This is a genomic window from Kitasatospora sp. NPDC057692, from assembly GCF_042799475.1.
Classification (GTDB): Bacteria; Actinomycetota; Actinomycetes; order Streptomycetales; family Streptomycetaceae; genus Kitasatospora.
The window spans coordinates 1-51,219 of sequence record NZ_JBHVIV010000031.1 but is presented as its reverse complement, the minus strand read 5'-3'; the positions used below and the strand labels follow the sequence as shown (position 1 = coordinate 51,219).

Below are 51,219 nucleotides of genomic sequence, written 5' to 3'. Positions count from 1 at the left end.
GTGTCGAGCAGCCGGGCATGCTGCTGCGGCAGCTCTGAGCGGGTCCGGCCCGAGCAGGGTCGCCCGGGGGGGGGGGTGCGCCCCCCCCCGGGGCCCCGGGGGGGCGCGGGGTGCGCGGGCCCGGGGGGGGGGGGGCGCCCGCCCCCCCCCCCCCGCCAGGGCTTCGGGCTCCGGCCCGGGGGCCGTCAGGCCCGGTAGGCGGCCCAGGAGTTGGCCATCCGGGCGACCTGACCGGCGGTGAACTGCGTCATGCAGGAGTCGTAGGTGTAGTCCATGAAGTTGTGGATCGGGTCGACACCGGGGGACGTGCAGGTGTTCCGGCCGGCCGGGCACTGGTAGGCGGCGCTCGCCTCGGCGGGGGTGTCGGCGACGTAGTCGCCCTGGCCGCTGCAACCGCCCTGGAAGGTGTGGTAGAGCCCGAGCCAGTGGCCGACCTCGTGGGTGGCGGTGTCGCCCTCGTTGTAGTTGGTCGCCGAGCCGCCGGGGAACGAGGAGTCCAGGATGACGACGCCGTCGTCGGTCGGGTTGGACCGGTAGGAGCTCGGGAAGGTCGCCCAGCCGAGCAGCGACTGGCCGAGCTTGGCGCTGTAGAGGTTGAGGGCGCTCGCCCCGCCCTTGCGCAGCGCGGTCTTCATCGCCTTCTCGGCGCTGGAGCCCGGGGAGACGCCGTTGTACCAGGTGGCGTTGTCGGTGTAGTCGGTGGCGACCAGCTGGAAGCGGAACTGGCTGGCGGTGTTGCCGGTGCCCTGGCCCCCGTACGCGGCGTTGAGGACGTCGATCTGCCGGGCGATGGTGGTGGCCGACAGCTTGCCGGTGGCGCCGGAGTGCACGACGTGCACGTAGACCGGGACGGTCGTGGCGGCGGCCAGCGCGCCGGGGGCGACCAGGACGCCGCCCTGCGGCGACTGCGCCAGCTGGGCGAGGCGGGCCTGGAGGTCCGCGTCCATCGCCTTGGCCTGGGCCTCGTTGACGGCGTTGGGCTCCTGGGCGGCGGTGCCGCCGGCGGGCTTGCGGGCCGCGGCGTCCTGGGAGGTGTCGCCGGCGCAGGCGGTGGCGGACGGACCCTGGGCGGGGGCCCCGGCGGCGGTGACCGCGGTGGGCGCCGCGAACTGGGTGAGGCCGAGGGCGGCGACGACGGCCGCCGCGCCGAGGAATCGGCCGGCGGCACGCGAGGGGACACGGGCGGAACGACGCATCTGCGCTCCTGTGGAGGTGGTGGGGGACGGCGATTGAGGGGGGCCGCCGTGCCACAGGCTACGCAGGGTTGCGTGTACGCGTCAGACGCGTTCCGGCCTGGAACTTCTGACGACACATCGGACAAAATCCGGACGTTTGAGCGGTTCGACCTCGCCGCACATGAGCATTTCCCGTCGCGCGCGTGCGCACAGTACCGGCCCCGGCCTGTCCGAAACGTGACACCCCGTCTGCCCCGCTCAGCGGTGCGGCGGCCGGCGGGACAGGGCGAACGGGATGAACCGGACGACCGGACCGCCTCGCCGAGACTACGACGCGACGAAGACGATCTCCCGCAGGGCACGCGCACCGGCCCGGTCGAGTACCACGGCCGACGCACATCCGGCCGGCGGACGGCCCGTCCCGGCCAGCCGGGAGCGCAGCCGGCGGGCGGCCTCCCGGTGCCGGGCGAAGGCGTACGCGGAGACCGACTGCCCGCGGGCGCGCTGGCCGTCGCGGGCCTCCTCGGCGGTGGCGTCCAGCAGGACCAGGTGCACCCGCCGCCCCTGCCGCCCGGCCTCCCGGACCAGCCACTGCCGCACGTACGGCACCGCCCCGCAGTCGTGCACGGTGAGCGGGCCGCCCGCCCGCACCGCGCTCCGCAGCCGCCGGTAGTGCGCGATCCGCACCAGCGGGCGGTACAGCGCGTACGGCAGCCAGGACGGCACCCGGCCCGCGTACTCCTCGCGGACCAGCTGCGAGTCGACCAGCGGGGCGCGCACGCAGCGGCGCATCAGCGTGCTCTTGCCGCTGCCCGGCAGCCCGGAGACCACCAGCAGGTCGCCCGCCGGGTAGTGCAGCGCGGTGGGCCGGCTCCGGCCGGAGCCGGTGCGCCGCAGGTCCTGCAGGCCGCGCGGGCGCAGCGCGCCGGCGGCCGGCTCGGCCACGACCTCCGGGCAGCCGGCCCGGGGCACCGGGACCGCCGGCCGGGCGGCGGCCGCCCGGTCGAGAACCGTCCTGGAGACCTGTGCGTCCGCCATCGAAACCCCCTGCCTCCCCGCCGGCCCGAGCTCTCCCGGACCCGCCTCCCGAAGAGCCTTCCCCCTTCAAGAGAGAGTAAAGACTAATGGTCAGAGCGGGTCCGGGCCGAGCCCTTTACCGCCCCAGGTGCGTCACAGAAACGCACCGGGACCGTTACAGGCGGCCGCGGAACGGCCTGTTCAGCCGAGCTGCGGGGCTATCCGGGACGCGATCAGCTCCAGGTGGTCGAGGTCCTCCAGGTCGAGGACCTGCAGGTAGATCCGCTGGGAGCCGACGGCGGCGTACCGGCCGATCTTCTCCACCACCTCGTCCGGGGTGCCGGCCAGGCCGTCGGCCTTCAGCTCGTCGACGTCGCGGCCGATCGCGGCGGCCCGGCGGGCCACCTCGGCGTCGTCCCGGCCGACGCAGACCACCAGCGCGTTGGAGTAGACCAGGTCGTCGGCCTTGCGGCCGGCCTTCTCGACCGCCTCGCGGACCCGGCCGAACTGGGCGGCGGTGTCCTGCTCGGAGACGAACGGCAGGTTGAACTCGTCGGCGAAGCGGGCGGCCAGCGCCGGGGTGCGGGTCGGGCCGGTGCCGCCGACCAGGACCGGGATCTTCGCCTGGGCGGGCTTGGGCAGCGCCGGCGACTCGCTCAGCCGGTAATACGTCCCGGCGAAGTCGAAGGTCTCCCCCGGCCCGGTGTTCCAGAGACCGGTGACGATCTCCAGCTGCTCCTCCAGCCGCCCGAACTTCTCCTTGGGGAAGGGGATGCCGTAGGCGGTGTGCTCCTGCTCGTACCAGCCCGCGCCGAGGCCGAACTCGACCCGGCCGCCGCTCATCGCGTCGACCTGGGCGACCTGGATCGCGAGCACGCCGGGCAGCCGGAAGGTGGCGGCGGTCATCAGGGTGCCCAGGCGGATGGTGCTGGTCTCGCGGGCGAGGCCGGCCAGGGTGATCCACGCGTCGGTCGGGCCGGGCAGGCCGCTGACCCCGCCCATCTTGAGGTAGTGGTCGGAACGGAAGAAGGCGCTGAAGGCCCCCAGCTCCTCGGCGGTCCTGGCCACCCGGAGGAGGGTGTCGTAGCTCGCGCCCTGCTGGGGTTCGGTGAAGATGCGAAGATCCATGCCGGCCATTGTGGTACGGACCGCACCGCCGGGAGAACGGCTTTGCCGGACCGGCACCCCGCGCACGGCGGCGGACCGCCGGCGTGGCCAAGGTCTCAGCCCGGAAGCGGCCCGCACGGCGGGAGCCGCTCCCGCGCTCGCCTACGGTGGACGGATGTTCGCCACGCCCGACGAGTCGCACCGGGGCTCCCCCGACGACTCCCCCGATCCGCGCAACCGCCCGGCCGGCTGTCCGCTGCCCGGGATCGTCGCCGCCTTCACGCCCCGGCTCGCCGAGTTCGCCTTCGAGCCCGGCTTCACCGCGGCGGTGGACCAGCACGCCGCCGAGCTGCGCGAGCTGCTGAACGACCAGGGGCCGGGGCTGCTGCCCCGGCCCCTGGACCGCGAGGAGTTGTCCGACTACGCGCTGGGCTTCCTCGACGCGCTCGCCGAGATCGGCTGGCGTGAACCGGTCGGGTACGACTACGCGGTGCACCGGCTGACCGCGATCTGCTGGCTGGTCCGGCAGGACGGCCTGCTCGCGGTCTGACCCGCGCGCCGGGCGGATCAGCCCGGCTGCTCGCCCGGTCGGCCGGGGTCGATCCCCGGGGTCGGCGGGGTGGCCGTGGTGGTCGGCCGGGCCGGCTGGTTGGCCAGCGCGTCCGAACGGCCGGCCTGGTAGGCGCTGCCGCGCAGCTTGGCGGTCTCCTTCTCGGCGCTGGCGAGCCAGCGCTCCCAGCGCTGCCGCATCGGGATGATCAGGCCGCCGCCGACGCCGACGATCAGCACGCCCGCGATCGAGGCGAGCACCGCGACCAGCACCGGTCCGGTGATCGCGGTGGCGATCCCGGCCTGCCCGAGCGCCGCGACCACGCCCAGCAGGACGATGAACGCCCAGGCGATGGTGGCCACCGTCCGCCCGTACGCCGCGCCGGACAGCGCGCTCCGCACGATGTCGCGCACGGCGTTGGCGATGGCCATCGCGACCACCACGATGACGACCGCGACGATGCCCCTCGGCAGCCAGGCGACGATGCCGTTGATCATCACGCTGATCGGGTTCGGCCCGAAGACACCGAACGCCAGCTGCAGGGCCATCAGCAGGATCGCGTAGTAGACGATCTTGCTGACGATCCCGGTGAGGTCGTACTTCGAGCCCTCCAGGTGCCGGGCGATCCCGGACCGCTCGGCCACCCGCTCGGAGCCGACCCGGCGCAGCACCCGGTCGAGCAGCTTGGCGATCGCCTTGGCGACGAACCAGCCGATGACCAGGATCGCCAGGAAGGCGATGAACTGGGGAATGAACTTGGCGACCTTCGACCAGGCCTCGGTGAAGCCGGAGCCGAAGTCGACGGACAGGGCGAGCTGCTGAGCCACGGGAGTCCTCCACTCGGCGACACCGCACCGGGAACGGCGCGGGGACCCCCCACTCTTCGTGGATAGCAGGCCGCCCGGGGGCCCGCACGCCCCGGCGGCCCGCGCTGGCCCTGCCGGGTGAACCGGCCGCCGCCGGCCGGGCCCCCCGCCGACCGCGCGCCCGCCGTACAGTGGCGGTCCACACGACAGCCGGCGGACGGGCAGGGAGCGGACGACGTGAGCGACAACCGTACGGGCGGCGGCGGACACCGGGCACTGGTCTGGCACCGGCTGCCGGAGCGGCCGGGCGCCGCGGTCCTGGTCCTGCACGGGGGCCAGGAGCACGGCCTCGCCCGGCCCGGCCCGCTCAACCTGCCCGGTCTGCGGATGGCCGGCTTCGTGCGCGCGCTGGGCCGCGAGACGGCGGGCGCGGGCGTGGCGGTCGGCGCCGTCCGCTACCGCCACCGGGGCTGGAACGGCGAGCGGGCCGACGCCGCCCGGGACGCCGTCGCCGCGCTCGACGACCTCGCCGAGGAGCTGGGGCCGGTGCCGACCGTCCTGGTCGGCCACTCGATGGGCGGCCGGGCCGCCCTGCACGCGGCGGGCCACCCCACCGTCACCGGCGTCGTCGCCCTCGCCCCCTGGTGCCCCGCCGAGGACCCGTGCGAGCAGCTGGCCGACCGGGACGTCCTGATGCTGCACGGCGACCTCGACCGGGTCACCTCCCCCGCCGACACCCGGGCCTTCGCCGCCCGCGGCCGCGCCGCCGGGGCCCGGGTCTGCGGCTACACCGTCGTGGGCACCGGCCACACCCTGATGCGGCGGATCGGCGACTGGCACCGCGCCACCGCCCGGCTCTCCGCCGGGCTGCTCGGCCTGCGCGACCTGCCGCCGGAGGCCGCCGCCGCGCTCGCCCTGCCCGCCTCCTCCGACGCCTCCCTCGCCCTGCCGCTGCCCGCCCACCCCCGCACCGCACCGCCGGTCCACCCGGCCCGCGCCCTGCCCACCGACGCCTGAGCGGACAGGGCCGCCGCCCCGCCGCCGGCCCGGGCCTGACCCGGCGGCGGCCGACTTGGGCATACCGGCCCGACCGCCCTCCGGGGCGAGTACCCTGATGGACCGTCGGAGCGGATCTTCCAAGGGGCGGGGCCCGGTGGCCGAAACGGTGACGATCGATCTCGGGGACGGCACGACCGTCCGGGCCGAGGTGATCGGCGAGGTGAACTTCCAGCAGCCGGATGCGGCTTCGGACGAGGCGGACGGCTCGGGGGACGCCGCCTTCCGCGCGGGCCGGCGGGCCGCCGCCCAGCTGGGCTCGGCCGTCGTGCTCACCCTCGACGAGGTGCGCAACACCGTTCAGGGGCTGGGCCGCTGGGCGGCGAACAGCATCGCGCAGGACGCGGCCGGCGGCCCCGACGCCTTCGAGGTCGAGTTCGGCCTCAAGCTGGCGGTCAAGTCGGGACAGCTCCTCGGCGTCATCGCCGAGGCGGGCAGCGAGGCCGGCCTCACCGTCCGGCTCTCCTGGGACCTCGCGGAGCGGCGCCGCCGGCAGGCCGACCCGCAGAACACCCCGGCCGACACGGAGTGAGCACCACCGCCCGGATCGGCCTCGCCGAGGCCGAGGCCCTGCGCGGCTGCACCGTCACCGTCGACATCGCGGGCGCCTTCTCCGGCAGCGGCTTCCTGGTGGCCCCGGGCCTCGCCGTCACCGCCGCGCACGTCCTCCTCGCGGCGGCGCCGGCGGACCCGGTGCGGGTCCGGCACGCGTCCGGCGACCACCGGGTCGCGGCCGACCGCATCCGGCTGGCACCGGCGCAGGGCGACTCCGGGAAGTTCCACCCGTTCCCCGATCTCGCCCTGCTCCCCGTCCCCGGCTGGACCGACCACCCCGTGGCCCGGCTCGCCGCCGAGGAGGCCGAGCCGGACACCGTCCTCACCGCCCTCGGGTACTCCACCCACACCCCCGGCCGCGGCGCCCAGCCCGACACCCTCGCGCTGCGGGTGGTCGGCCGCGCGGCGGACTTCGTGGGCGTGCGCGGCGACGGCATCCGCGACGGCCACAGCGGCAGCATGCTGGTCGGGGCGGACGGCCTGGTGCGGGGCGTGCTCAAGGGCAGCCGCTCCTACCGTCGCGACGAGGGCGGCTGGTTCACCCCGGTCGGCGCGCTGGCCGCGCTGCTCGACGAGGCGGGCGTCGCCGCTCCCGGCCCGCCGCCCGCACCGCCGGTGCCGCCGGTGCCGCCCGGGGACGGCGAACTGGTCGCCGCGCTGATGGCGTTCGGCCTGCTGCGCCGTCCCGACGGCCGCTACGACCTGCTCGACACGATGGGCGAGCACCTCGGCCTGGGGCACTCCTTCGAGGCGGAGGAGCGCCCCGACCGCCGCGCCCACCTGCACCAGGTCGTCCGGGCCTGCCGCACCTTCCGCGACGGGCGGGCGGCGCTGCGGGCGCTGTGCACCGCGCTGGCCGAACTCGCCCCGGACGACGGCGCGCTCGACACGCTCCGGGCCGTGGTCGGCCGGGCCGTCGGAGACGGGGAGGACGGGTAGCCGGATGCACCCGACACCGTTCCTGCCGACGGGCGCCCCCGGGCCGTGGCCGGAGCAGACCGAGGATGTGCTCGCCGACGTCCTGCTCGGCTTCCGGAGGATGTTCCGCCTCGACTTCCGCCAGGACGTCCTGGAGATCATGGGCCAGTCCGCGCGGTCCCGGGGCATCCAGGCCGACGTCCGCGAGGACGACACGGCGCGCCCGCACGTCCGGGAGCTGCTCCGGGCGATCCGCGCCTTCCGTGACCCGTGGGCCGCGCTGGACTCCCTCGGCGAGGCCCTGCGGACGCTGGCACCGCACGACGCCGCGCTGTCCTGGCTGCTGCTCACCCGGCTGGTACTGGCGCGCGGCGACGAGCTGCCCGCCGGCGAACTTCTGGCAGTGATAGGCGAGTTGCACGGACTCCCGGCACTCACCGGAACGTCCCGGCATGTGCCGGAGGGCACCCCGGGCCTGCGGAACCCCACCGGAAAGGAGACCCTGCCCGAGCTCCTGGCCCGGCTCGTCGACCGGCGCGACCGCGACCTGCTGGGGCCGCTGGCCGGCTTCCTCGGCGCGCTCGGCGACGACCCGGAGGTCACCCGGTGCGGTGAACTCCCCGCCCTGCGCCGCTTCCTCGCCGCCCACGCCGAGCGGGCGCCCGCCTCCCCTGCGGCGGCAGCGGCCGGGGGCGAACGGCTGATCGTCCAGATCCGGCTGGACGAGGAGACCCCGGAGCACGTCGACGACAGCCGCTACCGCCTGCACGTCGCCTACTACCGCCAGCCGCTCACCGGCGGGCCGTTCCGGCGGGTCGGCAGCCACGGCGACACCGCGTCGTTCACCAGGAGCGAGCTGATCGACGCGGGCAGCGCGCGGCTGGGCGCCTGGAAGGAGCTGAAGCAGGCGGTCTTCGGCTCGGCCGGCCCGGTCCGGATCGAGTTCCTGCTGCCGCGCTCCATGCTCGGGTACGCGGCCGAGCTGTGGTCCTCCGGGCCCACCGGCCGACCGCTCGGCCAGTACCACCCGGTGGTGGTGCGGCAACTCGAACGGTACACCGACCTGTTCACCGACTTCCGGGCCTGGCGGGCCCGTTGGGAGCAGCTCGGGGCCCGGGGCGCCGATCCGACCGAGGTGCTCGGCCGGATCGGCTGGCCCTCCCTCGACCCGGCGCGCGTCGCCGAACTGCCCGGCTGGCTCGCCGCCCGCCCGACCCTCGCCTGCCTGGGCCTCGACGTCCCGTACGACCAGCTCGACCCCGAGGTCCAGTACGCGGTGGACGACGCGATGTACCTCGACGGCATGCCGGTGCTGCTCTGGCGCCGGGTCGCCGGTGACGCGGGCCCGCTGGTCGAGGCCCTGCGCGAGCACCGCCCGACCCGGCTGGCCGAACTGCCCGAGACCGTCCACCGGTACCGGCGGCAGGTCCGGGGCCGGGCCGCGGACCCCGTCCACACCGTCACGCTGCTCTGGGACGACCCGGACTGCGTGGACCCGGACCAGGACCACGTCTTCCCGGGGATGGTCCGATGACGACCCGGCCCCGTCCGACCGCCGCGCACCCGCGACGACGACCACGAGCAGCAGGGCAGGAGTGGCCATGGCCGAGGACTGGTGGATCTACCGCGGCACCGGCGTCCCGCACGACGGGATCACCCGGCTCCCCGCCGCACCCGCCTGGCGCGCCTTCGGCGAGCCGGGCGCCGAGGGCGCGGAGCTCCCCCCGGCCACCGCGGCGGCCGCACTGACGGCCCGCCGGCTCGGCAAGGCCCGCCAGGCCGCGGCCTACCAGGCGGACGAGCGGGAGGTGCAGCTGGTCAACCTCGCCCTGCACCTGCGCCGTCCCCTGCTCATCACCGGCAAGCCCGGCGTCGGCAAGTCGACCCTCGCCTACGCCGTCGCCCGCGAGCTGGACCTCGGCCCGGTGCTGCGCTGGTCCATCAGCAGCCGCTCCACCCTGCGCGACGGGCAGTACGCCTACGACGCCATCGGACGCCTGCACGAGGCCGGGCTGTGGCGGGAGAAGGACCGGCGTGCCGAGCGTCCCGACGGCCGCCGCCGCTACGGGTTCGACCGCGCCGAGCCGCAGGAACCGCCGGCGATCGGGCGGGTCCTGCGGCTCGGCCCGCTCGGCACCGCGCTGCTGCCCTGGCGGACGCCCCGGGTGCTGCTGATCGACGAGATCGACAAGAGCGACATCGACCTGCCCAACGACCTGCTGAACGTCTTCGAGGAGGGCGAGTTCGAGATCCCCGAGCTGCTGCGGCTCGGCCCCGGCCCGCAGGAGGTCGGCACCGCCGACCAGGGCCGGACGGCGGTCGTCCGCGGCGGTGTGGTCCGCTGCACGGAGTTCCCGCTCGTCGTGCTGACCAGCAACGGCGAGCGGGACTTCCCGAGCGCCCTGCTGCGACGCTGCGTCCGGCTGGAGATCCAGCCGCCGACCGAGGAGCGCCTCGCCGCCATGGTCGCCGCCCACCTGGGCGAGCGGGAGGCGACCTCCCGGACGACGTCCGTGCTGATCGGGGAGTTCCTGCGCCGCCAGCGGGAGGACGGCGCGGAGCTGGCCAACGACCAGTTGCTCAACGCCCTGCTGATGGCCGGGCGCGGGCTGTGGGACGGAGGGCGGGGGCACGACGTCCTGCACGACGTCCTGCTGCGCCCGCTCAACGAGAGCTGAGCCGGCCGGTGGACCCGTCGTCGGTGGAGCGGCTGAGGGCGGCGCTCGCCGGTCTGCTGGACCCGGCCGAGGGCGGTCCGTCGGCGGAGGACCTCGCGGACGTCCTGTGGATCGCCCGGTTGGCGGGGCCGCCGGAGCCGGAGCCGGAGCCGGCGCCGTCACCGCCCCCGGCGCCACCGGCAGCGACGCCACCGCCCACCGCACCGCCGTCACCGGCCCTGCCGTCCGTCGATCGGGGGCGCGCCGAACCCGTGCCGCCGTCTCCCCCTCCGCCCCCTTCTTCGGCGCCGTCCCTGCCACCGCCGGCGTCGGCCCCGGCGCACCGCCCCGACCGCCGGCCCCCCGGAGCGACCGCCCCTCCGGCCGCCGAGGCCCGGGCCGCGCTGCACACCCGGCAGGGCTCCGCCGCGCCGGGCACCCCGGGTGCGCGCGACGGCCACACCGTCCAGGTCGCCCAGCCCGCCGCACTCGCCGGCGCGCTCGGCCTGGCCCGGGCGCTGCGCCCGCTGCGCCGTCAGGTCGACGCACCCGGACGGGCGACCCTCGACGAGGAGGCGACCGTCGAGGCCACCGCCGAGACGGGCATCCTGCTCCCGGCCTGGCGCCCCGCCCAGCGCCCGCACTTCGCGGTCGACCTGCTGGTGGACACCGGCGCCACCATGGCCGTCTGGCAGCGGCTCGCGAACGAGCTGAGCACCCTGCTGGAGCGGCACGGCGCGTTCGCCGGCGTGCGCTGCTGGGCGCTCGGCACGGACGGGCCGGTGCCGACGCTCGCGCCCTTCCACCGCCGGCGGCCGACCGTACCGGACGCAGCGGCAATGCCGGACGCACCGCCGGACGGCAGCGGGAAGCACACGCACTGGGCCCGCCCGCTCCGGGACCCGACCGGCCGCCGCATCCTGCTCGTCCTCACCGACGCCGTCGGCCCGGCCTGGTACGGCGCCGAACTGCCGGGTTTCCTGGCCGAGGCCGCCGCAGCCCGACCCGCCGCCGCGCTCCAGGTGCTGCCCCGACGGCTGTGGCACCGGACGGCCCTGCGCACCGTCCCCGTGGAGGCGAGGGCCGCCGTGGCGGGCCGCGCCGTCCCGGTGTTCCGCTCGGACGCAGCCCTGCCCGGCGTGGCCCGCGGCGCCCGGGGCGCGGCCGAGCGGGCCCGCGTCCGCTGGCTGCCCGTACTGGAGGTCGACTCCGGCTGGCTCTCCCCCTGGGCCGACCTCACCGCCGGGCGCGCCTCCGGGTGGACGCCGATGCTCGCCGCGCCCGTCACGGGCGTGCCGCGCCCGCGACGGCCGGTCGACGCGGGCGGGTCCGACGCCGGGCCGGACGGCCGGGTCGACCGGTTCCGGGCCGGCAGCTCACCGACCGCCTACCGGCTGGCCTGCCACCTGGCGGCGGCGCCGCTGAGCCTGCCGGTGATGCGGCTGGTCCAGCGGGCGACCGTGCCGGAATCCGGGCAGACCGACCTCGCCGAGCTGTTCGTCTCCGGCCTCATCGAGGCCCGGGGCACCGCCGAGGACCCGGACGAGCAGGTCTACGACTTCCGGCCGGGCGTCCGGGACGAGTTGCTGGCCGACCTCACCCGCACCGAGTCGGTGCGCGTCCTGGAGCACGTCCTCGCCAAGGTGTCCGGCCGGGTCGCCGCGACCTTCGGCGGGACCCTCGACTTCCGCGCCCTGGCCACGGTCGGCGCCGACGGCGACGGCATCCTGCTCCCGGAACGCAGCCTGCCGTTCGCCGAGGTCGCGGTGGCGGTCCTGGCCGGCGCCGGCGGCCAGCACGCGGCTCTCGCCACCCGGCTGGCGGAGGCGGTCGAACGGGGCGCGAACGGGGGGACGGCCGTGCCCGCGCCCGCGCCCGCGCCCGCCGAGCCGTCGGCCGCCGACGCCGCGGATCCCCGGGCACCGGGATCCGCGCGCGCCCGGCCGCGCTCCGCCCCGGACCGGCCGGACCGGGGCGGCGGCCGGGATCCGATCCCGCTGCTCCGCAACCCGGAGCCGGCGAGGACGACGCGGACGGCGACGAGCACCGGAGCGCCCGCGGAGCCGCCCGGTCCCGACCGGGACGGCAGCGCGGCCGTCCCGCCTCCGGAGCCCGCCCCCGAACCCGAGTCCGGCGGGTTCACCGGCCGGGAGGACGAGATGGAGGACCTGCTCCGCTTCCTCGCGCCGCACCGGACGGGCGCTCCCCGGACCGCGCTCGTCACCGGCCTCGCCGGGGTGGGGAAGACCGCACTGGTCCTCCTGGCCGGCAGCACGGCGGCCGACCGGGGGTGGTACCCCGGCGGGGGGTTCTACCTCGATCTGGCGGAGTACCGGACCGGTTCGCAGCCGATTTCCGGGGAAGTCGTCGCGGCCATGGCCGGACTCCTGGGCATCCCCGACCACCAGGGCTCCGCCGAGCAGCGCGCCGCGATCCACCGCAACGTGCTCGCCGGCCGCGCCAGAGGGGACGGGCCGATCCTGCTGATGCTGGACGGCGTACGGGAGGAGGCCGAGGTGGCCCCGCTCCTGCCGGACGACGGCCCCGTCACCGCCGTCATCGTCTCCCGCCGCACCCTGTCGATCGGCGCCCCCCGGTTCGACCTGGGTGTCCTTCCCACCGAGGCGTCCGTGCGCCTCCTCCAGAACGCCCTGCAGGCGCTCCGGCCCGATGACGCCCGGATCGGCAGGGCGCCCCAGCAGGCCCTGGCCCTGGCCGAGCTGTGCGGCGGCCTGCCGGCCGCGCTGACGATCTGCGCCGAGATCCTGGCCGACGAGCCCCACCGCCCACTGGGCAACCTGGTCGAGCAGTTGAACAGTCCCCGGTTCCGGATCGACGACCTCACGCACGGGGAACGGAGCCTGTCCGCGGTCTTCGACCCGTCCTATCAGGCCCTCCGGAGCGATGAGGCCCGACTCTTCCGCCTGCTCTCCGTCTACCCCGGCACCGAGCTGTCCACGGACGTCGCCGCGGGCCTGGCCGGTCTCCGCCACGCGGACGCGGTGCGGCTCATGACCGAGCTGCACCTCTCCCACCTCGTCGAAGCCCTGCCCGACGGCCACACCTGGCGCATCCACCGCCTGGTCAGGCTCTTCGCCCTAGGGGTGGGCGAGCGTCTCCTCTACACCGACCACCGTGACGAAGCGCCCGCCCACCTGCTCACCCACTTCCGCTCGCTGACCGAGGCGGCCACCGCGATCGCCAACCCCGAACTCGCCGACCGGCGGACCGCCGAACCCGGCCAGCCGGCCGTCGACCGGTTCCAGGATTCCTTCACAGCGGCCGACTGGCTGAGGAAGGAGCGGCCCGTCCTCGTCGCACTGATCGTCTTCGCGGCCGACCTCTACCGCGCCGACGACGCCCTCGCCCTGGCCGTTCACCTCATGCCCTACCTCCTGGACGAAGGCCGCGCCGACGACGTGACCACCGTGGCCATGACCGTGCTCGGCATCGACCGCCGACGGGGCGACCGCAACGGCGTCACCGCGCTGCTGCGCCGCGCCGACATCGTCCTGTCCACCATGCCGCGCACCTCCAACGAGTCCGATCGGCGGCTCGCGCGCGAGCGCCTGTTCCGCCTCCTCGACGGCACGCTGGCGGACGATCAGCTCCACCTCGCCGTGCTGGTGACCGACGACACGGTGCCGGCCCTCGCCACGGCGGCCGCCCTGGGCGGCCTGCTGCGCTCGCCGGGCATCCACGGCACGCTGGCGAAACCGCCGGCCTCGTTCGGCGCCGACCACCTGGTGACCGTCCTCGACGCCCCCGACCCGCTCGTCGCCGCCGGGACCGTCATCCTGGCGCTGTGGGACCGGCTCAAGACTCTCGTGCTCCCCCAGGCGTCCACCAGCCCGGTCGTCCTGGCCGTCCACTACGGCCCCTCCCCCTCGCACCAGCCCCGGGCCGCCCAGTTGAGGAAGCGGCTCGCCCGCGCCGCCGGCGCCGAGCGTGCCGTCGCGGCCGTCGCCGTCTCGCGGTCCGTCCTCGATCTGGCCACCCGGCGGTTCGGCGCGAGCATGGCCCTCAACTTCGACCTGATCATGCCCACCGGGTCGGAGGCGCGCCCCGACGACGAGGAGACCTATCTGTACCGCGGCGATCCCCAACTGCTGGCCCTGATGTTCTCCGACCCGACCGGGCAGCGGATCATCGAGTCCTGACCGCCGACCCGCCCACCCCGCCGCCGGAGGCACCGACGGCCCCTGAGCGGGTGGGCGAGGCCGGACGGGGAGGCTACGCGGGCAGGCACTCCGAGATCTCCCGGATGCCCAGGAACTTCTTGTCCAGGAGGTTCTGCACGTTGACGGCCTCCGGTTCGACGGTCTTGTCCAGCATCTGCTGGACACCGCCGCCGGGCTGGTTGAACGCGGCGGCGATGTGGCCCTGCTGCACCTTGAACGGCTTCAGCACGATGTAGCAGTGGTAGCTGTCCTGCTCCACGCCGTCCTTGACGACGGGGTTGAGGCTGTCCGGCGGGAGGGCGCGCTGGGGGTAGAGCGTGCCGGCGTCGGAGAGGAAGCGGCCGCCGGTGTCGCCGAAGCGGTCGAGCTTGGTGTCCTTCGCGAGTTCGACGACCGCCTTGTCGATCGCGCCGTCCTTGTCGACAAAGCCGTCCTCCCCCGGGTACTTCCAGTTGAGGCCGTCGCGGTACCAGGAGAGGAACTGCCCCGGCCTCAGCCCGCCGGTCCGGTTGTAGTCGGTGAGCAACGCGTGGGCGGGCAGGTTCTCGGGGTTCTTGGGCCCCAACTCCTTGAAGCCGCAGTAGTACTTCAGCAGGTCCTCGGGGGTCGGCCGGTACTGCTCGCGCGGGCATTCGAGGTCGGCGGCGGAGGCGCTCTGGACGGCGACCGTTCCGGTCGACAGCAGGGCGGCCGCCAGGGCGAGGGCGGCGAGGTTGCGGGAGCGCATGGGTGCGGGTCCTCCAGGGGGTGGGCGGAGCGGGGCGCACAACGGGTCGATCGGAACCGGAAGTTACACGCCGCCACACCACCGCTTCGTGGACGAAACGCCAGCCCGCGGGCCGTTCACCCGTTCAGCGCGGGGAGGTTCGGCGGCGCGGGCGACGTGATGTCAGTGGCATCTGATGCACTGCCTCCGTACCGGAACCACCGAGCAGGCAGGAGCCACCGACCATGGGCGTGCTGACCGACTACTTCCGCGCGGCCGACGACGGCGCCGTGCTCGCGGCGCTCGACGCCGCCGAGGGCGGGCCGCTCGTCGGGGGCGCGCGACCGGCGTTCGACGGGGTCGAGGCGAAGGGCGTGGACCCGGACGTCGTCCTGGGGCAGCTGATAGCGGTCGTCCGCCGGGTGGAGTGGGCCGTCGACCTGGTCGGCGGGACCCCGGTGTGGCCGACCACGCCCGAGCCCGGCCGGGAGGGGCCCGCGGACGAGGACGACCCCTGGGCGACCGGGCCGTGGGTCATGCGGCTGGACCGCGCCGTGCGGGACACCCTGGCGGGCCTCACCGACGCCGAGCTGCCGGCCGTCAGCGCCCGGTGGGCGGCGGAGTCGGAGGAGTCGGACACCTCGGACGGCGGGGACCTGCACTGGCTGGTCGAGGCGCTGGCCGGGCTGGCCCGTCGTGCACGGGAGGCGGGCGAGGACCTCTACTGCTGGATCTGCCTCTAGCCCCCGCAGACCGCCGGAGATCCCCGAATACTTCACAGTGAGAAATATTCAGGCTCTCGACCGTGTTTCCCGAGCGGCATGCGGGAAGGACCCGCACGACCGAGGACAGGAGCGGCCCCGTGCGCGTCGAGATCTGGAGCGACATCAACTGCCCGTGGTGCTACATCGGCAAGGCGCGGTTCGAACGGGCCCTGGCGGACTTCCCGCACCGGAAGGACGTCGAGGTCGTCCACCGGTCCTTCGAGCTCGACCCCGGGGCGCCGCACCGGCCCCGGCCGGTGGTGCCGTTGATCGCCGCCAAGTACGGGACGGGGCTGGAGCAAGCGGAGGCGGCGGAGCAGCGGATCGCGGACAACGCGCAGGCGGAGGGGCTGGCGTACCTCCGCGCGGGGCGGGACGCCGCGAACTCCTTCGACATGCACCGGCTGCTCCACTTCGCCGCCGAGCACGGCCGGCAGGCCGTCCTCCTCGACCTGCTCTACCGGGCCAACTTCGCCGAGGAGGCCTCCGCGTTCGCGCCGGGGCGGCTGCTGGAGCTGGCCGTCGAGGCCGGGCTGGACGGCGTGGCGGCGACTCGGGTGCTGGCCGACCGGGAGGCGTACGCCGACGCGGTGCGCGAGGACGAGGCGACGGCGAGCGCCATGGGCGCCACCGGTGTGCCGTTCTTCGTGTTCGACCGCCGGCTCGGGGTCTCGGGCGCGCAGCCGGCCGAGACCTTCGCCGCGGCGCTGGAGCAGGCCTGGGAGAGCCGGACGGTCCTGCCGCTGGTCGGTGTCGGCGGGACCGACGGGGCGGCCTGCGGCCCGGACGGGTGCGAAGTGCCGCGGCACTGAGGGCGGGCCGATGCGGGAGGATGACCGCATGAGTACCGCGTTGGTGGTGGGCGGCGGCCCCAACGGGCTCGCCGCCGCAGTGCGGCTGGCGCAGGCCGGCGTGCGGGTGACCGTGCTGGAGGCCGCCGGGGAGGCGGGCGGCGGGGCGCGCAGCGGCGAGGCGATCCTGCCCGGGCTGCTGCACGACCACTGCTCCGCCGTCCACCCGATGACCGTCGGCTCGCCGTTCCTGCGCGGTCTCGGACTGGAGCGGTTCGGGCTGGAGTTCCGGCTGCCGGAGATCGACTGCGCGCACCCGCTGGACGACGGCACGGCCGGCGTCCTCCACCGGTCGGTGGCCGACACGGCCGCCGGCCTGGGCGGCGCCGACGGGCGGCGGTGGCGGCAGCTGTTCGAGGGGCCGGTCGCCGGCTACGACCGGCTGGCGCCCGACATCCTGGGCCCGCTGCTGCGGCTGCCCCGCCATCCGCTGCGGCTCGCTCGGTTCGGGCTGCCAGCCGTGCTCCCGGCGGCCGTCCTGGCCCGGGCGTTCTCCGGCGAGCGGGCGCGGGCGCTGTTCGGCGGGGCGGCGGCGCACGCGTTCCAGCCGCTGCACCGGCCGCTGAGCGCGGCGATCGGGCTCGGGCTGCTCACCGCCGGGCACCGGCACGGGTGGGCGGTGGCCGCCGGCGGGTCGGGGGCGATCACCCGGGCGCTGGTCGCGCTGCTCACCGAACTGGGCGGCACCGTCGAGACCGGCGTCCGGGTCCGCTCGGCCGCCCAGCTGCCGCCCGCCGACCTCGTCCTGTACGACCTCGCGCCCGGCGCCGTCGCCGACCTCCTCGGTGACCGCCTGCCGCCGCACGCCGCCCGCGCCTACCGCCGCTTCCGCCACGGGCCCGGCGCCTTCAAGGTGGACTTCGCCGTCGAGGGCGGCGTCCCCTGGACGGCCGAACCCGCCCGCCGCGCCGGCACCGTCCACCTCGGCGGCACCTTCGCCGAACTCGCCGCCGCCGAGCGCGCCGTCGCCGCCGGGCGGATGCCGCGGCGCCCGTTCGTCCTGGTCGGCCAGCAGTACCTCGCCGACCCGCAGCGCTCCGTCGGCGACGTCCACCCGCTCTGGACCTACGCCCATGTGCCGAACGGCTATCCCGGCGACGCCACCGAGGCGATCACCGCCCGGATCGAACGCTTCGCCCCCGGCTTCCGCGAGCGGATCATCGGCCTGGCCGTCCGCCGCACGGCCGACTTCGCCGCCGACAACCCCAACTTCGTCGGCGGCGACATCATGACCGGCGCCAAGGACGTCCCCCAACTGCTCCTCGGCCCCCGCCCCACCCTCCACCCCTACGCCACCGGCCTCCCCGGCCACTTCCTCTGCTCCGCCGCCACCCCGCCCGGCCCCGGCGCCCACGGCATGTGCGGCGCCCGCGCGGCCGAGGCCGCCCTGCGGTGGCTGCGCACCGCGCGGTCGGGCTGACGGGGAGCGGCGGGGAGCGGCACACTGTTCGCGTGCGCTACGACGAGACGGCCAAGCTGATCACCGCCCGGCTGCTGGTCCACGCGGGGCTCGTCATCGCCTCGCCCGTGCTCCTGATCGCCGGAGCCCCGATCCGCGCCCGGTACCTCCGGCACGTCTTCCGGGACGACGCACCGCCGATCATCGACAAGCCGAACCGGACCGTCACGGTCCACCACTACCTCGCGACGAACCGGCTCCAGTACTGGCTCTGCCGGCCGAGCCAGTCCGTGGTCGACCTCCGCCACCGCCGATCGCGCTCCACCGGCGGCCGGTAGCGCGGCGAGCGACGGCCGCAACGGCGTCGATCCGTCCTCCTCGGCGAGCACCCGCGCACGATCGCCTTCTTCAGCGACGCTCCGACCGCCCTCGCCTCCTCGGTGCACCGCGGCCGAGGGCTGCCGAGGGCTGCGCCGGTACCGGCTGGGCCGAATGCGTGTATCGCTCTCTTGACTGGCGTCACGGAAGCGCGATACTTGCCTCACTCCCCGCTCGCCCGATGAGGTGGCCCGCCCATGGAGCTCTCGCCCTCTGCGCACGTGGACACGTTCTGTCGCGACAACCTTCCGCCGCTCGACGAGTGGCCCGAATTCCTCTTCGATCTACCGGAGTTGGCGTATCCGGACCGACTGAACTGCGCGCACGAGCTGCTCGACGCGACGATCGAGCGGTACGGGCCCGACCGGCGCTGCCTGGTCACGCCGGGCGGGCGGTGGACGTACGGCGAGCTGCGGGAGCGCGCGGACGCGGTGGCCCGGCTGCTGGTCGGGCGGCTCGGGGTGGTACCCGGCAACCGGGTGTTACTGCGCGGACCCAACGCGCCGTGGCTGGTGGCCTGTTGGCTCGGGGTGCTGAAGGCGGGCGGGGTGGTCGTGACCACGATGCCGCTGCTGCGCGCCGGCGAGCTGAGCACCGTGCACGCGGTCTCCCGCCCGGTGGTGGCGCTCTGCGACGAGCGCTTCCTGGCGGAACTGGAGCGGGCCGACACGCCTGGCCTGACCGTCGTGCCCTACGGTCCCGCCGGCCCCGAGGGCCTGGGCGCGGGCGGTGCCTTCCCCGCCGTGGCGACCGCCGCCGACGACGTCGCCCTGATCGCCTTCACCTCCGGCACCACCGGCCGCCCCAAGGCGACCATGCACTTCCACCGGGACGTCCTGGCCAACGCCGACACCTTCTCCCGCCACCTGCTGCACCCCACCCCCGAGGACCTGTTCGGCGGCACCCCGCCGCTCGCCTTCACCTTCGGGCTCGGCGGCCTCGTGGTCTTCCCGCTGCGGGCCGGCGCCGCCACCCTGCTGCTGGAGCGGGCCACGCCCGAGCAGCTCGCCGAGCAGGTCCACCGGCACGGGGTGAGCGTGCTGTTCACCGCGCCGACGGCCTACCGGGCGATCCTCGCCGCCGGCCTGGCCGACCGGCTGGCCGGAGTGCGGCGGTGCGTGTCGGCGGGCGAGCACCTGCCGGCGAGCGTCTGGGAGGCGTTCCGGGCGGCTACCGGGCAGCGGCTGATCGACGGCATCGGCGCCACCGAGCTGCTGCACGTGTTCATCTCCGCCGCCGACGCCGACATCCGGCCCGGGGCGACCGGACTGCCGGTCCCCGGCTACCGGGCGGCGATACTGGACGACCAGGGCCGGCCGGTGCCCGACGGGCAGCCCGGACGGCTCGCCGTCAAGGGCCCGACCGGCTGCCGCTACCTGCACGACCGGCGCCAGCACGACTACGTCCGGGGCGGCTGGAACCTCACCGGCGACACCTATGTGCGCGACGCCGACGGCTACTTCTGGTACCAGGCGCGCAACGACGACATGATCGTCTCGGCCGGCTACAACATCGCCGGGCCGGAGGTCGAGCAGGTGCTCGCCGAGCACCCGGACGTCGCCGACTGCGCGGTGGTCGGGGTGCCGGACGAGCGGCGCGGCGCCGTGGTCACGGCGTACGTGGTGCTGCGCGCGGGAGCGGCGGCGGGGCCGGGGACGGTCCGGGCGCTCCAGGAGCACGTCAAGCGCACCATCGCGCCGTACAAGTACCCGCGCACGGTCGAGTTCGTGGACGCGCTGCCGCGCACCGCGACCGGGAAGCTGGCGCGCGCCGAGCTGCGCCGCAAGGCGGCGGCCCCCGCGACGGCCGCCGAGGCGCCGACCGCACCCGCGACGGCCCCGGCCAGCGTGAGCACCGAGCGGCGCGTCGAGTGGTCGGACACCGACGCGGCCGGCCACTACCACTTCTCGGCCGTCCAGCGCTGGGCCGAGGCCGCCGAGGCGACCCTGCTGCGCCGGCTGGGCCTGGACGGACTCTTCGGGCGGATCCCCCGGGTGCACTTCGAGGCGGACTACCGCGAGCGGCTCTGGTTCGGCGACGTCGTCCGCACCGAGCTGCGGGTCGAGCGGGTCGGCGGCGCCTCGCTGCACTACGCCTTCGAGGTGCACGGGCCGCACGGCCTGGCCGCCAGCGGGCGGATGTCGGTGGTGCACGCCGCGCCGCACGCCAAGGGCGCCGAGCCGTGGCCGGAGCAGGTCCGCCGCACGCTGGCCGCCGCCGGGCGCCAGGAGCCGGAGGTGATCCGGTGACGGCCGGCGCCGGCCGGATCGCGGTCATCGGCGGCGGGCCGGGCGGGCTCTACTTCGCCGCGCTGGCCCGGCAGTCGGCGCCCGAGCGGGAGGTCACCGTCTTCGAACGGGACGGCCGCGACGACGAGTTCGGCTTCGGTGTGGTGTTCTCCGACGAGACGCTGGACGGCGTCGCCCGGGCCGACCCCCGGGTGTTCGCCGCGATGAGCGCGGAGTTCGCCCGCTGGAGCGACATCGACGTCCGCTACGCCGGACGGGTGCGCACCTGCGGCGGGCACGGCTTCGCGGCGCTGGACCGCAACCGGCTGCGCGCGATCCTGCAGCGCCGCTGCGCGGAGCTGGCGGTGGACGTCCGCTACCGCATGCCCGCCCCGCCGGTCGGGCGACTCGCCGAGGAGTACGACCTGGTGGTCGCGGCGGACGGCATCAACTCGGGCACCAGGGCGGCGTACGCCGAGGCCTTCCGGCCGGAGCTGGACGAGCGGGGCGGCCGCTACATGTGGCTCGCCACCGACCGGGTCTTCGACGCCTTCACCTTCGTCGTCGAGCGCTTCGACTTCGGCGTGCTCCAGGTGCACGCCTACCCGTACAGCGCCGAGCGGTCGACGTTCATCGTGGAGCTGGCCGAGGAGCCCTGGCGGCGGGCGGGCTTCGAGGATCTCGCCGCACGGGAGTTGGCGCGCGGCGAGAGCGACACGGCGAGCGTGCGGCGCTGCGCCGAGCTGCTCGCCGGGCACCTGGACGGGCACCGGCTGATCCCCAACGCCTCCCGCTGGATCCGGTTCACCACGGTGCGCAACGCCACCTGGCGGCACCGCAACGTGGTGCTGCTCGGGGACGCGGCGCACTCGGCGCACTTCTCGATCGGCTCGGGCACCAAACTGGCCCTGGAGGACGCCCTGGCGCTCGCCGCGAGCCTGAACGAACAGCCCGCGCTGGACGCCGCGCTGGCGGCGTACGAGGCCGAGCGCCGGCCGGTGGTGGAGTCCACCCAGCGGGCCGCGCAGGCGAGTCTGGAGTGGTTCGAGACGATCGGGCGGCGGACCGGACAGGACCCGGACCGGTTCGCGTTCAACCTGCTGACCCGCAGCCGCCGGGTCACCTACGGGAACCTGCGGGGCCGCGACCCCGGGTTCGTCGCGGCGGTGGACGCGGCCTTCGCGGGGGCGGACGACACGCCGCACCTCCCGCCGATGTTCCGGCCGCTGAAGCTGGGCGCGCTGGAGCTGCGCAACCGGGTGGTGGTGCCGCCGCTGGCCACCTTCACAGCCGTCGACGCGCTGCCGAGCGCCTTCGACCGGGCGCAGCTGACCGCGCACGCGCTCGGCGGCGCCGGGCTGGTGATCGCCGGGATGACGGCCGTCTCCCCGGAGGGCCGGGTGGTCGACTGCCCGGGCCTGTGGAGCGACCGGCAGGAGGCGGCCTGGCGGGAACTCCTCGACGCGGTACAGGCGGTGAGCGACACCCCGCTCGGGATCCAGCTGACCCACGCCGGCCGCCGGGCCGCGACCTCCGGGCCCGCCGAGCGCGGCCTGCCGCTGCTGGCCGCCTCGCCGCTGCCGTGGATGCCGGACGGCCCGCCGCCGCACGAGGCGAACGGCATCCAACTCGCCTCCGTCGCAGCGGACTTCGCGGCCTCGGCGGAGCGCGCGGCGCGGGCCGGATTCGACGTGCTGGAGCTCCAGTTCGGTCACGGCCACCTGGTCTCCGGCTTCCTGTCGCCGCTCACCAACCGGCGCACCGACCGCTACGGCGGCCCGCTCGCCCAGCGGTTGCGGCTGCCGCTGGAGGTGCTGGCGGCGGTCCGAGCGGTCTGGCCGGCCGGGCGGCCGCTGCTGGTGCGGATCTCGGCGGGCGACTGGGCGCCCGGCGGCACCACCGAGGCGGAGGCGGTCGCGATCTGCCGCGCCCTCGCGGACGGCGGCGCGGACGCGGTGGACGTCTCCACCGGGGAGGTGGTGGCGGAGGAGCGGCCGCCGTTCGGCCGCGGCTACCAGACGCCGTTCGCCGAACTGGTCCGTCTGGCCACCGGCCTGCCGACCGTCGCGGTCGGCGCGATCTCCCACCACGACGACGTCAACTCGGTCCTGCTCGCCGGGCGGGCGGACCTGGTGGCGGTCGGCCGGGCCCAGCTGTACGACCCGCTGTGGACGCTGCACGCCGCCGCCGAACAGGGCTACACGGGCCCCGGCGCGCGCTGGCCCGGGCCGTGGGCGCCGGGCAGCCGCCGGCCGCCGGCGCCGGCCTCCGACCGGGTGGCGCCGCGGCTGCGGCTGGTGCGCGAGCCGGCCCCGCCGGTGCACCGCCGCTGGCGGCCCGACCCCACCCGGCGTCCGGACGCCGCCGAACGCCCGGACCGCGCCGAACGCCCCGGGCACCACGAGGAGGAGCGATGACCGAACCCGTGGCCGCCGCGCTGCGGCTGCCCCGCTTCACCGCGGCCGCCGTCCAGGCCGCCCCCGTCTACCTGGACACCGCCGCCACCGTCGACAAGGCGGTCGCACTGGTCCGCGAGGCGGCCGGGAACGGCGCCTCCCTCGTCGTCCTCCCCGAGGTGTTCGTCCCCGGATACCCGTACTGGAACTGGACGATGAACCCGGTGCAGGGCTCGCCCTGGTACGAGCGGCTCTACCGCGCCTCGGTGGACGTGCCCGGCCCGCACGTCGACACACTGCGCGCCGCGGCCCGCCGGGCCGGCGTGGTGCTGGTGATCGGCGTCAACGAGCGCGGCCCGCACAGCCTCGGAGCGCTGTACAACACCCTGCTGACCATCGACGCCGACGGCGAACTGGTCGGCGTCCACCGCAAACTGGTGCCGACCTGGGCCGAGAAGCTGACCTGGACGCCCGGCGACGGCAGCACCCTGCGCGTCCACCGCACGGCCGTCGGCCCGCTCGGCGCGCTCGCCTGCGGCGAGAACACCAACCCGCTCGCCCGCTTCACCCTCCTCGCCCAGGGCGAACTCGTCCATGCCGCGAGCTACATCGCGCTGCCCGTCGCCCCCGAGGACTACGACATGGCGGAGGCGATCGCGCTGCGCGCCGCCGCGCACTGCTTCGAGGGCAAGGTGTTCACGGTGGTCTCCTGCTCCACGATCTCGCCGGAGATCGTGGCCGGGATCGCGGGTGAGGACCAGCAGCTGCGCAGGCAGCTCTCCCGGCCGCGCGCCGCGCTGTCCGGGATCTTCGGCCCCGACGGGCGCGCCGTGACCGATCCGCTGGTGGACGAGGAGGGCATCGTCTACGCCGAGATCGACCTCGGCCGCTGCGTGCAGCCCAAGCAGATGCACGACATCGTCGGCCACTACAACCGCTTCGACGTCTTCCGGCTGCACGTGGACAACCGACCGCTGCGGCCCCTCGCGTTCGACCAGCACCCTCCGAAGGAGGAGGAATGACCGACAACCCCGCCCACGACGACGACCGGATCGGCCGCTCCCGGGTCACCGAGAATCCCGAACTCGCCTCCTACTACGAAGAGTTGGCCAAGGTCGACGCGGGCGCGCTGTGGACCGTCGCCAATGAGATCGAACCCTGGTACCCCCAGCCGAAGTCGGTGCCGGTGCTCTGGCGCTACGCCGATCTGCGCCCGCTGGTCCACAAGGCCCTCCCGCTGGTCACGGCGGACGACGCCGGGCGCCGCGTGGTCATGCTGGTCAACCCCGGCCGGCGCGAACTCAGCGCCGCCGTCGGCCTGCTGTACACCGGCCTGCAGATCATGGGACCCGGCGAGGCGATGACCGCGCACCGCCACCAGGCCTCCGCGCTGCGCTTCGTCCACGAGGGCACCGGCGCCTGGACGATCGTCGACGGCCAGAAGCTCAAGGTCGGCCCGCGCGACTTCGCCATCACGCCCAACGGCAGCTGGCACGAGCACGGCAACGAGTCCGGCGACGCCCCGGTGATCTGGCAGGACGGCCTGGACATCCCGCTGGTCAACATGCTGGACGCCAACTTCTACGAGGTGCACCCGGAGCTGTACCAGCGGCCCGGCACGGTGGTGAACTCCTCGCTGCTGACCTACGGCGGCAACCTGCTGCCGTACGGCGTCGAGAAGTGGACCCGCCCCCACTCCCCGCTGCTCGGCTGGCCCTGGGAGCCCAGCCACCACGCGCTCACCCGGCTCGCCCGCGCCACCGAGGGTTCGCCCTACGACGGGGTGATCATGGAGTACACCAACCCGGTCACCGGCGGACCGGTGATGCCTACCATGGGCGCCCACCTCCAGTTGCTGCGCCCCGGCCAGGCCACCCGCGCCCACCGGCACACCGGCTCCGTGGTCTACACGGCGGCCAAGGGGCGCGGCGTCTCGGTGATCGCCGGGCGGCGCTTCGCCTGGCAGCAGGGCGACATCTTCGTGGTGCCGTCCTGGGCCTGGCACGAGCACGAGAACCTCGACCCCGGCGAGGACGCCTGCCTGTTCTCCTTCAACGACTTCCCGGTGATGCACTCGCTCGGCCTGTACCGCGAGGAGGCCTACCCGGAGCACGACGGGCACCAGCCCACCGCCACCCCGTGACCAGGAGCCCGCACCCATGCGCCTGTTGACCTTCCGCACCCCCGGAACCCCCAGCACCCCCGGCACCGGCGCCCCCGGCACCGACGCCCCGCGCCTGGGCGCCCTGCTCGACGGGGACCGCGTCGCCGACCTGTCCGCGCTCGCCGCGGCCGCCGGCGCCGACCTGCCCGGCGACCTGCTCGGGCTGATCCGCGCCGGGGACCGGGCCCTCGCCGCCGCCCGCGCGCTGGCCGACGAGGCGGCCGGGGCGGCGGCCTCCCTCCCCGCGCTCTCCGAGGTGACGCTGAGCGCCCCGCTGCGCCCCGGCAAGATCGTCGGCGTCGGCCTCAACTACGTCGAGCACGTCGCCGAGTCGCACCGCACCCTGGACACCGAGCGCGAACTGCCCGACCGCCCCGTGCTGTTCAGCAAGCCCTCCACCGCCGTCGCCGGTCCCGGCCAGCCGATCCGGCACAACGCCGACCTCACCAAGCAGCTCGACTGGGAGTGCGAACTCGCCGTCGTCATCGGCGCCCCGGCCTTCCGGGTGGCCGAGGCCGACGCCTGGCGGCACGTCTTCGGCTACAGCATCGTCAACGACATCAGCGCCCGCGACCAGCGCCGCTCCGGCCAGTGGTTCTTCTCCAAGGGCCAGGACACCTTCGCGCCGTTCGGCCCGGTCGTGGTGACCGCCGACGAGATCCCCGACCCGCAGCGGCTCGACCTCTCGCTGCGCGTCAACGGCGAGCTGCGGCAGCACTCCAACACCCGGCACATGCTGTTCGGGATCGCCCGGCTGATCGCCGACATCTCCTCCGGCGTCACCCTGGAGCCCGGGGACGTCATCGCCACCGGCTCGCCGTCCGGCGTCGGCGCCGGGATGGTGCCGCCGCAGTTCCTCCAGCCCGGCGACCTCGTCGAGGCGACCATCGAGGGCATCGGCACCCTCGCCAACCCGGTGATCGACGCCCGCTGATCCACACCCGCTGATCCACACCCGCTGAGCAACGCCCGCTGAGCAGGAAGGACCGCCCCGCCATGGCCACCACCTACCGGATCGGCCAGATCGTCCCGAGCTCCAACGTCACCATGGAAACCGAGGTGCCCGCCCTGCTGCGGGCCCGCGAACGCGTCGCGCCCGAGCGGTTCACCTTCCACTCCAGCCGGATGCGGATGACCAGGGTCACCCCCGAACAGCTGCGCGCCATGGACGCAGAGTCCGACCGGTGCGCCGCCGAACTCGCCGACGCCCGGGTGGACGTGCTCGGCTACGCCTGCCTGGTCGCCGTGATGGCCACCGGCCCCGGCTACCACCGGGAGGCCGAGGAGCGGCTGCACCGGCGCACCGTGGAGAACGGCGCGCCCGCGCCGGTCGTCACCAGCGCCGGTGCCCTGGTGGCCGGGCTGCACGCGCTCGGCGCGCGCCGGGTCGCCGTGGTCACGCCCTATCTGCGGCCGCTGGCCCGCACGGTCGTCGACTACCTGGGCCACGAGGGCATCGAGGTGCTCGACCACGCGGCGCTGGAGATCGCCGACAACCTCGACGTCGCCGCCCACGACCCGGCCAAGCTCCCGGCGATCGCGGCCGGGCTCGACCACGAGCGGGCCGACGCGGTGGTGCTGTCGGCGTGCGTGCAGCTGCCCTCGCTGTCGGCGGTCGAGGAGGCCGAGCAGCGGCTCGGCAAGCCGGTGGTCTCCGCCGCGATCTGCACCACCCACCAGCTGCTGCGCGCCCTCGGCCTGCCGGCCCACGCCCCCGGCGCGGGCCACCTGCTCTCCGGCGCGTTCGCCGAGGCCTGACCGGGCGAACACCGCCCGCACGCACGGCGGGCCGCGGACGGGCGGCCCCGCTATGATCACCACGAGCTGCCGGGGAGGAGGCCCGCCATGACCGAGAGCACGCCCCGGCCGAGCTCGCTGATCCACACCGTCTACGGCGAATTCGTCCGCCGCCTGGGCGGCTGGATATCGATCGCCGACCTGATCGCCCTGATGGCCGAGCTGGACGTCGACGCCCCCGCCGTCCGCTCGGCCATCTCGCGCCTCAAGAAGGCCGGCACCCTCCTCCAGGAGCGCCGCGACGGCGCCGCCACCGGCTACCGGCTCTCCCCCGCGATGGACCCGGTGTTCGAGGAGGGCGACCGCCGGATCTTCCACAGCCTGGAGCCCGCCGCCCTCGCCGACGGCTGGGTGGTGGCGGTCTTCTCGGTGCCCGAGTCCGAACGCGCCCACCGCCACACCCTGCGCTCCCGGCTCAGCTGGCTCGGCTTCGGCAACGCCGCCCCCGGCGTCTGGCTGGCCCCCGCCCGGCTACTGCCGGACGCCCGGCGACTGCTCGCCCGGCTCGGCCTGGACGGCTATGTGCACCTCTTCCTGTCCGCCGAGTACGCGGGCTTCACCGACCTGCGCACCGCCGTCGCCGCCTGGTGGGACTTCCCCGCCATCGAGGCCCAGTACGCCGCCTTCACCGACGCCTGGCAGCCGGCCGCCGCCGCGCCGGCCCCCGCGGAACCCGACCCCGCCGGGGCCTTCCGGGCCTACGTCCCGATGCTCGACCAGTGGCGCCGGCTGCCCTACCTGGACCCCGGCCTGCCCGAGCCGCTGCTGCCCGCCGACTGGAACGCCGTCGCGGCGCGGGCCGTCTTCACCGAGCTGCACGCCCGGCTCGCCGGGCCCGGCCTGGGGTACGTCGAGAAGCTCACCGGCCTGGCGCAGGTGGAGAAGCCCACCGGCCTGACTCCCGTCGAGAAGCCCACCGGCCTGCCGCCCGCCGTCCACCACCGCCAGGAGCCGTGATGACGCCGCCCCGCCCGCCCGCCGCGCCGCCCGCCGACCTGCTGGTGCGCGCCGCCGCCGTGCACACCCTCGTCCCCGGCGAGCCCTTGCGGCGCGCGATCGCCGTCACCGGCGACCGGATCACCGCCCTCGCCGCCGATCCGCACGGCCTGGACGCGCTGGCCGGACCGGCCACCGAGATCGTCGACGCGCCGCACGCCACCGTGCTGCCCGCCTTCGACGACACCCACACCCATCTGATCCTGGCCGGCCACAGCGTCCACGGCGTCCCCGTCCACCGGGCCGCCGACCTGCCCGGGTTCCTCGCCCTGATCCGCGAGCGGGCCGCCCGCACCCCCGCCGGCGAGTGGATCCGCACCACCGTCAACTGGCAGGAGGTGAACCTGGCCGAGCAGCGGATGCCCACCACCGAGGAGCTGGACGGCGCCACCGCCGCCCACCCGGTGCTGGTCCGCCGCGGCGCCTACAACATGGTGCTCAACTCGGCGGCCCTGCGGCTCGCCGGGATCACCGCGGCCACCCCCGACCCGCCCGGCGGCGTGATCGAGCGCGACCCGGACGGCCGGCTCACCGGGCGGCTGATCAACAAGGCGACCGAACTCGTCGAACGCGTCCTGCCGCGGCCCGGGCTCGACGAGCGGATCGACGGCCTGCGCGCCGCCTCCGCCGACTACGCGGCCACCGGCATCGGCACCGTGCGCGACTGCCTCGTCCCGGTCGAGGACCTCGACGTGCTGCGCGCCGCCCGCGACCGGGAGGCGCTCGCCGTCCGGGTCCGGGCCCTGGTCTCCGGCTTCGCCGTCCGCACCCCGGAGGAGGTGGCCGCGCTGCTGGACCGCGTCGACGCCTGGCGCGCCGCCGGCCACGAGGACGACCGGCTCTCCGTCTGGGGCGTCAAGTTCGGCATCGACGGCGGCTTCGAGGCGGGCGCGCTGGAGGAGCCGTACCAGGGGCAGCCCTGCTACCACGGACGGCTGCTCTGGGAGCCGAAGGAACTGGCCGACGCCGTCGACCGGGTCGTCGGACGCGGTCTGCGGGTCGGCGTGCACGCCTGGGGCGACCGCGGGCTGCGCACCCTGCTGGACGTCTACGAGGACGTCCTCGCCCGCCGCCCCGGCCTGCCCGCCGGCACCCTGGTCGTCGAGCACGGCGGCCTCGCCCGGGCCGACCAGCGGGCCCGGGCCGTCGCCCTCGGCATCCCGGTGACCGTCCAGCACCCGCTGCTGCACGACGGCGCCGTCACCCAGCAGCGGGCCTGGGGCGCCGAGCGCACCGGCGCGCTGTTCCCGCTGCGCGCCTGGCTGGACGAGGGGGCGCAGCTCTCCGCCGGCTCGGACTTCCCGGTCGGCCCGTACGGCGCGATGGTCTCGGTGTGGGGCATGACCACCCGCGCCACCGTGGCCGGCGTACTCGGCGCCGAGCACGCGATCGACCGCGCCGAGGCGATCGCCCTGCACACGGTCAACGCCGCCCGGCTGACCGGCGAGAGCGCCGAGCGCGGGTCGCTTCGCCCGGGCGCGCTCGCCGATCTGACCCTGTGGCCCGCCGACCCGCTGAGCTGCCCCGTCGAGGAACTGCGCGAGCTGCTGCCGGAGCGCACGGTGGTCGGCGGCCGCACGGTGCACCGCCGCTGAGCCGCCCGCCCGCTCAGGCGGGGCGCACCTCCTGGAGCAGCCCCCAGGTGAAGTCCGCCGTACAGGCCCGGGCGCGGCCGTCGGCGTCCGGGGCGGTGAAGTCCAGCCGGAACCTGGTCGGCGCGCTCCCCTCACGTGGCACGGCGGGCGGGAACGCCGTCCCCACATCGGCCACCACACAGCTCCACGGCGCCAGATCGTCGACCGTGCGCAGCACCGGCGCCGCCGTCCCGGGCGCCCGCACCAGCCACGCGTTCAGCTCCGCCCCGCCCGGCCCGACGAGCACCTCGAAGCGCAGCCCGGGCCAGAGCGGCAGCACCCACTGCCGCGCACTGCAGACCAGGTCCCCGATCCGCCGCTCCACCACCGCCTCCGGCCCACCGAGCACCGCCGCGTACCGCCGCCCACCGGACGGGAACCCCGGCGCCCGCACCATCGCCTGCCACCGCCTGTTCACCTCCCGCATCCGCGCCCGCGTCACCCCCACCCGCCCCAGCGCCTCCTCCACCAGCTCCGGCCGGAAGTCCGCCATCCGCCGCAGCAGCACCACCTGGAACTCCGTCACCCCGAACCCGTCCACCCCGGCAGGCTACCGACTCCGGCCGCCGGCACACCCCCGCGCCCTAGTGCTGCCCCGCAGAAGTTCGTGGAGGGGTCGATCAGGCTGTCTTGAGCGGGGTGCCGTCATAGGTCCAGCGGTAGGGCTTCGCACTCTTGTTGCGCTGCACCCGGTGCGGTTTCAGATCCAGATCCGCCAGGATGCGGCCGACCCGGGACGGCGAGATCGGGGCGAAGACCGTGTCCGCCACCTGTGCGGCGATCCCACGGTGCGACCAGGTTGACTCCGGGTGTGGGGGCGTGCTGGTAGCGGCGGCCACCACGGCGACGCGAACCTGCGGCCCGTAGATGCGGGGCCGGCCGGAGCGTTTCGCGTCGGCCATCGCGGCCAGGCCACCGCTGGCGAACCGGCCCCGCCACTTGCGCACCGTGTTGACGCTGATCTTCAGCTCGCGTGCGATCGCGGCGTTGGCCAGCCCGTCGGCCGCCGCGAGAACGATCTTCGCCCGCAGCGTCTGCCTCACCTGCGCGGCCACGGAGGCTGCCAGCCGGTGCAGGCGCGCACGCACCGACTCGGCAAGGTCCACAACCACCGTCGGAACCGGCTTGATTGGGCGGGGCATGGCACGTTCCTGGCGGCGCGGGCTCGTTGCGGTGAGGGCTATGCGAGGGCTGCTGCGAGCGCGGAGTGGGGTGCGCGGCCCAGCAGTTGGCGTAGAGCACCGTTGGTGCGGGACATGAACCCGGCCGCGATGGCGGAGTAGGTGCCCACCAGCATCGGCACCTGGAACGGCTCGGCGCCGGAGGCGGCGATGCGCGCGCGGGCCTGGGTGAGGGTCTCCGGCTCGTAGGTGACGTGCGGGCCGTGCGCGCGGGCCAGATCGGCGCCGCCGATGGCCTGCTCACCGACGAGTTCATAGATGCGCCCCGCATGAGCGGGGGCCTCCACCGTCACACGTGCCGCGGCGTCGGCCAGATCCGCCCGGGCAACGGCGGCCAGTTGGCCCTCGCCGAGTGGGGCAGTGATCCGCCCGTCGCCGGACGGCGCCGCCAGCCAGGCCAGCAACTCCGCGTACAGGCCGTTGCGCAGGATCGTCCAGTCCATGGTGCTCTCCTGGAGCCGACGCTCGGTCCAACGGTGCGGCAAGGCGTAGGGAAGGTGATCGCCGTCGGCGGTCAGGCTCGTATACACGACATGCCTCACGCCGGCCTTCTCAGCGGCGTCGATGACAGCACCGTGCCGGGCTATGACGGTGTCGTCCTCGCCATAGCCCGCGGAGATCAGCAGCAGCACATCCACCCCCTCGAAGCCCCCGACGAGGGTGCCGGGCTCGTCGAAGTCGATGCGGCGGACCGGCAGCGGGGCGGTGAGCTGCTCGGGATCGCGGGTTCCAAGGATGGTGTCGTCGCGGTCGGCCAGCCGCTGGGCGATCAGCGTGCCCAGGGCGCCGGTGGCGCCGGTAACCAGGATCATCAGGGTCTTCCGTTCCGGTAGGTTCTCTTCGATAACCGGGCTCATCCTGCGGGTTTGCGCCCAGGGAGCGTAAGGAGGCACTTCCATGTCAGTGGGGCACACAGGGGTAACCACCGCCCCCGTCGTCAGTTGCGGCGACGAGCACGAGGACTGCGGGATCCGCGAGGTACTCGACCGGATCGGCGACAAATGGTCGGTCCTTGTCGTCGTCGAACTGGCCCAGGGCGTCCGCCGTTTCCGACAGCTACAGCGCGCTGTCCCCGGTATCTCGCAGCGGATGCTGACGCTCACCGTGCGCCGGCTGGAACGCGACGGCCTGGTCACCCGGACCGTGCACCCCACGGTGCCCCCGCAGGTCGAGTACGAGCTCACGATGATGGGCCACAGCCTCACACATCTGGTCAAAGCCCTCGCGGACTGGTCTGCCGAACACCGCGATGCCATTGCTCAAGCACGCCAAGAATGGGATGCCGAACATCCCGACTCCGGAATCCACTGACCGAGTGGGATCCAACACCTCATGACGGGGAGAACCCCTCCACGAACTTCTGCGGGGCAGCACTAGGCTGCGGCCATGACGATCAAGGCTGTGGTGTTCGACGTCGGGGAGTGCCTGGTCGACGAGACCCGGGAGTACGGCACCTGGGCCGACTGGCTCGGTGTGCCGAGGCACACCTTCGTCGCCCAGTTCGGCGCGGTCATCGCCCAGGGGCGCGACTACCGGGACGCGTTCCAGGTGTTCCGGCCGGGCTTCGACCTGTACGAGGAACGCGAGCGCCGAGCGCGGGCCGGCCAGCCGGAGACCTTCGGTGAAGAGGACCTGTACGCCGACGTGCGCCCCGCCTTCGTCGGACTCCGTTCGGCCGGGCTGCACCTGACGATCGCCGGCAACCAGACGGTCCGGGCGGGAAGGATCCTCCGCGAGCTCTTCACCGGCGACGTCGATCTGATCGGCACCTCCGACGACTGGGGCGCGTCCAAGCCCGCCCCCGCCTTCTTCACGAAGGTCGCCTCGGTCGTCCCGGCCGAGCCGGGAGAGATCCTCTACGTGGGCGACCGGCTCGACAACGACGTGCTGCCCGCCCGGGCCGCGGGGATGCGGACGGCGTTGATCCGCCGCGGGCCCTGGGGCTGGATCCAACAGCACGACCCGGCGACCGCGCAGGCCACCTTCCGGATCGACTCGCTGCTTGAGCTCCCCGAGCTGATCGCCAAAGCTAACGCTGCAGGGAACTGAGCGTCGCGCTCCACGAGTAGAGACGGTCGTCGACGCCTCGGACACCGTCCGAGTCCTCCCACGGCACGAGCGCGCGGCGGGCCTCGCGCACCCGGTCCATGCCGGTCGCGTACCAGGTGACGGCGAGCTGATCGAGCGCCTCCTCCAGCAGCGCGCAGGCCGCCTCGGGGGCTCCGGTCGCAGCCTCCAGGGCGGCCAGATCGCCGAGCACGACAATGCGCTGCTTGCCGTCGGCCTCGGGCAGCTCGGCCAGCACCTGCTCCAGAGTGCCCCGCGCTTGCGGAATCAGCCCCGCCGCGAGCTCGGTGTTGCCGCGAAAGGCGCGCAGCCGCACCGGCGAGAACCAGGTGAACCACTCCGGTGGCAGTGCATCGCCCCCTGCGGCCAGCACCTCGTCGGCGCGGTGGAGGAGGGAGAGAGCACCCCTGTGATCGCCGCAGCGGGTGAGGCATTCGGCCTCGACCGCATCGAACCACGCAAGCACTTCGGCGGCGACGGCAGGTGCTCGGCGGGCGTAGGTGCGGGCTCCCCGCATACGGTCACGGGCCACCGGCAGGCGGCCGTCCCAGCCCGGTACGAAGGCGGAGTGCGCGAGGACTGCCGCACCGAGCAGACTGTCATGGGCCTCACCCGCGGCCTGCAGCGCACGGACGAGCGTCGCGTCGGCGCCGTCCGGCTGCCGCAGGTCGAAGAACTCGATCCGTGCCAGCAGCAGGAGTGACTCGGCGAGCGCCGAGGCGAGGATCCGGCGGGGAACGCCGGACGTCTCCCCTAGCAGGGCAGTCCCGAGGTTGGCGTGTTCTGCGACGGCACGGTGGAGGACTGCTGGGGCAACGGACAGGTAGAGGCGGCGGTGAGCTTCCACCACCGTTCCGAAGTCGGCACCGATCGTGCTGGGCTGAGACCCCGCGCTGCCGGCAGGACGCGGCAGGGCGCCGCGCAGAACGGTAGGAGACGTCATGACCGAGCGCACCATCTCTTCGCCCGAGCCGTCCGAGGCGGAGTCCGGGACGGGTGGGTACTGCCTGGCCTGCGGCGACTACGGCTACGGCAGGTACGCGGGGATGCGGACCGCTCTCACAGACTGGATCACCGATCACCGCGGCTGCAACGCGCCGATCACGGCGAGCCTCTCCAGGGTGGATCGCGAGCCCGGACACGACCTGGCATGACTGCGTGATTGCACCGCGCCGACGTGGGACGGGTTTGCGGTGTGGCCTCCGGGGTGCGGGCGCCGGCGTCGGTAAGGCTCGTGCTGCCGTCGTTGCGACGAGTGCGACCGTTCCGTCGAAGCCTTCGCGAGGAGACCCGTGATCGAGTACCGCGTCCGCGTCCACCCCAGTGCCGGCCGCCTGCCGCGCGAGGAGCAGCTCGCCTGGCGGCTCGCCGCCGTGGCGGCCGGCACCGAGGAGCTTGACCCCGAGAGCGCCGGGATGGCGGTCAACCGGGTGATCGACAACGCCGCCGTCGCCGTCGCCGCGCTGCTGCACCGGCCCGTGGCGGTGGCCCGGGCGCAGGCGCAGGCGCTGGTCCACCACGCCGCGCCCGGGGCCCGCGTCTTCGGCAGCCTGACCCGGGTCTCCCCCGAGTGGGCGGCCTGGGCCAACGGCACGGCCGTGCGCGAGCTGGACTTCCAGGACGCCTACCTCGCCGCCGGCCACGCCCACCCCGGCGACACCATCCCGCCGCTGCTGGCCGTCGCCCAGCACACCGGCCGGACCGGCGCCGACCTGCTGCGCGGTGTCGTCGCCGCCTACGAGGTGCACGTCGCCCTGGTCCGAGGCATCGGCCTGCACGCCCACCTGGGCGCGGTCACCGTCTGCGGCCTCGGCGCGCTGCTGCGGCTGCCGACGGAGACGGTGTACCAGGCCGTCCAGCAGGCCGTGCACACCACGACCGCGGCCCGGCGGTCCCCTACAGGCGGGATCTCCAGCTGGAGGGCGTTCGCCCCGGCGTTCGCCGGCAAGGCGGCGATCGAGGCGGTGGACCGGGCGATGCGCGGCGAGACCTCCCCCTCCCCGGCCTACGAGGGCGAGGACGGCCTCCTCGCCCGGCTGCTCGACGGTCCGGAGTCGGACTACCGGGTGCTGCTGCCGGAGGACGGCGAACCCCGCCGCGCGATCCTGGACACGTATCCCAAGGAGCACGCCGCCGCGTACCGGGCCCAGGCGGTCATCGACCTGGCCCGGCGGCTGCGCGAGCGGACCGGGCCGCTGAGCGGCGTGCGCTCGGTCGTGCTGCACACCGGACGCGACACCCACCGCGCCCTCGGCTCCGGCGCGAACGACCCGCGGACGTACGACCCCGCGGCGGACCGGGAGAGCCTCGGCCACTCGGTCCCCTACATCCTCGCCGTCGCCCTGGAGGACGGCACCTGGCACCACGAGCGCTCCTACGCCCCCGAACGGGCCGCCCGCCCGGAGACCGTCGCGCTCTGGCGCAGCATCAGCACCGTCGAGGACCCCGAGTGGACCCGCCGCTACCACGACCCCGACCCGCGGCGCCGGGCCTTCGGCGGGCGCCTGGTGGTCACCCTGGACGACGGCACGGTGATCGAGGACGAGCTGGCCGTCGCCGACGCCCACCCCGCCGGCGCCCGGCCCTTCGACCGGCCCGCCTACGGGCGGAAGTTCCGCGCCCTGACCGAGGGCGTCGTCACGGCCGCCGACCAGGACCGCTTCCTGGCCGCCGCCGACGGCCTCGCCGAGCTGCGCGCCACCGACCTCGACGAGCTGTTCCCCGCCGTCGACACCCAGGTGGTGCGGGAGTACGACGAGACCCTGCCGGAGGGCCTGTTCTGACGCCGCACGCCCGCACCGCTCCATCGGCCCGGTCAGGCAGGGACGGTGCAGCCCGGACCGGTCTCGGGTGCCAGGTCCTCCTCCTGTCCGGGCCGCATCACCTGGACGTTCGCGAGCAGCGCCTCGACCACCTCGTCCAGGTCCAGGCGCCGCTCCACGGCCTTCAGCCGGCCGATCGGCGCTCCGGTGCTGACCCGCGGCGGGGCGAGCAGGCTGCAGCAGTCCTCGTCGGGCAGGACGGATATCCCGGCGGTGCCGAGGGCCCTGGCCTGGTCGATGATCTCCTGCTTGTCCCAGCCCACCAGCGGGCGCAGCACCGGCAGCGTCGCCGCCTGGTCCACGGCCGCCATGTTGGCCAGGGTCTGGCTCGCCACCTGACCGAGGCTGTCGCCGGTCACCAGCGCCTGGGCGCCCGTGGCCTCGGCCAGGGCGGAGGCGGTGCGCACCATGAGCCGGCGCTGGGCGACCACCTGGAGCCGGCCTGCGCCCGCGACGGCGAGCTGCTTCTGGGCCTTGCCGAGCGACACCACGTGCAGCTCGCCCGGCGGCTGGTAGCGGTTGAGCTCCCGGGCCAGGGCGTACGCCTTGTACACCGAGGCGGGGTTGGTGTACGGCGCGCCGCTGAAGTGCACGAAGTCGCAGGCCAGCCCGCGCCGCATGGCCCGGTGCGCGGCCACCGGGGAGTCGTAGCCGCCGGAGAGCAGCACCAGCGCCCGGCCGCTGGAGCCGACGGGCAGCCCGCTCAGCCCGGGGTAGCGGACCGCCGACAGGAAGGTCTCGCGGTGGTCGATCTCCACGGAGAGGGTGACGTCGGGCGCGGTGAGGTCCACCCGCAGGCCGGCCACCCGGGGCTGCAGCCGGGCTCCGAGCTCCCGCTCCAGCTGGGAGGAGGTCAGCGCGAAGGTCTTGTCGCGGCGCTTGACCCGCACCGCGAAGCCGGTCGCGGCCCGGCCCTCGCACGCGGTGCGCAGCACCTCCAGGGCATTGGCCTCGATCGACTCCATGGTGCTGGGGACGCGCAGCGCCGGCTCGACCGAGTTGAAGCCGACCACGGTGCGGGCCCGCGCCACCAGGTCCTCGACGGGCACGTCGCCGCCGAGGACGGTGATGCTGTGCGGGGTCCTGATCCAGGTCGACCCGCCGATGCCGCGCAGCGCCGTGCGCAGGTTGTCCTCCAGCCGCCGGACGAACAGCCGGCGGTTGCGGCCCTTGATCGCGACCTCGCCGTGCTTGAGCAGCACGCAGGTCCCGTAGGGGTCGGTGGCGCCTCGTGCGGCGGGCAGGCGGGGCTCGTCGGCCGGGTGGTTCATGCGGAATCCTTTCTCCAAGGACAGTGTCCCCGGTCCGGAGCGGTGGCCGGGACAGGCCGGGACGGGTCGGGGCTGCCGGGACACGCCGGGCGGCGCCGTCCGGCCCCTGTGCTACGTCAAGGGCGTTGACGTAACCTGCCGGGATGAGCGAACGCGTAGTGCCCGAGCCCCAGCGGCGCCGGCGGCGGCCGACCAAGCAGGGCGTCGTGCTCTCCCACGAACTGATCGTCGGCACGGCGCTGCGGCTGGTCGGGCAGCACGGTGCGGAGGCGCTCACCGTGCGGCGGCTCGGCACCGCGCTGGGCGCCGACCCCAGTGCGGTGTACCGCTACTTCCACAGCGCGGACGACCTGCTGCTCGCCATCGCCGAGGAGCTGATCGCCCGCGCCCAGGACGGCTGGCGGGCCACCGGGGACTGGCGGGCCGACCTGCGGGACATCGGCCTGCGGATCCACGCCAGCTACCAGGCCCACCCGCAGGCCGCGCTGCTCGCCGCCCACCGCACCACCGGGCGCACCCATGAGATCGCCGCCGTGGAGGCGATCCTCGGCGTCCTGCGCACCGCGGGCTTCCCCGACCCGGAGGCCGTGCGGATCTACCACGCGTTCGTCGACCAGAGCCTCGGCTTCGCCGTGCTGGACGCCGCCGCGCTCGCGCTGCCGACCGCCGCGCAGTCGGCGGACCTGCGGGTCTGGCAGGCCTCCTACGCCCGGGTCGACGCCGCGGCCAACCCGCACATCGCCGCCACCGCGCACCTGCTCGCCGCCGACATGCGGCGCAGCGGCTACCCGTTCGCGCTGGACCTGCTGCTCGACGCGGCCGGGGCCCGGCTGGCGGCGGCGCGCTGAGCGGCCCGCGCGCCGCCGCCGGTCGGAGGGAGAACCGCCGGGTGGCCCGGTGGCCGGGGGCCGGGTGGGATCAGTCGGCCACGTGGACCGGTTCGCCGCCGACGTAGGTCCGCAGCACCCGGGCGGCGGCGATCTCCTCGGGCGGGCCGGTGAGGATGTCGCGGTCGAGGACGACCAGGTCGGCCCACCGGCCGGCGGCGAGCACACCGGCGTCGTCGTGGCCGTTCACGTACGCGGATCCGGCCGTGTAGGCGGCGATCGCGGAGGCGAGGTCGATCCGCTGCTCGGGCAGGAACACCCGCTCGTCGGCGGCGTCGGGCTCCCGGCGGTTGACGGCGACGTGCAGGCCGGCCAGCGGGTCGGGGCTGCTCACGGGCCAGTCGCTGCCCGCGGCGAGGGTGGCGCCGGCCCGCTGGAGGGCGCCGAACGGGTACTGCCAGGCGGCGCGTTCGGGGCCGAGGAAGGGGATGGTCAGTTCGTCCATCTGCGGTTCGTGGGCCGCCCACAGCGGCTGGATGTTGGCGACGGCGCCGAGCCGGGCGAAGCGCGGCAGGTCGTCCGGGTGGACCACCTGGAGGTGCGCGAGGTGGTGCCGGGTGTCGCGCCGGCCGTTGGCGGCGCGGGCGGCCTCGACCGCGTCCAGCGCCTCGCGCACCGCCCGGTCGCCCAGTGCATGGAAGTGCACCTGGAAGCCCAGCGCGTCGAGTTCGGTGACGTGGCCGCGCAGGGCGAGCGGATCGACGAAGCTCAGGCCGGAGTTGGCGGTGGCGCAGCCGCAGCCGTCCAGGTAGGGGCTGGTCATGGCGGCGGTGAAGTTCTCGGCGATGCCGTCCTGCATGATCTTCACCGAGCCGGCCCGGAACCGTCCGTGCGCCGACGCGGCGCGCCGCTCGACGAGTTCGGGGATCTGCTCGGCGCCCCGGTCGCGCTCCCACCAGAGCGCGCCGGTCACCCGGGCGGTCAGCGCGCCGGAGCGCGCGGCGGCCAGGTAGGCGTCGGAGGGATCGGGCATGCCGTTGAACTCGCCGAGCAGGGCGTCCTGCCAGCCGGTGATGCCGAGGGAGTGGAGCAGGCGCTGGGCGCGCAGCAGGCCGTCGAGGCGGTCGGCGGCGGTGACCGGCGGGATCAGCCGGGCGACCAGGGCGGTGGCGCCCTCCTGGAGCACGCCGCCGGGGGTGCCGTCGGGCTCCCGCTCGATCCGTCCGTCGGCCGGGTCGGGAGTGTGGCGGTCGAGTCCGGCGAGCTCCAGGGCCCGGGTGTTGGCCCAGGCACCGTGGTGGTCGCGGTTGGTGAGGTAGACCGGGCGGTCGGGGACGGCGGTGTCGAGCAGTTGGCGGGTCGGCAGTCCGCCGTCGAAGCTCTCCATCGACCAGCCGCTGCCGGTGATCCACTCCTGCTCGGGGTGGGCCCGGGCGTAGGCGCGGATCCGCGCCAGGTAGTCGGGGACGCCGACGGTGCCGGTGAGGTCGCAGGCGGCCAGCTCGGTGCCGCCGCCCACGGCGTGGATGTGGGCGTCCTGGAAGCCCGGCAGCAGCAGCTTCCCGGCGAGGTCCACGACCTCGGTGCCCGGGCCGATCAGCTCGCGGACCTCGTCGTGGCCGACGGCGGTGATCCGCCCGCCGGTCACGGCCAGGGTGCTCGCCCGGGTGCGGGCGGCGTCGCCGGTGTGGACGGGGCCGTGGGTGAAGACCAGGTCGGCCTTGGTCATGGGTGGTGCTCCGTTCTCGGGTGGTGCGGGGTGGTGCGGGTCGTACGGGGGTGGCGCGGGGTCAGCAGGGGTCGGCGGGCCTCAGCGGGTGTCGCCGAGGAAGTACGGCGAGCGGCGCCGCCACCGGGCCCAGGCGGCCGCGGGCAGTCCGGTGACGATCATCATCACCGCCACCGAGAGCTCGAACCAGCCGTTGTCGGCGGCGAGTTCGAAGTGATCGGCGGAGTCGTAGAAGGTCCAGGCCAGATAGCCGCCGACGACCAGCAGGGTGGCCGCGCCGAGCAGCGGGCCGACCACCGCTCGCAGGCCCTCCAGCAGGTCGGTGCGCAGCAGGTGGCGGAAGCGGACGGCGGCGGCCACGGCCGTGAGCGCGTAGTAGAGGGCGACGACGATGCCGATCGCGTTGACGGCGGCCGAGATGAGGTCGTTGACGGTCGGGACGGCGACCGCGCAGAGCGCCAGCAGCACCGCCACGCCGGTGATCAGCAGGGTGCCGGCGGCGGGCGTCGAGTGCCGCGGGTGCAGCCGGGTCCACACCGGGCCGAGCACGCCGTCGCGCCCCATCGCGTACAGGCCGCGGGCGGTCGGGATCACCGAGGACTGCAGCGAGGCCACCGCGGAGAGCATCAGCGCGATCAGCGGCAGCGCGGCCAGTGGCTGGTCGGCCAGCCGGGCCCCGAAGTAGGCCAGGCCGTGCGCACCGTTGTCCGCCAACTCCTCGATCGGGAGCACCCGTTGGAAGGCCGTGCCGGCGAGCAGGAAGAGCAGCAGCATCACCAGCAGGGCGAGCAGGCCACCCCGGGAGGCGTCGCGCGGGTCGCGGACCTCCTCGCCGACGCTGAACACCGACTCGAAGCCCCAGTAGCAGAACACCGCGAGCACCATGCCCTGCGCGAGCGCCTCGAAGGAGGGGATCGCGAAGGGGTTGTATCACTGGAGTGAGAACGGCTGGTCCCCGGCGAACAGCCCGTACCCGCAGAAGCCGAGCAGCACCGCGTACTCGAAGAGCAGCAGTGCCTTCTGCAGCCGCGCGGCCAGGTCGAGCCCGCGCACCGCGACCAGCGCGGCGCCGACCAGCACGGCCAGGCCGATCAGGGTGCACTGCGCGGTCGAGTCGGCGTCCAGCCGCAGGCCCGCGACGCTGCGCAGGTGGGCCAGGTCGAGGAGTTGGACGATCGACGAGCCGGTGACCGTCGTGGTGTAGGCCATGAACACCACCGTGCCGACGGTGTTCACCCAGCCGGTGAGGAAGCCGAGCCAGGGGCTGAGGGTGCGGCCCACCCAGCGGTAGCTGCTGCCGGCGTCCGGCTCCGCGGCGTTCAGCCGCCCGTAGCCGCCCGCGATGGCGAGCACCGGGAGGAACGCCAGCAGCATGATCGCGGGCAGGTGCAGTCCGACGACCCCGGCCATCAGGCCGAGGCCGATGCCGATGCTGCTGGTCGCGGCGGTACTGGAGGCGGCGATCGCCGCCCCGTCGAGGAGGCCGAGGGACCGGCGCATGGAGACGTGGGAGCCGCTCGCGTCCGCTCTCGGACCGCTGCCCGTGGCCTTCGCCGTCGATGCCAAGGGATCACCGCCTTGGGGGTGTGGGGGTGGGGGTGGGGAAAGTGCGAGCCATGAAACCGGGGGCGCCGGGACACGTCAATGCTGTTGTCATAAGGGCGGGGCGACCGGTCCGCACCAGCCCCCGCGGGCGTGCGGGGCGGACCGGGGGCGCACGGCGAAGCCGCGAGCGCCCTTCCGTCACCGCCCGGCCGGTCGTACGGTCACAACCGGCCGACCGATTCCGCCCGCCGCTCCCCCAGGAGGGCCCATGGAACCCCGCTGCCCCTACACCCACGTCCTCGACACCCGCGGCACCGACCTGCACGCCGAGGCCGCCCATCTGCGCTCCCACGGCCCGGCCGTCCGGGTCGAACTCCCCGGCCGCGTCATGGCCTGGTCGGTGACCCGCGCCGACGTCGCCAAACAACTGCTCACCGACTCCCGGCTCGCCAAGAACGCCCGCCACCACTGGCCCGACTGGATCGACGGCCGGGTCGGCCCCGACTGGCCGCTGGCCAGCTGGGTCGCCGTGGAGTCGATGTTCACCAGCGACGGCCGGGACCACCACCGCCTGCGCACCCTGACCGCGCCCTCCTTCGGCCCCCGCCGGGTGGAGGCGCTGCGACCCCTGGTGCGGGCGATCACCACCGCCCTGATCGACGCACTGCGCGAGGCCGCTCCCGACGAGACCGTCGACCTGCACACCCGCCTCTCCTACCTGCTGCCGACCACCCTGATCTGCGACCTGTTCGGCGTCCCCGAGGAGCAGCGGCCGGAGATCCAGCGGGTGGTGGACGGCGCCCTGGCGACCTACTCCACGCCCGAGGAGGCCAAGGCCCTCATCGACGACCTGTTCGTCGCGATGGCGCTGCTGGCCGCCACCAAGCGGGCCGCGCCGGGCGACGACATGACCAGCGAGCTGATCGCCACCCGGGACGCCAACGGGGAGCGGCTCAGCGAGCAGGAGCTGGTCTCCACCCTGATCCTCATGATCGGCGCCGGGTCCGAGACCACCGTCAACCTCATCGACCACGCGATCGCGCTGCTGCTGACCCACCCCGGGCAGCTGGCGCTGATCCGCTCCGGCGACGCCACCTGGCACGACGCGATCGAGGAGGCGCTGCGCCTGGAGGCGCCGGTGATGCACCTGCCGATGTACTTCGCCACCGAGGACATCGACCTCGGCGAGGGCGCGCTGATCCGCACCGGCGAGCCGGTCCTGTTCGCGTTCGGCTCGGCCGGGCGCGACCCGGCGCTGCACCCCGACCGGCCCGCGGAGTTCGACCTCACCCGGGCCGACAAGAGCCATCTGGCCTTCGGCCACGGCCACCACTTCTGCCTGGGCCACCTGGTCGCCAGGATGGAGGCCGAGGAGGCGCTCAGCGCCCTGTTCGACACCTTCCCGGACATCGAACTCGCCATACCGGCCGAGGAGTTGCTTCCACAGGAGTCGTTCATCGTGAACGGCCTGCGGACCGTTCCGGTGCGGCTCGGCCCCGCCGCCGGGTAGCCGCGGGGCCGAAGGCGGGGCGGCCGGGCGGCGGCAGAGCGGGCGGCCGGGCGGCACGGCGGGCGACTGTCGGTGGCACCGGCTACCGTACGTGCCATGGACGACCACCCCGCCGCCGTGCGCCTGGAGCCCTGGTCCGAGCAGGACGGCGCACTGCTGTCCGCCCTCAACGCGCCGGAGCTGACGGCCCACCTCGGCGGCCCGGAGACCGCGGAGCAGGTGGCCCGCCGGCATCGCCGCTACGTCGACCTCAGCGCCCAACCGCCCTCCACCGGCCGGATGTTCAGGATCGTGCTGCTACCGGAGGGCGCGACGGCCGGCAGCATCGGCTTCTGGGAGCGCGGTTGGGAGGGCGAGGAGGTGTACGAGACCGGCTGGACGGTACTGCCGGCCTTCCAGGGCCGGGGCGTGGCGACGGCCGCCGCCCGCGCGGTGGTGGCCGAGGCCCGGGCCGCCGGGCTCCACCGCCATCTGCACGCCTTCCCCTCGGTCGATAACGCGGCGTCGAACGCGGTGTGCCGCGGCGCGGGGTTCGAACTGCTGGGCGCCCGGGACTTCGAGTACCCGCCGGGCCGCCCGATGCGCTGCCACGACTGGCGTTTCGACCTGCGGCGGTCCTGACCCGGGGACGGCCGGCAAGTCCGGGGTGCCCCGGGCCCGGTGGGCGGGCCCGGGGCACCCCGGTCGGGCCGGGGATCAGACGGTGCTGTTGCGGCGGCGCAGCAGCACGACTCCGGCGGCGGTGGCCAGGGCCGCCGTGCCGCCCACGGCGGCGACCTGCGGGTTGATCATCGACACGGCCTCGGCCGGCGGGGCCCCGCCGCACTCGGCGTGGCCGATGACCAGGTCCGCGGCGTTGAGGATCGGCAGCAGGCTGATCCGGACGGCGTTGACGCTGAGTATGCCGTTGGCGTCGGTGGTCTGCTCGTTGAGGAGGACGGTGCCGACCCCGGCGATGTCGACCCCGGTGTTGGGCCCGGCTCCGGCCTGCAGGTTGATCGCGGGGAGCAGCGGGAGCTTGACGCTGCCGCCCGCGATGACGCCGGAGCCGGTGGCCCCGGTCGGGGTGGCGGTACAGGTCGAGTTGACGCCGGTGAGCGAGACGGTGGCGACGCCCAGGTCGATGCCGAGCGAGTCGATCGTGGCGGAGGCGCCCGAGGTGCCGGCCTGCGGGTCGCCCGAGGTGGTGGCGGTGAGCAGCGCGTTGCTGGCGAAGGGCCCGACATTGATACCGGCCAGGGTGCTGGTGCCGCCGGAGGGGTAGGCGGAGGCGGGCGTCGGGGCGACGGCCACCATACCGGCGACGGCGTCGGCGGAGACGACGTACGCCTTGGCCTCGGGTGCGGAGAGGGCGGCCCAGGCCGGGCTCGCGGTGCAGACCAGCGTGGCGGTGAGGGCGGCGCCCGCGAGCAGACGGGAGCGGGTGCGGGTGCCGGTACGACGGGAGGTCATGAGGGTGGGGCCTTTCGTGGGGACGGAAGGGAGGGCCGGTCGGGAATCGGGCGGACGGGGCTCGGGCGCCCGGCACCGGGCGGGGCACGGGCCGGCCGGCGGGCGCTCACCGCGCCGACTCGCCGACGACGGACGGGGCGGGCACGGACGGGGAAGGCGCGGACGGGGAAGGCGCGGACGGGGAAGGCGCGACCAGGGCGGGCACGGGCGCACCTGCCGGAACGGAGGCCGGTGCGGCGACCCGGGCGGTCTTGTGCCAGGAGTTGCGCCGGCACAGCACCCGCCAGGCCGCGCGGACGGCCACCAGGTAGGTCGTGGCGGCGTACAGGGCCAGCGCGAGCCCGTACCCGAGCGCCGCCCGCCGCCGGATCCCCGGCTCGCAGCGCCGCCGGTAGAGCGGCCCCCAGATCGCGAACTCGCCCACGCCCAGCAGCAGGTAGAGCAGCAGGAGCAGCGCGCCGCCCTGCCGCAGGAAGACGAGCACGAACTCCGGGTAGAACGCGAGGTTGTAGCCGAAGGCCGCGACCGGCACGGTGTACACCACCAGGCCGACGAGCTGCAGCCACGGCTGGCTCATGAAGTACAGCACCTCCAGGAACCCGGCCGTGCCGAACGCCCGCGAGCCCCAGATCTCCCGCAGGTAGCGGGTGCACTGCATGGAGCCCTGCGCCCAGCGCACCCGCTGGGTGACCAGCTGCCGCATGCTCCAGAGCGCCTCCTGGTCGACCCAGGCGTCGGTGGTGTAGCCGTTGCGCCAGCCGGCCAGCATCAGCCGCAGGCCCAGCTCGTAGTCCTCCAGCAGCGCCCTGCCCCACGGCCGCCCGCCGCCGCGGTCCACCGAGCGCAGCGCCGAGAGCCGGGTGAACTGGCCGTTGCCGCCGACGTTGACGGTGCCGGTGCGCCGCCGGGTGATCTGCATGGCGGATATCGGCCCGCGGAACTCGATGTCCTGGAGGCGGGCGAGCAGCCGGGCCCGCCGGTTGGCGAGAGCGCCGCGTCCGGGCAGCGGGCGGGGCACGTCGCGGTTGGACATCCGCACCTCGACCTGGACGGCCCCGATCCCGGGGTCGCCGAACAGGCCCGGTCCGGCGCAGACCGCGAGCGCACCGGGCGAGGGGCGGCCGTCGGCGTCGAGCACGCAGACCACCACCCGCTCGGGGTCGGTACCGGCGGGCAGCACGGCCTCCAGCGCCCGGTAGCCGGCGTTCAGCGCGTCGCCCTTGCCGGTCCGCGCCTCGGGCAGCCGCCGGGACACCAGGTGGACGGTCAGGCGGTCCGAGGTGGCGGGCCAGGTGCGGACGAGTTCGGCCGTGCGGTCCGCGGAGGCGTCGTCGACGACCCAGACGGTCGCTCCGGCGAAGTGCTCGGCGAGGTAGTCGAGGGTCGTGGCGATGACCGCCTCCTCGTCCCGGCAGGGGATCAGGAAGTGCCAGCCGAAGCCGTCCGGGTCGCCGGCCGGCGCGGGCCGGTCGCGCAGGTAGCCGCGCACGATCACCACGACGTAGGCGAGGAAGCCGATGCCCAGGACGAAGGAGAGCGAGACGGAGGTGTCCAGCAGGGTCACCGCTCCCCCTCCCCGCTCCCGCGGACCGGTACGTCCGCGCCGCTGCGAACAGCACCCGCGCCCGCGGCACCGGCGGCGCCGCTGCGGGGCAGCAGCCGCAGGTAGAGCAGCGCCGCGCCGAGGGCGGCGGCCATCATCAGCACCGATCCGAACAGCACGTGCGTCCAGCCGAACCCCTCCGCGCCGTAGCGGTGCTGCATCACCAGCACGAGGGTGAGCCGGGCGAGGTTGGTGGCCAGGACCAGCCCGGCGGCGACCCCGAAGGCCAGCAGCACCCGGCCCGCCCGGCGGTTGCCGAAGAGCAGCAGCAGGGCGGTCACCAGGGCGAGCGGGGCGATCAGCAGCGCGCTGCTGCACCCCGTGGTCAGGGCGACGCCCCGGTCCAGTCCGGCGCGGTCGCCCGCGTACAGGACGGGGGCGGTCGGCCCTTCGAGCAGCAGGGTGCGCATCCCCAGCAGGTGTTCGACCAGCCACGCCGTGCCGCGGCTCTCCTGCGAGCGGTAGGCGCGTTCACCGGCCACCAGCGAGCCGCACACACCGAGCAGCACGGCGCCGCACAGCATCCCGACCGGGGAGCGCCGGGCCCGGGCCGCGGCGTGCCGGCGGGGCGCGAGCGGGTGCGACAGGGATTCCGTCATGGCGCGGCTCAGTCCTCGCCCGGGCCCTCGCTCCGACGCAGTCTGCTGCGCCGGAGCAGGCCGAGACCCAGGAGCACCAGGGCCACCGCGGCCGTCGCCATGACGCCTATGCCCACCGATCCGGTCGCGGCCAGGGCGCCGCCACCGGCTGCCGGCGGCAGTCCGCCGGCCACAGGTCCGTACATGGGGGAATTCCTCTCGTCGGATAACGGGAAAGAACAAGGGGGGGTTGCCACGCAGTAGAGGCGGTGCGGGCAGGTTCGGCCGACCTCAGGACAGAGGGGGGCCCAGCGCCGGGAACGTCGGAACGGCCCGGGCGTGGACGAACGTTACGCGACACCGCCGCCGGATCGAACTCCCGTACTGATGGCACATCATGGACCGAAAATCAGACTTCCTATGGTCCGTAGTCGCACGATGCTTCCACGCACTGAGCCCGTCCGGCGTGTCGACACCGTCTCAACGGCATGGCGCCATGATCGGCCATTCCGCCATTCGGGGGACATTGATCACCATCTGTTGCCCCACCCGTCGCTGACCGCCATGTTGTGACGCGTAGTTCGAAACGGTCGGACCGATCGACCGGATGCACCGTCAAGGGAGCCCGCATGCCCTCAGCCGACATAGCCGTGGTCCTCGGAACCCGACCGGAAATCGTGAAACTCGCCGGCGTGGTACGGCTCCTGGAGGATTCCGCGCGCATCGTCTGGACCGGCCAGCACTGGGATCCCGGCCTCACCACCGCCTTCTTCCGGCAGTACGCGCTCCCCGACCCGCACGTCACGCTCAGCGGCGTCGCCGGCGAGGCCCGGGGCCGGCAGATCGGCCGCATGGTCAGCGCGCTCAGCGACCACTTCACCGAGCACCCGCCCGCCGCCGTCGTCGTCCAGGGCGACACCAACTCCGCCGCCGCCGGAGCGCTCGCCGCCCACTGCGCGGGCGTGCCCGTCGTCCACGTGGAGGCCGGGCTGCGCTCCTTCGACCCGGACATGCCCGAGGAGGCCAACCGCCGCCTGATCGCCCCGCTCGCCGACCTGCACTGCGCCCCGACCGCGACCGCGGCCGCCCACCTGCTGCGCGAGGGGATCGAGGCGGAGCAGGTGGTGGTCACCGGCAACACCGTGGTCGAGGCCACCCTGGAATCGCTGCCCGGGACGGCCGAGGCCGGCGCCGTGCTGGCCGGGTACGGGCTGCGCCCCGACCGCTATCTGCTGGCCACGCTCCACCGGCCCGAGAACACCGACGACCCGGCCCGGCTCGGTCGGATCCTCGGCCAACTCGCCGCCCTGGAGCTGCCGGTGGTCCTGCCGCTGCACCCGCGCACCCGGGCGGCGATCGAGCGGTTCGGGCTCTCCGGCGCGCTCGCCGGGCTGCGCCCGGTACCCCCGGTCGACCACCGCACCTTCCTCGCCCTGGCGGCCGGCTGCCGGCTGCTGGTCTCGGACTCCGGCGGGGTCCAGGAGGAGTGCACGGTGCTCAAGCGGCCGCTGATCGTGGTCCGCAACTCCACCGAACGGCCCGAGGCGGTCCGGGCCGGCTTCGCCCGGCTGGTCCGGCCCGGCCCCGAACTCGACGTCGCGCTACGGGAGTCGCTCGCCGATCCGGATGCCGTCGGGGCGCTCGCCGGGCGCCCCTCCCCGTACGGCAGCGGCACCGCGAGCGCCGAGATCGTCGCCGCCGTCCGCTCCCGCTACCTCGCCGAGGACCGCGTGCCCCTGCTCTGCGCCGGGTGAGCCGGGCGCCCGTCCGCCGTCGGCTCAGCCGGTGCCGGGTCCGCCGAGGCGCAGGTTCCAGCGGTCCGCCCGCCCGGTCAGTTCGACGCCGCCGAGCGGCGGCACGTCGAGCCGGCGGAGGGCCTGGCCCGGGACGCCGAGGGCGTGCACCGCGGCGGCCCGGACCACGTCCGGTTCGGCGACCACCAGCACCCGGCCGCCCAGCGCGGCCGCCGTGCCGTCCAGCCAGGCGCCCACCCGGGCGCACAGCTGCCGCACGGACTCGCCCCCGTGCGGTGCGGCCGCCGGATCGGCCAGCCACTCCATGACCGCCCGCGGTTCCTCGGCCGCGACCTCGTCCAGGGTCCGCCCGCTCCAGCGGCCCGTGGCGCAGCCGCGCAGCGCGGGCTCGTCCACGGCGTCGGGGATCCCCAACTCCTCGGCGGTGCGGCGGCAGCGGGCGGAGGGCGAGACGTAGCGGTGGGCGGTCGCGGGCAGGCCCGGTGCGGCGGCGCGGGCGGCGCGCACCCCGGCGGCGTCGAGCGGATCGCTCCCGTCCACGGAGCCTTCGCCGCCGAACCGCGCCTGTCGCAGCCCCGGTCCGATCGCCGGGGCGACGAAGATCACCCGTACCGTCATGCCTTTCCCCCTTCGTACACCTGTCACCCTTGGGAGGCACCGGAGCAGCGCGTTCCAGGCCCTGCCCGCGCACGAATCCGCAGGCCGCGGCAGAACGGCGATTCGGCGTGCGCCCTTGGCTCCGCAGCCCCCGGGCGCTACGGTCTCCCCCGACAACCGAAGACGACGGCGAGACGGAAGTCCGGTGGAAATCCGGCACGGTCGCGCCACTGTAAGCCGGAACCGGCCGCCTCACGCAACGGCGGGCTTCCGGCGAGTCAGACCCGACCGCCGTCGTCAGAGCTCCACCGAACGGGACGCGTGTTTCCCCCAGGAGGTCCTGCCATGGCCCAGTCCGTCCTCTCCCCCAGCCTGCCCGCGGGCGGTTCCGCCCCGGCCGCGCTGCCGATCCGCGCCATCCTCCCCTGGGCGCTGTTCCTCGGCACCCTGATGCTGGTCCTGCTCTACTTCGTCGGCGCCGAGCAGGGCGCCACCTCCCTCATCTCCGGGGCGACCGTGCACGAGTGGGTGCACGACGGCCGCCACCTGCTCGGCTTCCCGTGCCACTGAGCGGAGACCGAGCACCGATGAACACCTCCGCAACCGTGCCCTCGGGCACCGTCGGAAGACTGCTGCTGCGGGGCCTGATCGCGGGCCTGATCGCCGGGCTGGTGGCCTTCGTCTTCGCGTACACCGTCGGCGAGGGCCCCGTCTCGGACGCCATCGCCCAGGAGCAGTCGCAGTCCGCCGGGGCCGGGCACCACCACGGGACCGGGGCCGCCGACCCGGCGGACTCCCATGGGGCCGCCGCGTCCGCCGTCTCTGCCGACTCTGCCGACTCTGCCGATGAGGAGGAACTGGTCAGCCGCGACCTCCAGTCCACGGCCGGCCTCGCCACCGGGGTGCTGGTCTACGGCGTCGCCGTCGGCGGCATCGCGGCGCTGGCGTTCTGCTTCGCCCTCGGCCGGATCGGCCGGTTCGGCCCCCGGGCCACCGCCGCACTGGTCGCGGGCGCCGCGTTCACCACTGTCTACCTGGTGCCGTTCCTCAAGTACCCGGCGATGCCGCCGGCGGTCGGCAATCCGGACACCATCGGGAAGCGCACGTCGCTGTTCTTCCTGATGATCGCGCTCAGCGTGCTGATCGGCGTCGCCGCGGTGATCCTCGGCAAGCGCCTGGCTCCGCGTCTGGGCACCTGGAACGCCGTCGTCGCGGCCGGCCTCGGCTACGCCGTGGTGACGGCCGTGCTCGCCCTCGTCCTGCCGGACAACGACGACGCGATCCCGGACGGCTTCCCGGCCGGACTGCTGTGGGACTTCCGGCTCGCCTCGATCGGTCTGCAGGCCGTGCTGTGGACCGGGTTCGCCCTGGTCTTCGGCGCTCTCGCGCAGCGGGCCCTCACCCCCGCCGCACCTGTCGAGGAGCGTACGGCCGTCCCCGCTCCGGCGGCCTGACCGACGCCCCCGCGCAGGGCTGGACCCCGCCGAAGGCGCGCCGGCGGGGTCCAGCCCTGCGCGGTCGCGGGGTTCAGCCCTGCGCGGTCACGGGGTTTGGCCTCGGCGTCGGCGGACAGACGCCCGGCGACGGGAGGTCCCCGACCCGAGGAGGGCACCGCCGATGCCCGGCAGAAGCGGCCCGCCCGGCCCCACCGCGCACCGCGGTCACGGCGCTGTTCCGGCCCCGGGCGCCCTGCCATGACCGGAGGACGCGGACGTCCGCGCGGCCCCGGCAGGCCCGGTCCGGCCTCGCGCGCCGGAACGGCGCGGGCCGCCGCGCGGGCCGCGGGCCGAACCACCGACCGCGCCGGCGAGCGGGTGCCGCCCGGGCTGCGCACCGCCGCCGGGTACGCCTGGCGGCTGGTCTCCCTCGGCGTGGCCGCCTACCTCGCCGTCACCGTCCTCACCCGGCTCCAACTGCCGGTGATCGCCCTCTTCCTGGCGCTGGTCATCACCTCCGTCCTGCGCCCGCCGGTCGACCTGCTGGCCCGGCGGATGCCGCGCGCGCTCGCCGTCCTGCTCGCCCTGCTCGGCGCCGTCGTCCTGGTCGGCGGCATCCTCACCCTGGTCGGAACGACCGTCGCCGCCGAGTGGGGCCGACTGGGCGGCGAACTGCACGGCGGCCTCGGCCGGATCGACCGCTGGCTCGCCGGCGCGCCCTTCCACCTGCACCCCGGGACGGCCACCGATCTGAAGGCCCGGATCGGCGACTTCGTCGCCTCCCACCGCTCCGCCCTGCTCAGCACCGCCCTCAGCGGCGCCGGGCGGGCCGTCGAACTGGTCACCGGGCTGGCGCTCGCGGTGTTCTGCTCGGTCTTCTTCCTGCACTCCGGCGACCGGATGTGGGCCTGGGGGCTGCGCCAGCTCCCGGCCCGCGCCCGCCCGGTGTGGCAGCGGGCGGGCCGCGCCGGCTGGCACACCTTCGCGGGCTACACCCGGGGCGTGCTGATCGTCGCGGCGAGCAACGCCGTCCTGGTCGGCATCGCCCTCGCCGTCCTCGGGGTGCCCCTGGTGCTGCCGCTGGTCGTCCTGGAGTTCGTCGCCACCCTCATCCCGCTGATCGGCTCCCCGATCGCCCTGGCCGTCGCCGCCCTGGTGGCCCTCGCCGCCCGCGGCCCGGTGGTGGCCCTGCTGGTCCTCGGCCTGATCGTGGTGATCGGCCAGATCGAGGGCCACCTCCTCCACCCCCTCGTCCTCGGCTGGTCCGTCCGCATCCACCCCGTGGCCGTCGCCCTCTCCGTCACCGGCGGCGCCGTCCTCGGCGGCGTCCTCGGCGCCCTGGTCGCCGTCCCGGTGGTCTCCGTCGCCTGGGCGGTGATCGGCGCCCTGCGGCACGACCGTCCCGACGACCCTGACCACTAGGGCGCGTATTCGGTTGTGATCAATTTGCGGGTTTCGCCCTCGCGGTTGCCCCTGATCTGGTAGACCGTGGTGCGTGACCCGTGTGCAACT

46 protein-coding genes, 2 pseudogenes and 1 riboswitch are annotated in these 51,219 nt (G+C 75.0%); of the genes and pseudogenes, 31 read left to right on the top strand and 17 right to left on the bottom strand.

Features of this window, described 5'->3' with window-relative positions:
- Positions 1-185: 185 nt before the first annotated feature.
- From ACFVFS_RS19260 to ACFVFS_RS19250, 3 genes are all read right to left on the bottom strand, one after another.
- Positions 186-1,196, bottom strand: a complete 1,011-nt coding sequence (locus ACFVFS_RS19260) for a zinc metalloprotease (protein WP_380625654.1) — start codon at positions 1,194-1,196, stop codon at positions 186-188.
- A gap of 306 nt (positions 1,197-1,502) precedes the next feature.
- A complete protein-coding gene (locus tag ACFVFS_RS19255) occupies positions 1,503-2,213 on the bottom strand; it encodes an AAA family ATPase (protein WP_380625652.1) in 711 nt (236 codons plus the stop codon).
- Between the two features lie 180 nt (positions 2,214-2,393).
- Positions 2,394-3,320, bottom strand: a complete 927-nt coding sequence (locus ACFVFS_RS19250; RefSeq protein WP_380625650.1) for an LLM class F420-dependent oxidoreductase — start codon at positions 3,318-3,320, stop codon at positions 2,394-2,396.
- A gap of 154 nt (positions 3,321-3,474) precedes the next feature.
- On the opposite strand from ACFVFS_RS19250, the gene ACFVFS_RS19245 reads away from it, so the two are divergent.
- Complete coding sequence (locus ACFVFS_RS19245) at positions 3,475-3,849, top strand: DUF6401 family natural product biosynthesis protein (protein WP_380625647.1); 375 nt, start codon at positions 3,475-3,477, stop codon at positions 3,847-3,849.
- Positions 3,850-3,866: 17 nt separating this feature from the next.
- Here the strand turns inward: ACFVFS_RS19245 and ACFVFS_RS19240 are convergent, their stop codons facing one another.
- Entirely contained in the window at positions 3,867-4,676 is an 810-nt protein-coding gene (locus ACFVFS_RS19240) for a hypothetical protein (RefSeq protein ID WP_380625645.1), read from the bottom strand.
- A 216-nt stretch (positions 4,677-4,892) separates the two neighbouring features.
- On the opposite strand from ACFVFS_RS19240, the gene ACFVFS_RS19235 reads away from it, so the two are divergent.
- The 6 genes from ACFVFS_RS19235 (at position 4,893) to ACFVFS_RS19210 (ending at position 14,001) form a co-directional block, all read left to right on the top strand.
- Complete coding sequence (locus ACFVFS_RS19235; RefSeq protein WP_380625643.1) at positions 4,893-5,672, top strand: serine aminopeptidase domain-containing protein; 780 nt, start codon at positions 4,893-4,895, stop codon at positions 5,670-5,672.
- 136 nt (positions 5,673-5,808) lie between these two features.
- Positions 5,809-6,243: a CU044_2847 family protein gene (locus tag ACFVFS_RS19230; protein WP_380625641.1), complete on the top strand. Its 435-nt coding sequence runs from the start codon at positions 5,809-5,811 to the stop codon at positions 6,241-6,243.
- On the top strand, positions 6,240-7,205 hold the full coding sequence (locus ACFVFS_RS19225; RefSeq protein WP_380625639.1) for a trypsin-like peptidase domain-containing protein: 966 nt from the start codon (positions 6,240-6,242) through the stop codon (positions 7,203-7,205). The genes ACFVFS_RS19230 and ACFVFS_RS19225 overlap by 4 nt, the downstream gene beginning before the upstream one ends.
- A 4-nt stretch (positions 7,206-7,209) precedes the next feature.
- Positions 7,210-8,718: a hypothetical protein gene (locus tag ACFVFS_RS19220; protein ID WP_380625637.1), complete on the top strand. Its 1,509-nt coding sequence runs from the start codon at positions 7,210-7,212 to the stop codon at positions 8,716-8,718.
- Positions 8,719-8,785: 67 nt separating this feature from the next.
- Positions 8,786-9,862 carry an AAA family ATPase gene (locus tag ACFVFS_RS19215; protein ID WP_380625635.1) on the top strand — a complete coding sequence of 359 codons (1,077 nt, stop codon included), beginning with the start codon at positions 8,786-8,788 and terminating at the stop codon, positions 9,860-9,862.
- Between the two features lie 8 nt (positions 9,863-9,870).
- Complete coding sequence (locus ACFVFS_RS19210; RefSeq protein ID WP_380625633.1) at positions 9,871-14,001, top strand: SAV_2336 N-terminal domain-related protein; 4,131 nt, start codon at positions 9,871-9,873, stop codon at positions 13,999-14,001.
- A 73-nt stretch (positions 14,002-14,074) separates the two neighbouring features.
- Here the strand turns inward: ACFVFS_RS19210 and ACFVFS_RS19205 are convergent, their stop codons facing one another.
- A complete protein-coding gene (locus ACFVFS_RS19205; RefSeq protein ID WP_380625631.1) occupies positions 14,075-14,749 on the bottom strand; it encodes a TNT domain-containing protein in 675 nt (224 codons plus the stop codon).
- A 224-nt stretch (positions 14,750-14,973) separates the two neighbouring features.
- Between ACFVFS_RS19205 and ACFVFS_RS19200 the strand changes: the two genes are divergently transcribed.
- From ACFVFS_RS19200 to ACFVFS_RS19140, 13 genes and pseudogenes are all read left to right on the top strand, one after another.
- A complete protein-coding gene (locus tag ACFVFS_RS19200; RefSeq protein WP_380625630.1) occupies positions 14,974-15,471 on the top strand; it encodes a hypothetical protein in 498 nt (165 codons plus the stop codon).
- A 119-nt stretch (positions 15,472-15,590) separates the two neighbouring features.
- On the top strand, positions 15,591-16,304 hold the full coding sequence (locus ACFVFS_RS19195) for a DsbA family oxidoreductase (RefSeq protein WP_380625628.1): 714 nt from the start codon (positions 15,591-15,593) through the stop codon (positions 16,302-16,304).
- A 28-nt stretch (positions 16,305-16,332) separates the two neighbouring features.
- Positions 16,333-17,763, top strand: a complete 1,431-nt coding sequence (locus ACFVFS_RS19190; RefSeq protein ID WP_380625626.1) for a phytoene desaturase family protein — start codon at positions 16,333-16,335, stop codon at positions 17,761-17,763.
- Between the two features lie 32 nt (positions 17,764-17,795).
- Positions 17,796-18,080, top strand: coding sequence for a hypothetical protein (locus ACFVFS_RS19185; protein WP_380625624.1), 285 nt, complete (start codon positions 17,796-17,798; stop codon positions 18,078-18,080).
- A gap of 237 nt (positions 18,081-18,317) precedes the next feature.
- A pseudogene (locus ACFVFS_RS19180) lies at positions 18,318-19,922 on the top strand (AMP-binding protein); the annotation flags it as partial.
- Positions 19,923-19,967: 45 nt separating this feature from the next.
- Entirely contained in the window at positions 19,968-20,369 is a 402-nt protein-coding gene (locus ACFVFS_RS19175) for an acyl-CoA thioesterase (protein WP_380625728.1), read from the top strand.
- Positions 20,366-22,765 carry an FAD-dependent monooxygenase gene (locus ACFVFS_RS19170; protein ID WP_380625622.1) on the top strand — a complete coding sequence of 800 codons (2,400 nt, stop codon included), beginning with the start codon at positions 20,366-20,368 and terminating at the stop codon, positions 22,763-22,765. The genes ACFVFS_RS19175 and ACFVFS_RS19170 overlap by 4 nt, the downstream gene beginning before the upstream one ends.
- On the top strand, positions 22,762-23,766 hold the full coding sequence (locus ACFVFS_RS19165; RefSeq protein WP_380625620.1) for a carbon-nitrogen hydrolase family protein: 1,005 nt from the start codon (positions 22,762-22,764) through the stop codon (positions 23,764-23,766). The genes ACFVFS_RS19170 and ACFVFS_RS19165 overlap by 4 nt, the downstream gene beginning before the upstream one ends.
- On the top strand, positions 23,763-24,887 hold the full coding sequence (locus ACFVFS_RS19160; protein WP_380625618.1) for a cupin domain-containing protein: 1,125 nt from the start codon (positions 23,763-23,765) through the stop codon (positions 24,885-24,887). Before ACFVFS_RS19165 ends, ACFVFS_RS19160 begins: the two co-directional genes overlap by 4 nt.
- Before the next feature lie 16 nt (positions 24,888-24,903).
- The gene (locus ACFVFS_RS19155) at positions 24,904-25,842 is read left to right on the top strand and encodes a fumarylacetoacetate hydrolase family protein (protein WP_380625616.1); all 939 of its coding nucleotides are present in this window, start codon (positions 24,904-24,906) and stop codon (positions 25,840-25,842) included.
- Positions 25,843-25,904: 62 nt separating this feature from the next.
- On the top strand, positions 25,905-26,666 hold the full coding sequence (locus ACFVFS_RS19150) for an Asp/Glu racemase (protein ID WP_380625613.1): 762 nt from the start codon (positions 25,905-25,907) through the stop codon (positions 26,664-26,666).
- Between the two features lie 87 nt (positions 26,667-26,753).
- A complete protein-coding gene (locus ACFVFS_RS19145; RefSeq protein WP_380625611.1) occupies positions 26,754-27,662 on the top strand; it encodes a PaaX family transcriptional regulator C-terminal domain-containing protein in 909 nt (302 codons plus the stop codon).
- The gene (locus tag ACFVFS_RS19140; protein WP_380625609.1) at positions 27,662-29,296 is read left to right on the top strand and encodes an amidohydrolase; all 1,635 of its coding nucleotides are present in this window, start codon (positions 27,662-27,664) and stop codon (positions 29,294-29,296) included. The genes ACFVFS_RS19145 and ACFVFS_RS19140 overlap by 1 nt, the downstream gene beginning before the upstream one ends.
- 13 nt (positions 29,297-29,309) lie before the next feature.
- Here ACFVFS_RS19140 and ACFVFS_RS19135 read toward each other — a convergent pair whose 3' ends face one another.
- The 3 genes from ACFVFS_RS19135 to ACFVFS_RS19125 form a co-directional block, all read right to left on the bottom strand.
- On the bottom strand, positions 29,310-29,876 hold the full coding sequence (locus ACFVFS_RS19135; protein ID WP_380625607.1) for a hypothetical protein: 567 nt from the start codon (positions 29,874-29,876) through the stop codon (positions 29,310-29,312).
- A gap of 79 nt (positions 29,877-29,955) precedes the next feature.
- Positions 29,956-30,477: a helix-turn-helix domain-containing protein gene (locus ACFVFS_RS19130; protein WP_380625604.1), complete on the bottom strand. Its 522-nt coding sequence runs from the start codon at positions 30,475-30,477 to the stop codon at positions 29,956-29,958.
- A 38-nt stretch (positions 30,478-30,515) separates the two neighbouring features.
- On the bottom strand, positions 30,516-31,373 hold the full coding sequence (locus tag ACFVFS_RS19125; RefSeq protein WP_380625601.1) for an NAD(P)H-binding protein: 858 nt from the start codon (positions 31,371-31,373) through the stop codon (positions 30,516-30,518).
- Between the two features lie 40 nt (positions 31,374-31,413).
- Between ACFVFS_RS19125 and ACFVFS_RS19120 the strand changes: the two genes are divergently transcribed.
- Both ACFVFS_RS19120 and ACFVFS_RS19115 read left to right on the top strand, forming a co-directional pair.
- On the top strand, positions 31,414-31,827 hold the full coding sequence (locus tag ACFVFS_RS19120; RefSeq protein WP_380625598.1) for a winged helix-turn-helix transcriptional regulator: 414 nt from the start codon (positions 31,414-31,416) through the stop codon (positions 31,825-31,827).
- A gap of 75 nt (positions 31,828-31,902) precedes the next feature.
- Complete coding sequence (locus tag ACFVFS_RS19115) at positions 31,903-32,565, top strand: HAD family hydrolase (RefSeq protein ID WP_380625595.1); 663 nt, start codon at positions 31,903-31,905, stop codon at positions 32,563-32,565.
- On the opposite strand, the gene ACFVFS_RS19110 is transcribed toward ACFVFS_RS19115, so the two are convergent.
- On the bottom strand, positions 32,546-33,526 hold the full coding sequence (locus tag ACFVFS_RS19110) for a transcriptional regulator (RefSeq protein WP_380625593.1): 981 nt from the start codon (positions 33,524-33,526) through the stop codon (positions 32,546-32,548). The genes ACFVFS_RS19115 and ACFVFS_RS19110 overlap by 20 nt on opposite strands.
- On the opposite strand from ACFVFS_RS19110, the gene ACFVFS_RS19105 reads away from it, so the two are divergent.
- Together ACFVFS_RS19105 and ACFVFS_RS19100 are read left to right on the top strand one after the other, a co-directional pair.
- Complete coding sequence (locus ACFVFS_RS19105) at positions 33,525-33,737, top strand: hypothetical protein (protein ID WP_380625591.1); 213 nt, start codon at positions 33,525-33,527, stop codon at positions 33,735-33,737. The two genes, ACFVFS_RS19110 and ACFVFS_RS19105, sit on opposite strands and share 2 nt — an antisense overlap.
- A gap of 138 nt (positions 33,738-33,875) precedes the next feature.
- A complete protein-coding gene (locus ACFVFS_RS19100) occupies positions 33,876-35,366 on the top strand; it encodes an MmgE/PrpD family protein (RefSeq protein WP_380625588.1) in 1,491 nt (496 codons plus the stop codon).
- A 32-nt stretch (positions 35,367-35,398) separates the two neighbouring features.
- Here ACFVFS_RS19100 and thiI read toward each other — a convergent pair whose 3' ends face one another.
- Positions 35,399-36,676: a tRNA uracil 4-sulfurtransferase ThiI gene (gene thiI / locus ACFVFS_RS19095; RefSeq protein WP_380625585.1), complete on the bottom strand. Its 1,278-nt coding sequence runs from the start codon at positions 36,674-36,676 to the stop codon at positions 35,399-35,401.
- Positions 36,677-36,819: 143 nt separating this feature from the next.
- Between thiI and ACFVFS_RS19090 the strand changes: the two genes are divergently transcribed.
- Entirely contained in the window at positions 36,820-37,524 is a 705-nt protein-coding gene (locus ACFVFS_RS19090) for a TetR/AcrR family transcriptional regulator (RefSeq protein ID WP_380625582.1), read from the top strand.
- A gap of 70 nt (positions 37,525-37,594) precedes the next feature.
- Here the strand turns inward: ACFVFS_RS19090 and ACFVFS_RS19085 are convergent, their stop codons facing one another.
- Together ACFVFS_RS19085 and ACFVFS_RS19080 are read right to left on the bottom strand one after the other, a co-directional pair.
- On the bottom strand, positions 37,595-39,232 hold the full coding sequence (locus ACFVFS_RS19085; protein WP_380625580.1) for an amidohydrolase: 1,638 nt from the start codon (positions 39,230-39,232) through the stop codon (positions 37,595-37,597).
- Positions 39,233-39,313: 81 nt separating this feature from the next.
- Positions 39,314-40,732: pseudogene (locus ACFVFS_RS19080) on the bottom strand (APC family permease).
- A 313-nt stretch (positions 40,733-41,045) separates the two neighbouring features.
- On the opposite strand from ACFVFS_RS19080, the gene ACFVFS_RS19075 reads away from it, so the two are divergent.
- Together ACFVFS_RS19075 and ACFVFS_RS19070 are read left to right on the top strand one after the other, a co-directional pair.
- Positions 41,046-42,287: a cytochrome P450 gene (locus ACFVFS_RS19075; protein ID WP_380625577.1), complete on the top strand. Its 1,242-nt coding sequence runs from the start codon at positions 41,046-41,048 to the stop codon at positions 42,285-42,287.
- Between the two features lie 96 nt (positions 42,288-42,383).
- Positions 42,384-42,908 carry a GNAT family N-acetyltransferase gene (locus tag ACFVFS_RS19070; protein ID WP_380625575.1) on the top strand — a complete coding sequence of 175 codons (525 nt, stop codon included), beginning with the start codon at positions 42,384-42,386 and terminating at the stop codon, positions 42,906-42,908.
- A 75-nt stretch (positions 42,909-42,983) separates the two neighbouring features.
- On the opposite strand, the gene ACFVFS_RS19065 is transcribed toward ACFVFS_RS19070, so the two are convergent.
- From ACFVFS_RS19065 to ACFVFS_RS19050, 4 genes are all read right to left on the bottom strand, one after another.
- A complete protein-coding gene (locus tag ACFVFS_RS19065) occupies positions 42,984-43,739 on the bottom strand; it encodes a choice-of-anchor P family protein (protein ID WP_380625572.1) in 756 nt (251 codons plus the stop codon).
- A 106-nt stretch (positions 43,740-43,845) separates the two neighbouring features.
- Positions 43,846-45,303 carry a glycosyltransferase gene (locus tag ACFVFS_RS19060; protein WP_380625569.1) on the bottom strand — a complete coding sequence of 486 codons (1,458 nt, stop codon included), beginning with the start codon at positions 45,301-45,303 and terminating at the stop codon, positions 43,846-43,848.
- The gene (locus ACFVFS_RS19055) at positions 45,300-45,941 is read right to left on the bottom strand and encodes an archaeosortase/exosortase family protein (RefSeq protein ID WP_380625567.1); all 642 of its coding nucleotides are present in this window, start codon (positions 45,939-45,941) and stop codon (positions 45,300-45,302) included. Before ACFVFS_RS19055 ends, ACFVFS_RS19060 begins: the two co-directional genes overlap by 4 nt.
- An 8-nt stretch (positions 45,942-45,949) precedes the next feature.
- Positions 45,950-46,126: a hypothetical protein gene (locus ACFVFS_RS19050; RefSeq protein ID WP_380625564.1), complete on the bottom strand. Its 177-nt coding sequence runs from the start codon at positions 46,124-46,126 to the stop codon at positions 45,950-45,952.
- Between the two features lie 486 nt (positions 46,127-46,612).
- On the opposite strand from ACFVFS_RS19050, the gene wecB reads away from it, so the two are divergent.
- Positions 46,613-47,674: a non-hydrolyzing UDP-N-acetylglucosamine 2-epimerase gene (wecB, locus tag ACFVFS_RS19045; protein ID WP_380625561.1), complete on the top strand. Its 1,062-nt coding sequence runs from the start codon at positions 46,613-46,615 to the stop codon at positions 47,672-47,674.
- A gap of 24 nt (positions 47,675-47,698) precedes the next feature.
- Here wecB and ACFVFS_RS19040 read toward each other — a convergent pair whose 3' ends face one another.
- Positions 47,699-48,292, bottom strand: a complete 594-nt coding sequence (locus ACFVFS_RS19040; protein WP_380625558.1) for a histidine phosphatase family protein — start codon at positions 48,290-48,292, stop codon at positions 47,699-47,701.
- 175 nt (positions 48,293-48,467) lie between these two features.
- Positions 48,468-48,555, top strand: a riboswitch (cobalamin riboswitch).
- A 61-nt stretch (positions 48,556-48,616) separates the two neighbouring features.
- On the opposite strand from ACFVFS_RS19040, the gene ACFVFS_RS19035 reads away from it, so the two are divergent.
- The 3 genes from ACFVFS_RS19035 (at position 48,617) to ACFVFS_RS19025 (ending at position 51,129) form a co-directional block, all read left to right on the top strand.
- Positions 48,617-48,841 carry a CbtB-domain containing protein gene (locus tag ACFVFS_RS19035; protein ID WP_376138965.1) on the top strand — a complete coding sequence of 75 codons (225 nt, stop codon included), beginning with the start codon at positions 48,617-48,619 and terminating at the stop codon, positions 48,839-48,841.
- Between the two features lie 17 nt (positions 48,842-48,858).
- Positions 48,859-49,725, top strand: coding sequence for a CbtA family protein (locus tag ACFVFS_RS19030; protein ID WP_380625554.1), 867 nt, complete (start codon positions 48,859-48,861; stop codon positions 49,723-49,725).
- Positions 49,726-49,965: 240 nt separating this feature from the next.
- Positions 49,966-51,129, top strand: coding sequence for an AI-2E family transporter (locus ACFVFS_RS19025; RefSeq protein WP_380625553.1), 1,164 nt, complete (start codon positions 49,966-49,968; stop codon positions 51,127-51,129).
- Positions 51,130-51,219 lie beyond the last annotated feature (90 nt).

Coding starts and splice junctions, on each gene's coding strand:
- ACFVFS_RS19260 (WP_380625654.1), bottom strand. CDS start 1,196: ATGCGTCGTTCCGCCCGTGTCCCCTCGCGTGCCGCCGGCCGATTCCTC.
- ACFVFS_RS19255 (WP_380625652.1), bottom strand. CDS start 2,213: ATGGCGGACGCACAGGTCTCCAGGACGGTTCTCGACCGGGCGGCCGCC.
- ACFVFS_RS19250 (WP_380625650.1), bottom strand. CDS start 3,320: ATGGATCTTCGCATCTTCACCGAACCCCAGCAGGGCGCGAGCTACGAC.
- ACFVFS_RS19245 (WP_380625647.1), top strand. CDS start 3,475: ATGTTCGCCACGCCCGACGAGTCGCACCGGGGCTCCCCCGACGACTCC.
- ACFVFS_RS19220 (WP_380625637.1), top strand. CDS start 7,210: ATGCACCCGACACCGTTCCTGCCGACGGGCGCCCCCGGGCCGTGGCCG.
- ACFVFS_RS19215 (WP_380625635.1), top strand. CDS start 8,786: ATGGCCGAGGACTGGTGGATCTACCGCGGCACCGGCGTCCCGCACGAC.
- ACFVFS_RS19205 (WP_380625631.1), bottom strand. CDS start 14,749: ATGCGCTCCCGCAACCTCGCCGCCCTCGCCCTGGCGGCCGCCCTGCTG.
- ACFVFS_RS19200 (WP_380625630.1), top strand. CDS start 14,974: ATGGGCGTGCTGACCGACTACTTCCGCGCGGCCGACGACGGCGCCGTG.
- ACFVFS_RS19190 (WP_380625626.1), top strand. CDS start 16,333: ATGAGTACCGCGTTGGTGGTGGGCGGCGGCCCCAACGGGCTCGCCGCC.
- ACFVFS_RS19165 (WP_380625620.1), top strand. CDS start 22,762: ATGACCGAACCCGTGGCCGCCGCGCTGCGGCTGCCCCGCTTCACCGCG.
- ACFVFS_RS19160 (WP_380625618.1), top strand. CDS start 23,763: ATGACCGACAACCCCGCCCACGACGACGACCGGATCGGCCGCTCCCGG.
- ACFVFS_RS19155 (WP_380625616.1), top strand. CDS start 24,904: ATGCGCCTGTTGACCTTCCGCACCCCCGGAACCCCCAGCACCCCCGGC.
- ACFVFS_RS19150 (WP_380625613.1), top strand. CDS start 25,905: ATGGCCACCACCTACCGGATCGGCCAGATCGTCCCGAGCTCCAACGTC.
- ACFVFS_RS19145 (WP_380625611.1), top strand. CDS start 26,754: ATGACCGAGAGCACGCCCCGGCCGAGCTCGCTGATCCACACCGTCTAC.
- ACFVFS_RS19140 (WP_380625609.1), top strand. CDS start 27,662: ATGACGCCGCCCCGCCCGCCCGCCGCGCCGCCCGCCGACCTGCTGGTG.
- ACFVFS_RS19130 (WP_380625604.1), bottom strand. CDS start 30,477: ATGCCCCGCCCAATCAAGCCGGTTCCGACGGTGGTTGTGGACCTTGCC.
- ACFVFS_RS19125 (WP_380625601.1), bottom strand. CDS start 31,373: ATGAGCCCGGTTATCGAAGAGAACCTACCGGAACGGAAGACCCTGATG.
- ACFVFS_RS19120 (WP_380625598.1), top strand. CDS start 31,414: ATGTCAGTGGGGCACACAGGGGTAACCACCGCCCCCGTCGTCAGTTGC.
- ACFVFS_RS19115 (WP_380625595.1), top strand. CDS start 31,903: ATGACGATCAAGGCTGTGGTGTTCGACGTCGGGGAGTGCCTGGTCGAC.
- ACFVFS_RS19105 (WP_380625591.1), top strand. CDS start 33,525: ATGACCGAGCGCACCATCTCTTCGCCCGAGCCGTCCGAGGCGGAGTCC.
- ACFVFS_RS19110 (WP_380625593.1), bottom strand. CDS start 33,526: ATGACGTCTCCTACCGTTCTGCGCGGCGCCCTGCCGCGTCCTGCCGGC.
- thiI (WP_380625585.1), bottom strand. CDS start 36,676: ATGAACCACCCGGCCGACGAGCCCCGCCTGCCCGCCGCACGAGGCGCC.
- ACFVFS_RS19090 (WP_380625582.1), top strand. CDS start 36,820: ATGAGCGAACGCGTAGTGCCCGAGCCCCAGCGGCGCCGGCGGCGGCCG.
- ACFVFS_RS19085 (WP_380625580.1), bottom strand. CDS start 39,232: ATGACCAAGGCCGACCTGGTCTTCACCCACGGCCCCGTCCACACCGGC.
- ACFVFS_RS19075 (WP_380625577.1), top strand. CDS start 41,046: ATGGAACCCCGCTGCCCCTACACCCACGTCCTCGACACCCGCGGCACC.
- ACFVFS_RS19070 (WP_380625575.1), top strand. CDS start 42,384: ATGGACGACCACCCCGCCGCCGTGCGCCTGGAGCCCTGGTCCGAGCAG.
- ACFVFS_RS19065 (WP_380625572.1), bottom strand. CDS start 43,739: ATGACCTCCCGTCGTACCGGCACCCGCACCCGCTCCCGTCTGCTCGCG.
- ACFVFS_RS19055 (WP_380625567.1), bottom strand. CDS start 45,941: ATGACGGAATCCCTGTCGCACCCGCTCGCGCCCCGCCGGCACGCCGCG.
- ACFVFS_RS19050 (WP_380625564.1), bottom strand. CDS start 46,126: ATGTACGGACCTGTGGCCGGCGGACTGCCGCCGGCAGCCGGTGGCGGC.
- ACFVFS_RS19040 (WP_380625558.1), bottom strand. CDS start 48,292: ATGACGGTACGGGTGATCTTCGTCGCCCCGGCGATCGGACCGGGGCTG.
- ACFVFS_RS19035 (WP_376138965.1), top strand. CDS start 48,617: ATGGCCCAGTCCGTCCTCTCCCCCAGCCTGCCCGCGGGCGGTTCCGCC.
- ACFVFS_RS19030 (WP_380625554.1), top strand. CDS start 48,859: ATGAACACCTCCGCAACCGTGCCCTCGGGCACCGTCGGAAGACTGCTG.
- ACFVFS_RS19025 (WP_380625553.1), top strand. CDS start 49,966: ATGACCGGAGGACGCGGACGTCCGCGCGGCCCCGGCAGGCCCGGTCCG.